Genomic DNA, 56356 nt, shown 5'->3' with positions numbered 1-56356 from the left:
TGCACGGCGTTCGCGCCTATTTTAGCGGCAAATTTTACGTCGTCGTTTACGATAAATCTCGCTCCGTAGCGCTCGCAAAGCTCTTTTAGAGCGGTCGCTACGCGCTCGTTTTTGGGCTCAATCTTGGTGCGGTACTGTAAAAATTTCACTCCGCACTCTAGTAGCTCGCGAGCTTGCTCTAGCACGCTATTTTCGGGCGTTAGGACGTCGTCCGTGATAGCGTAAATTTCAGACATTTTCGCCCGCGGCTTTGTGATCTAGCAGCCGCACGCCGAAATTTGAACCGTGAGCGTTTTTGATCGCGTTTGCGACGAAGGCTTTGGCGCGTCTGATCGCCGTTATCTCGTCTGCCCCGCACGCTAGGGCGCAGGCGATAGCCGCGGAGAAGCTACAGCCCGCACCATGCATGATCGTAGGCTGCTCTAGCGGCTCGCCGAATTTAACTATCTCGCCGCTTTTTTTATAAAGCGTGTCCTCGCAAATCGCGCTCGTTTGCGTGCGTTTTAGCACCACGTCGCAGGGTAGATCCGCGCCTAAATTTAACCTCTTGCCGTCAAAATTTAACCCCAAAATGCGCGCTTCGTCTAAATTGGGCGTCGCGATGCGGGCGAGGCTTAAAAGCTCTTTTAGCGCGTTTATAGCGCCCTCTTGCAGTAGTTTGGCGCCGGATTTCGCCACGCAGACGGGGTCTATCACGGTAGCCACGCCGCGGTTTTGCTCTAGCCAGGCTTTGACGCAGGCTATGAGCTGTTCGTTAAAGAGCATGCCGATCTTTACGGCGTCAAATTTTAGCTCGGCGCAAACTGCTTCTAGCTGCGCGTTTAAAAACTCGGACGTTACGGGCATTACCGCGCTTACGCCGCTCGTGTTTTGCGCGGTTAGAGCCGTGATCGCAGTCGCGCTGTAGCAGCCGTAGGCCTCGCAGGTTTTTATGTCGGCTTGTATGCCTGCGCCCCCGACGCTGTCGCTGCCTGCGATGATTAGGATATTTTTTTTAGGATTTTTCATTGTTTTGCCTTGAGCGGTTTTGTTAAATTTATCTTTGGGCGAATTTATTTGTCGCCAAAATCCTTGCCGAACTCGACTCCTAGCTCCTTTAAATTGACGGGGCCGTTTCCTTGCGACTCCATCGGCGTCGGCCGAGTTTGCGGCTGCGTTTGAGTAGGTTGCGAGCCTAAAGAGTTTTGCTTGGTTTGATTGTTTTTAGTGGCGTTATTTTCGGCTTTTTTAGGTTTTTTCTTCGGTTCTTCTAGCTTTTTGCCGGTTAGACACTCGTAAATTTCAGCGTGATTTTTCTTGGCCCAGTCCTCTTTGACCTCGATTTTTTGGTACTCTTTGCTAGTAGGCGAGGCGAGGCCGTTTTTGACCAGGGTTTTGTTTAGGATTCTGCTTTCGTCGCTTACTTCGCACAGCCATCTATCGCCTAGATTTTTTAGCGTGAGCACGTAGTAGTTGCGCTCAGGACGAAATATCTTTTTGATCTCTTTGTCGTAGGATTTGCTGAAAATTTCTAACTCTTTTTTATCTTTTATGCATTTTGAACCGTCGTAAAATTTAACGTTTGCGAGCTTGCAAGGGGCAATCACGGCAGCGTTTAGTCTAAAGACGAAGGTATTGTAGTCTAAAATTTTTTCTAGAAAAAGGACCTCTTTGACGACTTTTTCGCGTTTGGATTTGGTCGTTTGGGTTATTTGCATGTCGGTAAACTGAGCGACCGAATTTACCGACAGCAAGGCTAAAGCGCAAAATTTAATCAGAGTAAAAAATGCGCTTTTTTTCATTATTTCAGATCGTATTTTTCTAGCAGTTTGTCGTAGCTACCGTCTTTTTTCATCTCGTCGAGCGCGGCGTTTATTTTAGCGATTAGATCTGCTTGCTTGCCTTTGTCAAACGCCATAGAAAAGCCCTCGCTACCGTCGTTTTCTTTGTAAAATTCTTCAAGCTCGGGATTTTTCTTTAAAAAGCCGTAACCGATCGAGCTATCAAGCACGACCGCGTCTATCTTACCTTTTTTTAGTCCCATGATTAGCGGAACGGGATCCTCGGCAGGCACGACTTTAGCGCCTGCGATAGCGTTAGCGGCGATCTCCTGGACGGTGCCTTGCTGCACGCCCACTCTTTTGCCGTTTAGGGCGTCTTTGCTAGCGATAGCGTCGCTGCCTTTAGCGCGCAAGTAGATGTTTTCCGTCGCATAGTAAGCCTGCGTGAAATCAACCGACTTTCGTCTATCGTCGGTTGCGCTCATCGCGCTTGCTACGGCGTCGATCTTGCCCGTTTTTAGAGCTGGGATTAGGCCGTCAAAGCTCATATTTACGATCTTATACTCAAAACCCGCGCGTTTGGCTAGTTCTGCCACTAGATCCATATCAAAGCCCGTGATCTTGTTTTGCTCGTCTACGTACTCAAACGGCGGATAGTTAGCAGCGGTACCGATCTTTAGCTCGGCGGCGCCAAGCGTAGCTAGAGCCGCTAAAAGCAGCGCAAAAATCTTTTTCATTTTCTCTCCTTTAAATTTGGTTTTAAATTTAATCCCGCGACACGGCGCGGGCTCGCAAATTTACTTTAGGCCGTATTTTTCCATCATCTTGTCAAATTCGCCGCTCTTTTTGAGCTCCTCTATCGCGGCGTCTATCTTGCCGATTAGCTCTAGGTGCTTGCCTTTATCAAACGCGACGGCAAAGCCCTTGGTGCCGTCGGGAAGCTTTAAAAACTCCTCCAAATCAGAGTTTTGCTTTAGATACTCGTAACCGATCGGGCTATCTGTTAGCACGACGTCTATTTTGCCCGCTTTTAGCGATAAAATCGCAGCCGCTACGGTTTCTGCAGGCACGGCTAGGTCGCCGCAGATAGATTTAGCCGCGGTCTCTTGCAATGTGCCTATTTGCGCGCTTATTTTTTTGAGATGCATATTGGTCGCATTTACGTCGGTGCCTTTTTTGCGGATGAAAAGATTATCCGAAAAATAATAAGGCTTCGTAAAATCGACCGATTTTCTTCTCTCCTCGGTCGCGCTCATACCGCTTAGCGCGGCGTCTATCTTGCCCGTTTTTAGAGCCGGTATGAGCCCGTCAAAGCTCATGTTTTGTATGTCGAATTTGACGCCGATTTTCTTGCCGACGGCCTCTATCATGTCGATTTCAAAGCCTACGATCTTGTTGTGCTCGTCGATATACTCAAACGGCGGATAGTCCGCGCTCGAACCCACTCTTATCGTTTGTTGTACCGCTACGGGGGCTGCCTCGTTTTTTACTGCGGCGTCTTTACTCGCTTTTTCATTCGAGCTTTGACCGCAGCCTGAAAGCATCAAAGCGGCGGCTACGAAAACTAAAAGTTTTTTAAATTTGCCGGCAGACAAAGCCGCAACGATGTTTTGTGACATTTTGACCTCCTTTTAGTGGTTTAAAATTTTACCTAGAAAATCCTGCAAACGCTGATTACTAGGGTTTTCAAATACGTTTTTAGGCGTGTCGTCCACGGCTATTTTACCGCCGTGCATGAAAAATATCCTATTTGCCACGTTTTTAGCAAAGCCCATCTCGTGGGTGACTACTAGCATCGTGATGCCCTTTGCCGCGACGTCCTTCATGATGTCTAGTACCTCGCCGATCATCTCGGGATCTAGCGCGCTGGTAGGCTCGTCAAAGAGTATGACCTCTGGGTTCATAGCAAGGCTTCTAGCTATTGCGATACGCTGTTTTTGACCGCCTGAGAGCTTGTGCGGGAAGGCATATTTTTTATCGCTTAGACCCACGCTTTTTAGTAGCTCGTCGGCTCTTTTTTCCGCGCTTTCTTTATCCAAAATTCCCGCTTTTATCGGAGCTAGGGTTAAATTTTGCAAGACGTTTTTATTTGCAAAAAGGTTAAAGTGTTGAAAAACCATGCTCACTTTTTGACGGATTTTGTTTATATCCGTTTTTTTGTTCGTTATATCCTCGCCGTTTATCTTTATGTGCCCGCCGCTTGGCTCTTCTAGGCGGTTTATGCAGCGCAAAAACGTGCTCTTGCCGCCGCCGCTTGGGCCTATGATAGCGATGATTTCGCCTTGTTTGATATCTACGCTGATGTCGTCTAGGACGCGCAAATCGCCGTAATTTTTACTCAAATTTCTAATCTCAATCATGGCGATTTAGCCTCCTCTCTAAAATTTTAACCAAAAACGTAAAGAACTTCACGCTGACGTAGTAAACTATGCCCGTGAAAATGACGGGCTCCGGGCTATAAAACACCGCTTGCAAGCTCTTGCTTTGCATTGTGATATCGATAACGCTGATGTAGCCAACGACCGAGGTCTCTTTAAACAGCGAGATAAATTCGTTCGCAAGCGCAGGCAGGATGTTTTTAGTCGCCTGCGGGAACACCACTTCGCGCATCGAGACGTAGTAGTTTAAGCCCATCGCCCTTGCGGCTTCCATTTGCCCTTTATCGACGCTATTTATGCCGCTACGTACGATCTCTGCGACGTAGGCGGAGCTGTTTAGCCCAAGCGCGATCAAAGCAACGTAAAAGTTATCGCTCCAAGTCGCGAAAATCACGACCGAAAATATAAGAAGCTGCAAAATAATCGGCGTTCCGCGCAGGATATCCACGTATTCGTCGATGAGAAAGCTTAAAATTTTGATATTTAAAAACTTTAAAAACGCCAAAATAAAGCCCAAAGTCACGCCGATAGCCGTGCCGCCTATGGTGAGTCCCAGCGTCACGCCGTAGCTTTTAAGGTAGGCTAGACGTTGCGCCTCGTTTAACTCCGTCGGGTAAAAATAGTAAACGCCCGCGGAGACGATGAGGACGAAAAAAAGCGCCCTGAAAAATTTTTCGTTTAGCATTTCTTAAACCTTAAAAGCGTAATGAGATTTAATAATACGAAAAAAAATATAAATTTAACCTTTTTTACGCGAAAAAATTATCTTTTAAACAAATTTATCATATTATCGTAACTCAAATTTAAAACCCGAGGGAAATTTATGGATTATGCACGCTATATCGCCATCGCGCTGTATTTTGGATTTTTGCTTTTCGTGGGGCGATACTCGTATAACAAAAACGCTAATATGGGCGAATACCTGCTCGATAATCGGCGCCTAGGGCCGGTCGTAACCGCGCTAAGCGCGGGAGCCAGCGATATGAGCGGCTGGATGCTGCTTGGCGTGCCGGGCGCGCTATATGCCACGGGGCTTGCTACGATTTGGATGGTTTTGGGGCTCGTTATAGGCGCGTATTGCAACTACTTGTTTTTAGCAAAGCGCCTGCGCGTTTATACCGAGGTTGCCAGCGACAGCATCACGATCCCCGATTTTTTACAAAATCGCTTCAAGGACGAGACTAAAATTTTACGCATAGTCTCAGGGCTTTTGATTTTGATATTTTTCACGCTATACGTGAGTAGCGGCATAATCGCGGGCGGCAAGAGTTTTGAGAGCTTTTTTGGATTAGATTTTAAATTCGGCGCGATTTTTACGCTGGCTATCGTCGTTTTTTACACGTTTTTTGGCGGTTTTCGCGCGGTTTGTATCACGGACGCGTTTCAGGGCGCGCTGATGTTTTTGGTGCTCGTCGCCGTGCCGGTAGTAGCGTTTTGTAATCTAAATTTGCCAGACGGAGCTACTTTTTGGAACGAGGTGTCAAAATACGGCAAAAACCACCTAAACGTCTTTTATGGCCAGACTTTTTTAAGCATCCTAGGACTCATGGCGTGGGGGCTTGGCTACTTCGGGCAACCGCACATCATAGTTAGATTTATGGCGATACGAAGCTCAAAAGAGCTAGCCCAAGCGCGCCGCATCGGAATCGGCTGGATGGCGATAGGGCTTGTAGGAGCGATGATGAGCGGACTTATCGGTTTTGTGTATTACAGCGAGTTAAATTTACCTCTAGCAGACCCCGAGAAGGTCTTTTTGCAGCTTGGCGAGACGCTGTTTCATCCGTTTTTCGTGGGTATCATCATCTCAGCCGTACTTTCAGCTATCATGAGCACGATCTCTAGCCAGCTTTTGGTTAGCGCAAGCTCGGTGACGCAGGATTTCGTGTTTGCCTTTTATAAAAAAGAAATCTCGCAAAAAGCTCAGGTCGCCGCGGGCAGATACGCCGTCGTGGCCGTCGCGCTAGTTGCTACCGCGCTTGCTTTTAGCTTTAACGAAAGCGTGTTAAACGTAGTTGGATACGCGTGGGCGGGCTTTGGCGCGAGCTTTGGGCCGGTGCTGCTTTTTAGCCTTTATTGGCGCAGGATGAGCGCGCTAGCTGCTTTGCTGGGTATGATAACGGGCGGAGCGACGGTGATTGCTTGGATAGCGCTTGGGCTAAATTCTTACGTTTACGAGATATTGCCGGGCTTTGCGGTTTCTTGCGTCGTGATTTATCTAACCAGCCTTTACGGCGACGCGATAGACAAGATGAGCAACGAGCCAAACTCGGCCACCGTGCAGGACGAATTTGAAAAAATGAAAACGAGGCTGTAAATGCAAAGTAGCGTAAAATGCGGTAACTGCGGCGCTGAAGTCGATGTAAATTTGGCTCTAAAAACCGAGCTTGAGCTTGAAATGAAGCAAAAAATGGCGGCGGCTAGGCGAGATTTTGACAAAGAGATCGAGATTAAGAGGGCCGAATACAAGGCGCATCTAGACGCTTTAAACGCGAAGGAAAAAGAATTCGACGCCAAATTTGCCGCAGCCTTAAACGCTAAAAAAACCGAGCTTGAAAATGAAATAAAAGCAAAACTCGAGGGCGAAAATTTAAACATAGTAAACGCCCTAAAAACCGAGCTTGAAGCTAAGTCAAAGCAGATAAACGAGCTAAATTTAAAGACGCTTGAGATAGAAAAGCTAAAACGCGAAAAGAGCGAGTTTGAAAGCGTGCTGATGGCTAAAACCGAGGCCGAGCTAAGCAGGCGCCTAAACGAGGAAAAAGAGCGGCTAGGCAAGGCTTTGGCCGAGCAAAACGAGCTAAAATTTAAGCAAAAAGACGAGCAGCTAGAAGCGCTAAAAAAGCAGCTAAACGAGGCGCAAAGGCGCATAGAGCAGGGCAGCGAGCAACTGCAAGGAGAGACGCAAGAGCTAGCTATCGAGGCGTGGTTGCGGGAGAAGTTTGTATTTGACACCATAGACGAGGTCAAAAAGGGGGCAAACGGCGCGGACGTGATGCAGATCGTAAATACCCGCGAGGTGCAAAACTGCGGTAAAATTTACTACGAGAGCAAACGCACGAAAAATTTCTCAAACGAATGGATAGAGAAATTTAAGGCCGATATGCGTGCATCGGGCTCAGATGTCGGAGTGCTCGTTAGCGAGGCGCGCCCGCGGGAACTAGAGCGTATGGGGCTGGTTGACGGCGTATGGGTGTGCAACTACGAGGAGTTTAAGGCGCTTTGTTTTGTGCTAAGACAGGGCGTCGTGGAGCTAAATTTTGCTAGGAACTCCGCGCAAAACCGCTCAAACAAGATGGAGATGCTCTACTCGTATCTGGTTAGCAACGAGTTTAAGATGCGTATCGAGGCTATCGTGGAGGGCTTTTCTGCGATGAGCGAGGAGCTGGAGCGCGAGAAAAACGCGATGAAACGCATCTGGAAGAGCCGCGAAAAACAGATCGAAAAGGTGCGCGACAACGCGATCGAGATGTTTGGCTCGATAAAGGGGATCGCGGGAAATGCGATAGGGGAGATAAGGACGCTGGAGCTGGGGTTTGATGCGGGCGAGGAGTAATTTTTTTATAAATGATGGATTTTGGGCTTTAAAATTTGAAATCCGCTTCGGTTACGTATTTCATAAATTTACGTAATACCTATAAATAATGAGGCACAGTATTTATACCTAAAGATGTTCCTAGTGGAGCGGTCTTAATTGTTAGTTTCATTTTTTATCCTTTTAAAGTTAATTTTTTTATTTGTTTTGTCGTATAGAAATACCATTAAAATAAATAAAAATGGATATATAAAAACATCAAATTTAAAGCAGTCATAAACAAACATATCAATGAAATCAGAGAAGAATTTGGCGCAAGTTGGCATATAAAATAAAACAAAACTTATACTTCTAATTGCAAAAACAAAAAATAATATTGTTGTTATAAATAAAAAATATAAAAAATACTCTTTTGCATATATGTATATAAACATCAGAAAACAGCCTGAAAGAATTATCATAAGATGTGGCGTTAAGTCTATTTTTGAGATATTAATATGTTTTATAATGCTGTTTTTATCTATGAAAGTATAAAGAATAAACAATGGCAATGATATTTTAATAATCAAATAAGCCAAGTTATACACAAAAAAATCAAATCTGTTTGTGATATTAATATTGAGACAATAAGACAAACAAAGTAAAATGATAAGAATTTTATACTTACTAAAATTTATTAAGTTTTTTAAAACTACGCCACGTCTAATAGCAATAAATCCAAGTTCTTTGCTTTGGATCTCTGTAAATAACCAAAATAAAATAGTTTTCATAATTACATAACCCCCTGTCTTTTAGTCACTGTTTGTATTTGGGTCACCACCTGATTTAGATGTCTTAAATTTCCGCTGCTTTGCGAATTTGTCTGACTGGTTTGCTCTCAATTCAGATTATATCATTTTTATATTTTTGAAGAGATGGTGTCTGCATTAAAATATATATCTGCCACCTTTTGTTCTTTATCTTTGCTTCCAGTGTAATTCCCTTCAAACATTACGTTATTGCTGTTGTCTGAGTCGTTATTTATTGTTTAAAGTTTTTTGTATCTGCAGGCTTTAAACTTTTTAGCTCATTTTCTTGGGGTATGCCGCCGCCTTCACAGCGCTCGAAAATCGCGCTCACATCATCCCCGAAACACGTTCGTTTTAAATAGACCCGAGTGATGGCAAAAATGAGGCAACGCCTTTAGCTTTTTACTTTGGTGCGCCGCCTTGCTGGCTGTTTTAGGGTGCTTGCCGCGCCACGTCGTCGATTTTTAAAATTTAACTCGCATCGACATAAATTTTATATTTTCCGCAATGCAGGCATCTGAACAGATAGCCTGCCATATCGCCGCCCGCGACGAGGTAATCACGCACGTCCTCTACCGCAAATTCTCTGCGCAGAGCGTATTCCTCAAAAACTTCTTTTGCGATGCCCATCTCCTCTAATTCCTTCGTGCCTACGTCGCCCAAAAACTCGCAGTAATCGTCACAGCATGTAAGCCAGTGCTCCCCCTGCCAGCTAAAATACCCCGGCGTCCTTTTAAATAGCTCCTCGGTTTTAGCCTGCGCGTCCGAAGTGCTAGGTGGCAGAGGGTCGGCATCCTGGATGAAGCTGGCGTCAAATTTAGCCGCAGCCGCGCCGCTAGCGATGCAGTGTGGACAGAGGTAGTTCACGTCCTCCGCGCTGTAAACGTTACCGCAATAATACACGTCGGTTGCTTGCTCGCAGCACTCGCAAACCACGCTCGCGTCGTCCTTAAACATGCCTGTTTTAAAGGGATCCGGATGGTAGCGAAAATGAGGCAGGCTTTTTAGCTTTTTGCTTTGGCGTGCTGCTTCGCTCGCGGTTTTGGGACGCTTTATCGCTCCCGCGTCGCCGTTTTGCGCATACTGCTTTAGATAGCCGAGCTTTTTAAGCTGCTTTTTGTCCTTCGGATCGCAAATTTTAGCTAACAGCTCGCAGGCGCTCTTTTTTAGCCCCAGCAACTCATAAACGTCAACTAGCACGAGCTTTGCTTCTTTTTCATCGCATTTTTCGAGCTCGTCTTTGAACTCAAATAGCGCCAAAATGCTTGCCGCGCCGCCGACTGAGTCCCAAAACGCCTTTTGAAGCGCGATATATTTTTCTCTAAATTTATCCATTTTCTCCCCTCAAATTTTCGGTTGCGGGCGGTACCGTCCTTAAAATTTACCGAGCGGACCCACTGTCTCATCGGACGCCGAATTTGGGCCAAATTTTACTCCGCGCAGATCGCTTTGAGCTTTGCTAAATCCAAAATCAAACTATGCGAAAACGCGTCTATCACGACACCTGCATATTTGCCTTCGGCGCTTTCTAGTATCGCGGCGTAGTCTTTTAGGCGCAGGTTTATCGCCTCCTGTTCGGCGTCGTTTCGCCATCTCATCATCTCGCCTCTACTAGAAAACGCCGGGAAATAGCTAAGTCCGCTCTCCTCGTCTTCTAGTAGGACAAATTTAATATTTGAGCCCTCTTCTTCGTAAACTGCGCTACCGCCCGGTTTTGCTAAGGCTTGGTTTATGAGTACGGGCGCCAAAAATTCGGCCTTTTTTAGAGCCGAGATTAGCGCCTTTTCGCTCTGCTCGCCGCCGTCTAGTAAAAATGCGTCTATGAAATCGTTTAAATTTTCGTTCATCTCTCGCCTTGGATTAAATTTGGCGTATTATACATTTTTGCGTTTTAAATCAAAATTTAGCAGTAAATAAGCTTTGCGTTGCTATAATCACAACCTCACTTCAGCTGGCGGGTTCATAGCTCAGTTGGTTAGAGCATCCGGCTCATAACCGGATGGTCCCAGGTTCGAGTCCTGGTGAACCCACCACCCATTCACATTAATTATCTCAAATTTTAAAAGCTATTTTGTCGTTGGATTTACTCTAAAACAGTTATCGTAAGTTAAATTTAAGCCGTCAAATTTGAGCCGATTTTTAAAATCCAGCGGTCAAATTTGACGTTAAAATCAAGCAAAGGCGAAATCTGATTCGCCTATTTTTTGGTTTGTTTTAGTAGGTTCATCTTCATCTCGTAGTAGCCTACGCTCATATCGACGTAGTGTTTGTGCGGGTTTTCAAAGCGCTGTTCTTCTTGCCAAATTTCATTTTCGAGCTGCTCTTTTACGTACTCTCTGGTTTTTGCTAAATTTGCCTTTTCGCCCACGCGTTTGCCGTCTTTTACGACTAGATTTTGTAGCTGTTTTGCCTTGCAGCCCTCAAAATACAGCTCCTTCCACGGCTTTTCGGGATCTATGTAGCGGTAGGGTTTGGAGAGATCGGGCGTTTCGTCCGCGTTTGCGATGAGGTCGGCTATGGCTTGACCGTCTTTATATATGCGCCAGACCTTTTTTAGACCCGGATTAGTCATCTTTTCTACGGCTTCCGAGACCTTTATACGCGGGCTAAAAATGCCTCCTTTTTCGACTGCGACTAGTTTATAGACTCCGCCGAAAACCGGATCGCTTTTTGACGTTATCAGGCGCTCGCCCACGCCAAAGCCGTCTATGCGTCCGCCTTGGGTTAAAATCGAGGCGATGGTGTATTCATCCAGACTGTTTGAGACGATGATTTTGCAGTCTTGTAGCCCCGCCGCATCTAGCATCGCGCGCGTTTTTTTAGATAGATACGCTAGGTCGCCCGAGTCTAGCCTAACGGCTTTTAGGCGCTTACCCATGGGTTCAAGTACTTCTTTTGCCGTTTTTATAGCATTTGGCACTCCGCTATGCAGCACGTCGTAGGTATCTACGAGCAGCGAAGCGGAATCTGGATAGAGCAGGGCGTAGTGCTTAAAGGCTTCAAACTCGTCGCCAAAATACATCACCCAGCTGTGCGCCATCGTGCCGGTAGTTGGTATTCCAAAAGCCTTAGCCGCCAGCACCGTCGCCGTGCCGTCCGCGCCGCCGATATAGGCCGCTCTGGCGCCGTATACGGCCGCATCGAAGTTATGCGCTCGTCTGGCGCCGAAGTCAAATACGCTCCTACCGTCCGCAGCTTTTACGATGCGCCTAGCCTTGGTCGCGACGAGGCTTTGGTGGTTTATCTGCGATAAAATCGCCGTCTCTATGAGCTGTGCGTCTATAGGCGAGGCTACTACGGTCATAAACGGCTCTTGCGGATAGATGATCGTCCCCTCAGCAAATGCATATATATCGCCTCTAAAGCGAAATTTACGCAGATAGTCCAAAAAATCCTCGCTAAATAAATTTAACGAGCGCAGATACGCCACGTCGCTATCGTCAAAGTGTAAATTCTCTACATATTCTATGATCTGCTCAAGTCCCGCAAATATCGCAAAACCGCCGCCGTCGGGCACCTTGCGGTAAAAAACATCGAACGCCACGCGCGGCTGATCTCCGCTTTTAAAATACCCCTCCGCCATCGTAAGCTCGTAAAGATCCATCACCATGCTGACATTTCTCGCGTCAAACTGCGTCATTTTTGCCCTTTCTCGTTAAAATTTGATAATGATATAACCCCGCGGCTTGCGAGACGCTGAAATTTGGCGGAATGATTTTAAACAAATATATTATTTAATCTCATAATATTATCACTTTTTATCGGTTTTTAAGCTCGTTTAGCATATAGTTTTAAATATTTTATTTAAAGAAAATTTTTTATATTATCTTTATATTTTAAATTACGTTTTTGAGTTTTTAGATGTTGAAATCTGTAAATTTAGGAGGATTTTATGAAGCAGGCTTTGCTTTTAAGCAGTTCGAGCTACAAAGATACGGGCTATCTTAAGCATTGTAAAAACTGGATATACGAGTTTTTGAAAGAGTGCGGAGTTTGGGACGAGCAGGTACTTTTCATCCCGTACGCCGGAGTTCGCCGCACGAACGACGAGTACGAGCAAAAGGTCATCGACTGCCTGGAGTACAAAAATATCGCGTCTATACATAAATTTAGCGATCCAAAGCGCGCCGTAGCCGAGGCTAAAGCTATCTGTATAGGCGGCGGAAATACCTTTGCGTTGCTTTACTATCTTTATAAATTTGATTTAGTGGATGCGATTAAGCAAAGAGTGGAGGCGGGAGTGCCGTATTTTGGCTGGAGCGCGGGCGCAAACGTCGCCGGAAGCACGATGATGACCACAAACGACATGCCTATCATCATGCCAAAAAGCTTTGACGCGTTAAATATCTTCCCGCATCAGATAAATCCGCATTTTATCAGCGGTAAGATCGCCGGACACAACGGCGAAAGCAGAGAGGAGAGGCTGGAGGAGTTTTTGATAGTAAATCAAAAAAGCCTGATCTACGCGCTGCCCGAAGGCACGGCTCTAAGGATAAAGGGCGAAAACGCAACCGTGATGGGCATGGAAAATAGTCCCGTCTTAAAAATGGCGTATCAAAAAGAAACCGAGCTCATAAAAGTCGGCGAGAGCTTTAAAATTTAGCCGTTTGGGCCCATGCTCAAATTTAACGAGCGGGCTAAAATCGGCAAAACGTTCTTTAAATATTCGTTACGGTTTGGCGAAATTGGACAAAAATCTCAAATTTGAGGCGCAATCTTTAGAGGGGCGCAAATTTTAGATAAACGCCCGTCGACGAATTTAAACGAAAAGATTAAATTTGACTCAAATTTAGCGTGCAAAACTTAGGCGGCGCAAATTTGATCTAAATTTGAAATAAGTATAAAAAACAAAACGAAAGGGGACAAAATGGCTACTGCTAAGCTAATCTGTGCGGTCATAGGCTTGATCGCCGTCGTGTTTTTATTGGTCAAAAAAAGAGAGACCAAAACCGTGCTCATCGGCGTGGGACTCGTACTCTGCGTCGTCTGTCTAAATCCGCTCGGAGCGCTTGAGAGCTTTACGAAGTCGATGACTTCGGCCGGCCTTATCAAGGCGATTTGCGCCAGCATGGGCTTTGCTTACGTTATGAAAGTGACTAAGTGCGACCAGCACCTGGTTTTGCTACTTACCAAACCGATGAAAAATATCGGATTTTTGCTGATTCCGGCTACTTTCGTACTAACTTATTTTATCAACATCGCGATACCGTCGGCTGCGGGCTGCTCGGCTGCGGTGGGAGCTACGATGATACCGCTTTTGATGGCATCTGGCGTACGTCCTGCGATGGCGGGAGCTGCGGTGTTTGCGGGTACGTTTGGCGGCGTGCTAAGCCCTGGTTCGGCGCACAATATCTTCGTAACCGACATGGTAAAAAAGACCAATGAAGCCTACACCGTCCAAGACGTCATCGGCGTACAGTTTCCAAACGCCGTCGCCGCAGGCATCGTCGTTTTGATCGTGATTAGCTTGACGGCTATTATCTTTAAAGATTATCAAAAAGGACAGGATTTCTCGACTAAATCTACAAGCAACGCCGGCGAAGCGACGCAGACGAAGGTAAATTTACTCTTTGCTCTAGCGCCTCTCATCCCGCTAGTTATCCTAGTCGTCGGCGGCACAAGCCTAAATAAAATTTCATGGCTAGCATGGACGAAGATGGGCGTGGCCGAGGCTATGATCCTCGGCGCTATCATCGCGGTTTTCATCACGTGGACTAGCCCTGAAAAGATTACCAAAGAGTTTTTTAACGGTATGGGCAGCGCATACGCCGAGGTCATGGGTATCATCATCGCTGCGGGCGTTTTTGTCGCGGGTCTGCAGGCGTGCGGCGCGATCGGCGCAGTCACCGAGTGGCTAAAACACTCTCAGGAGTTCGTACGCTACGGCGGTACTTTCGTGCCGTATCTCATGGGTACGGTTACGGGCTCTGGGGATGCGGCTACTATGGCGTTTAATCAAGCTATCACCGTTCACGCCGCAGATCTTGGCTTCGCGCAAGATAAACTAGGCATGGCCGCTGCTATCTCAGGCGCGCTAGGCCGCTCGTCGTCTCCTATCGCGGGTGCAGCGATCGTGTGCGCCGGTCTTGCGATGGTTAGCCCGGTCGAGATAGCTAAGCGAACGGCTCCTGCGATGGCGATAGCCGTGTGCGTTATAGCGTTTTTTATGCTCTAAATTTATGGAGCTAAATTTGATAAAGTCGGCGCTTTGCCGACTTTTTTACGCGGAGGGCGTTTGTCGCCCTTTTTTAAATCTCTAAATTTTAGAAAATTAGCTAAATTTAATCCTTGCACGCGTCGTTTCTCTTAGATATGCGCCTTTTTCTATCAAATTTACCGAGCCGAATTTGCCGCGCAAAGGCGGCTAGTGTTATTTTCGAGTAAAATCTTTATAGCGGTCGCAGGCTAGCTCGGGCTTAATTTCGCACGCTTTTTTGAGGTATTTTTCGGCTGCGTTTGCGTCCTCTTTGACGCCTCGCCCCTGCGCGTATAGGTTGCCTAGATTGTAGCATCCCCCGCCGTTGCTCATATCGCAGGCTTTGGCGTAGTCTTGCTTGGCGCCGCGTCCGTTTGCGTAGGCATAGCCCAAATTTGAGCAGCCCGCTTCGTCGCCCGTATTGCACGCTTTTGCGTAAAACTCGGCGGCTTTTTTCCCGTCTTGCGCCGCGCCGCTTCCGTTGTCGTATAAAAAGCCCAAATTTGAGCAGCCGGCGCCTTTACCTAGATTGCAAGCCTTTGAGTAGAGCTCGGCCGCTTTTTTATAGTCCTGCGCGGCTCCTTCCCTGGCATTATCGTACAAGACACCAAGCTCGTAGCAGCTTGCGCCGTTTCCGCCGTCGCACTCTTTTTGCAGTGCGTCTAAATCGGCACCTATCGCCAAAACCGCGCTTAGCGTCAGAAATGGCTTTTATTAAATTTTCTCACGTTTCACGTTTACGCAAAGCGAGCTTCAATTCGGGTGAGCGGGCTAAATTTGGCGTAAATTTGGGTTGGTGCCGTAAAGGGGCGGGTTTTGCGCGCAAGTAGACGCGAAGCGTCGCCAAAAGCTAAAGAAAGCCAAAATAAATTTAGTCTCGGCGACGGATCGCAAATTTAAAAAGCAGCCTAAAAATTTAAGCACGAAAATGCTTTTTAAAAATTTTTAAAACAAAACACGCTCCCTAAAAAAGCGTAAAATTAAAAGCGAGCCGTTCTCTAAAAGCACGCAAATTTGAGAGCGAATTCGCCCTCAAATTTGACTCGGTTTATTTCTCTGCTATGATTTTTACGATCTCGCAGACGACGTCGCTGGCCGCGCGTAGCGATTTTGCCGGCAGGTACTCGTAGATGGAGTGAAAGTTGTGCGCGCCGGTAAAGAGATTCGGGCACGGTATGCCCTTTTCCGAGATGACAGCGCCGTCGTAGCCGCCTCGCATCGGGATCACTTTTGGCTCGATATTTAGGCGTGCGTAGGCTTGCTTTGCTGCGACGACGGGTAGGCTGTTTTCGCCATCCGCTAGGTAGTTAAATACGTTTTTGTAGCGGTCTTTTAGGCTGATTTGCACTCTGTGCGCGCCGTAAATTTTAGCAAACGAGTCGGAAAGATCTTGCAAAAACGCCATGCGCTGCGCGTATTTTGCCTCGTTAAATTCGCGAACATCGAGCTTTAGTACGGTCTTTGCGCTGTTGCCCGATAGCTCCTTGACCCAGTAGTAGCCCTCGACGCCGTCCGTGTACTCGGGTGCTTCGCCTCCCGGTAGCATCGAGATAAATTTGTGCGCAAGCAGCAATGAATTTACGAGCTTGCCCTTGGCGTTCATCGGATGCGCGGATTGCCCGGTAAAGGTCACGACCGCGTCGCCTGCGTTCCAGTTTTGGTAAATCAGATCGCCTATGCCGCAACAATCTAAACAGTAGGCAAAGTCGGCCTTGATCTCCGAGATATCAAGCGCCTTGGCTCCGCGCAGGCCTTGCTCCTCGTCGGGTAAAAAGCCAAACGTCACGTCGCCGTGCTCGATCTGCGGGTTTTGTATGAAAAACTGCGCAGCGTTTACGATGGCGGCGATCGCGGCCTTGTCATCCGCACCTAGCAGGCTGGTGCCGTCAGTGACGATGAGGTCGTCTCCGACGTAATTAGCAAGCTCTGGGAATTCGCTAAGTTTTAGCGCTATGCCTAGCTCTTTATTTAGCGTGATGTCGCCGCCCTCGTAGCGCACGATTTGCGCTTTCGTGTCGTTTTTTTGCTCCGCGCTCGTGTCAAGGTGCGCGAAAAACGCCACGGACGGCAGCTTTTTAGATGAATTTGACGGCAAAACGGCCGTAGTTATGGCGTTTTCTCGTCTTTTTATATTTTGTAGGCCGAGCTGCTTTAGCTCGCTTTCTATCAGCTTTGCCAGATCGTGCTCGGTAGGGTTTGAAGGCATGATGCCCGCCGCGCCCGCTTCGCGGTTTGTCGTTGTGTTGATCTTCGTATAGCGTAAAAATCTCTCGACTATGTCCATGTTCGCTCCTAAATTTGAGATAAAATTTATGAAATTATACTATCTTTTATTTAAGCTTAAAATAAAATTTTAATATTTTTGGGCAAGTTTAAAATTTAATCGGTATAATTCGCAAACTAAATTTAAAGGAGCAAAAATGCGAAATTTACGCTACGTGAGCGACCCTTCAGACTTTCATCAGGTTTTTTCGGCGACGCTGGGTAAGATGGCTACGGTGCAAGGTAGATTTGCTGATATCGTCGGCAACCTCGACTGGAACGTTGATTTTGATCGTTGCGAGATAGCTTTCGGCGATCAAATTTACAAGATACAGTTTATCGGCAGCGAGTCAAACGTGAGCGACACGTGGCTGTGGGGACACGCGAACGTAAATAACTTCGGCGAGGAGGCGACGCGGTTTTCTGCAGAGGTGTTGCGCGCAGGGACGGAGTGGGGCTTGCAAGCTTTTAGCGAGCCTAGCTTTGAGCTGGATGAAACCTTTAACGGCCATACGCTTTGCATCGCCGCGTGCGGAGCGGTGGGCGAAAATTTATGCTACTACGGCTGCAGGCACGATAAGGGCTGCGCGTTTGTAGCGATCACCGATGCGCCGGCTTCGCTTTTTGAGCCTCTTAGCGCGCACGAGTTTGTCAAAATCGCAAGCAGTTGCATACAAAATCACGACGTAGATCATAAAATTTTCATCAAAAGCTTTTTGGAATTTAACGGAGTCAAATTTGATGAAAACGTCGAAAAGGGCGGATTTTTTAAAAAAGGCAAAGACGAAATCGTAGCTAAATTTGACAAAGAGCTTTTGATCAAATTTGACGATAAGGGTAGGATTTCTGGATTTAAATACGAATTTTAAATTTGAGTAGTTTGAGTGAGGCGATGAGCTAAAAGCCCACCGCCTTAAATTTACGAATGGAAGTGAAACTCGTCTGGGTGATCGAGCGCGTAGCGGAATTTCTCCATATCTACTTTTTTATCCCAGATCGAGATGATTAGGCAGCCTACGGCGTTACCGCAGAGGTTTCCGACTGCGCGCATCTCGGACATAAATTTATCCACGCCGAGCAGCACCGCAACCGTAACGACCGGGATACCTGCGCTAGGAAGCGCAGCAAGCGTACCGGCAAGTATGATAAATCCGGAACCCGTGACGCCGACCGCACCCTTGCTCGTTACCATCAAGATGACGAGAATTTGTATCAAATGCTCGACGGTTAGCGGGATGCCGAAAGCTTGAGCGAGGAAAATAACGCTAAGCGATAGGTAGATGTTCGTACAGTCGAGGTTAAACGAGTATCCAGTCGGTATGATGAGTCCGACTGCGCCCCTGTGGATGCCCGCGGCTTCTAGCTTTTGCATGAGCGGAGCTAGCGCTGTCTCCGAGGAGCTAGTCGCAAATACGATCAAAACTTCTTTTGCGATGAAGCGCATAAATTTAAAGATATTGACCTTCGCAAAATAGCAAATCACGCCCAAAACTACAAATATAAAAAACAAGCTCGCAAACGCCATAACGAAAAGTAGCTCAAGCATACCCAAAAGCGAGTTAATGCCGAATTTGCCGATCAAAAACGCCATCGCAGAAAATGCCGCAACCGGGCTAAATAGCATCAAAATCGTAAGCAGTTTTAGCACCCAGTGCTGAACGATTTCAAGCGGTTTTAGGATTTTCTTTTTATAGTCGTGCTTCAAAAACGAAATCGCGACGGCCGTCACGATCGCCAAAAATAGAACTTGAAGCGTGTTTGATTTGATAAACGGATCAAGTAAGTGCACGTAAGGAAAGATACCGTCAACCGGTACCGCGCCGCGCAAAATATGAAGCGTATGCGCTAAAACTCCGCTATTTGCGTCTATATTTGAGGCTTGGCTCGTAAATTTTTCTACGCTAGAGGCGTCAAGCTGCGTGTAGTCAAGGTGCATATCGTGACCAGGTTTTAGCGTCTCGCCGAAGATTATTCCCACGGCAAGGGCTAAGGTGCTCACGACCTCAAAGTAAATAAATCCTTTAAGTCCGATAGAGCCCAGTTCCTTCATGCTCTCAAGCCCGATGATGCCTGAGACTATCGTGAGGAAAATGATCGGTCCGATGAGGGCTTTTAAGGCTTTGATAAAGTAGTCGATGCCAGGCTTGCTCGCGATGCCTAGACCCGGGAAGATCATGCCGACCGCGATACCCGCGACGATGCCGAAAACCACCCAAAACGCTAGGTTGGTAAACATTCTAATAAGAAAAGGTTTTTGCGGTTTTGCCGCGTTTGAAACGCTTGGGTTCAAGAGGTGTCCTTTAAAAATTATTAAAAAGCTATTTTAACAAATAAATTTATATAAAAAGATAAAATCGCGGCGATTTTTGGTCAAATTTTACCCGCCGCCGCAAATTTCATCAAATTTTACAAACTCTCTAAAATTTCGACCGAGTTTATCTTATCGCCTTGTCTGATGCCATCTAGCGTCTTTAGGCTCGCTTCGTCTACGATCTGTCCAAACACCGTATGCACGCCGTCAAGGTGCGGCTGCGCGCTGTGGCAGACGAAAAACTGACTGCCGCCCGTATCGCGTCCGGCATGCGCCATAGATAGCGCTCCGCGTTTATGCTTGTGTTTTTGGCCTACGCACTCGCATTTTATGCGCCAGCCGGGCCCTCCGGTGCCCGTGCCGTGCGGACATCCGCCCTGGATCACGAAATTTGGGATCACGCGGTGGAAATTTAACCCGTCGTAAAAGCCGCTTTTGGCAAGAACGGCAAAATTCGTCACCGCCTGCGGCGCTTCGTCGCCGTAGAGCTCGAGCTTCATATCGCCTTTTTCCGTATGGATCACGGCAAATTTGAGCTTAGCAAGCTCGGCCGCGTCGATGTCGTAGATTTTTAGTTCGTCGTTTCTCATTTCGTTCCTTAAATTTATTCGATATTAGTATAAACCGCTTGCACGTCGTCGTCATCTTCGAGCTTATCAAGCAGTTTTTCTACCTCGCTCATTTGCTCTTCATTTAGACTTACGGGTGAATTTGCGATGTATTGCAGGCTTGCTTTTTTAGCCTCTAAGCCCAGCTTTTCGATACCTTCGCTAAGAGTGCCAAAGCTCGCGTAATCTCCGTAGATATAAAGCACGCCGTCTTCCTCCTCGATCTCGGTTAGACCGAAGTCGATGAGCTCTAGCTCGATCTCGTCAAGCTCTTTTGCGGGCATATCAAGCTCGAAAACGCTCTTTCTCGTAAACATGAAATTTAAGCTTCCGCTAGGCAAAATTTCGCCGCCGTTTTTGCTAAATATCGCCTTGACGTTTGCGACCGTTCGAGTCGGGTTATCGGTGGCGCACTCGACGATGATTTGCACGCCGTGAGCGCCTTTGCCGTCGTAAAAGATAGTCTTGATATCCGCGCTATCTTTGCCGCTGGCGCGTTTTATCGCCGCGTCGATGTTGTCTTTTGGCATATTTTGCGCTTTGGCCGCTGCTATCGCGGCGCGAAGTTTTGGGTTCATATCGGGCTCTGTGCCGCCCTCTTTAGCCGCTACGGTTATGGCTTTTGCGAGTTTTGGAAAAACCTTACTCATCTTGTCCCAGCGCGCTTCCTTTGCAGCGCGCCTATATTCAAACGCTCGTCCCATTTTGTTCCTTTAAAAATTTTTGCCCAATTATATCTAAAAAAATTTTGCATTTTTTTAAAAACGCGAGGTTTTGAGCGTATTAGCAAAAAATTTAGCTTTAAGTCCTATAATCCGCGTATGATTTTAAATGCCCGAAAAGACGACGCCGCGCGCTGCATAGAGCTGTTAAATTTAGCCATGGAGGACATCGCTTTTACGCTTAGCGGCGTGAGCGATCCCGTTAAGAGCGATGAAATTTTGCATAAATTTTTTAGAAGCGAGATAAACCGCCTAAGCTATAACAACGTTTTTGTTTTCAAATTTGACGGCGAGATCGTGGGGGCGATTTGCGCTTACGACGGAGGCGAGATTGAAACGCTAGATGAGCCCATCAGGACGCATTTGCAGACGCTCGGTTTAAGCGAATTTCCGCAGACTGAGTGCTTTGCGGACGAGCTATACATAGATAGCCTTGCCGTGGACGAGAGATTTCGCGGACGAGGCATCGCAAAAGAGCTGATCAAATTTATCTTTACCCTCGCGCCGAAACGAAATATCAAAAAAGTAGCTCTCATCGTCGATGAAAAAAAGCCTAAAACCATGGCTTTTTACCAGCGTTTGGGCTTTGAGACCGACTGCGAAATGATCATAAATTCTCACAAATACTACCATATGATAAAGGAGATAAAATGACTAAATTTAAGGTTGCCAATATCCACTGCGAAAACTGCGCAAACACCATAAAAAACGCTCTTGGCGATGAATACGGCGAGATAAAGGTCGATCTTGGCGTAGAGCCGAGGGTTGTGAGCGTAAATTTAGACGGCAAGGACGAGGCGAAATTTAAAGAGGAGCTGGATGATTTGGGATTTAGCGTCATAGAGAAAATTTGATGCAAAATATCAAACTAAACATCGCGGGCATGACCTGCGTAAACTGCTCAAACGCCATCGAGCGCGTAACTAAAAAGATCGCGGGCGTACTGGACGCGAAGGTCAGCTTCGCAAACGGCTCGGGCGAATTTATCATAGAAAACGCCGAAGTACAAGCCGCGATAGAGGAAAAAATAAAAAAACTAGGCTACGGCGTGGCAAAGGATTTGGCGGAATTTGAAGCTAAGCGCGAGAAACATATCTTAAATTTACGCCGAAATTTCCTAGCCGCCGCCGCTTTTAGCGCGGTGATCATGGCGCTTGAGATGAGCGAGCAGCCAAGCGCGGCAAAATCAGCCATCATGCTGGCGCTTGCCTTTATCACGATAGCTACGTGCGGGCGGGACTTTTTTATCCATGCTTACGGCGCGCTGAAAAATAAAAACTTCGACATGAACGTACTTGTCGCGCTGGGAACAAGTACGGCGTTTGCGTACTCGCTGGGAGTTTTTATCGCGGGCGAGCGCCTACCTGAGAACATGCGCCACCTCTACGTCTCGGGCGCAGCCATGATAACGGCTTTCGTGCTGCTGGGTAAGTTTTTAGAAGAGCGCTCAAAGGCTCGCGCAGGCGATTATATAAAATCGCTCATGGATATGTCGCCAAAGACCGCTCTCGTACTACAAAAAGACGGTAGCGCGCTGGAAGTTGATGTCGCAAGCCTAAAAATAGGCGACATCGCGGTCGTAAAGAGCGGCTACGCGGTGCCTTGCGACGGGGTCGTGATAAACGGCGGCGCAGAGATCGACGCCTCGATGCTAACGGGCGAGAGTCTGCCCGTCTATAAAAAACAAGGCGACGAAGTTAATGCCGGGACCATAAATTTAAACGGCTACATCAACGTAAAGGTTACTAAGCCCGCTAATCAAACGCTTTTGTCGCAAATTTTAGAGCTTTTAAGTGACGCGTCGAGCAAAAAGATGCCTATCAGCCGCTTTGCCGACCGCGTGGCAAATATCTTCGTGCCTAGCGTGATAGCTATCGCCGTCGTTACGTTTTGTGCGTGGTTTGTGGTTACGGGAAATGCGCTACAAGGCGTGCTAAGCGCGGTTTGCGTGCTCATTATCTCGTGTCCTTGCGCGCTGGGGCTAGCTACCCCGATAGCTATCGTCTCCTCGTTATCTCTGGGCGCTAAAAATGGAATCCTGATTAAAAATCCCGAGGTTTTAGAGGTTCTTGGCGGCGTGAGATACGCGGTATTTGATAAAACGGGCACGCTAACTAAGGGCGAAATTTCGGTAAATTTTACCGATATAAACGATGAAAATTTAGCCAAAATCGCCGCGCTAGAGGCTAAAAGTTCGCATCCGATATCAGCCGCTATCGTTAGATACGCAAACGAGCTGGGGCTTAAAATTTTAGGCGACGAAAAGGGCTTTGAAAATATCGCGGGACGCGGCGTAAAAAGCGACGATGAGAATGTGATAGCGGGCAACGAGGCATTTTTAAGCGAGCTTGGCGTAGAGATAAGCGTTCAGGCTAAAGAGCAAATCGCCAAAGCGCAAAACGAAGGAAACGGCGTAATACTCGCGGCCGTGGATAAAATTTACGTTGGATTTATAGCCCTTAGCGATACGGTAAAAGAAGACGCCGCACAGGCTATGCAAAGCCTAAAAAACGCCGGCGTAACGCCGGTAATGCTAACCGGAGATAACGCCTTTACCGCAAAAAACGTAGCGGGCAAGCTAGGCATAGAAAAGGTCTTTGCCGGCATGTTGCCTAATGAAAAATTTGAAACCATAAAATGCCTGCAAGAAGAGGGCGGAGTGCTGTTTGTCGGCGACGGTATCAACGACGCCGCACCGCTAAAGCAAGCAAATGCGGGCATCGCGATGAGTAGCGGCGCGGACATCGCAAAAGACGCCGGCGACGTAGTTTTGGTAAAAAACGATCTAAAAAGCGCGGTAGCTACGATAAATTTAGCCAACGAGACGATGAAAACGGTAAAGCAAAATTTATTTTGGGCGTTTGTTTATAACGCCGTTTGTATCCCCGTCGCGGCGGGAGTTTTTGCGCCGCTAGGATTTATGCTAACGCCTGTTTACGGGGCTGCGGCGATGTGCTTTAGCTCGGTTACTGTCGTGTTAAATTCGATCAGATTACGATTTAAGCAAATCTAAAATTTAGCCTAAATTTTGTAAAATCCCGCAAAAAACACAAAGGAAAACGATGAATTTAGGTAAATTTTATGCCGTGATCGCAAGGATATTTGCGTTAAATTTCGCTCTACCGCCGAGCGCGAAGCTTTTTAGCGAGTTAAATAAAAATCCAAAATGGATAATAACAAACGATAGCGAAGCAAACGCCAAAGGACGAGCGCTATACGAGGAGTCGATAAAAGGCGAAAACATCGAAGAGATCGCGAAAGACTTCGCAAATTTGAAAAAATATTTTAACGCGGAGTTCTTTTTCGAGGGCGATAAGGCGCGGCTTGATGGATTTTATAAAAAATGCAAATTTAGCCCGAATTTAAACGTCAGCGCGCTTGATAGCGTAACGAACGAGCTCTCGTTTTTCTCCTCCGTCGTCGAGCTAAAACAAGACGAGCAGACGAAGGAAATTTTGGGCGTTTTGCTAAGCTCGTATCTGCTACCGTACGCAAAAAAGCTAGCCCCGGTCCTGCAAAACGAAGCAAAAAGTAAATTTTACCGCGCGATGGGGTATCTTTTCGAGGATTTTGCGAGCAGCATCGAAAATACGCTAAAAGTCAAAGTCGTACCTAGATGAGTTGGTGGAACGACTTTTATATAAATTTTGATCCGGTCGCGTTTGAGCTGTTTGGCATCAAGGTGCATTGGTACGGGATAATGTACGTCCTAGCGCTGCTCGTGGCGCTCGGGGTGGCTAAATTTATCGTCAAGCGCGATAATATGCAAATTTCAAATTCGCTGCTTGATAACTATTTCTTTTGGGTGGAAATCGGCGTTATACTGGGCGCGAGGCTGGGCTACATCGTCATTTACGATCCAAATATCGCTTATTATCTCACTCATCCTTGGCAGATTTTTAACCCCTTTCACAACGGCGAATTCGTTGGTATCCGCGGTATGAGCTATCACGGCGCGGTGGTCGGATTTTTGATAGCGACGTGGGCTTTTTGTCGTAAATTTAAGCAAAATTTGTGGCAGCTTTTGGACCTCGTCGCGCTTAGCATTCCGCTTGGATATTTTTTCGGTCGTATCGGAAATTTTTTAAATCAAGAGCTGTTCGGTCGTATCACGGACGTCTCATGGGCGATCAACGTTGCGGGGCAGATGCGTCATCCGTCGCAAATTTACGAAGCTGTTTTAGAGGGGCTTGCTGTTTTTGCGATTCTTTTTATTTATAGAAAATTTAAAAAATTTGACGGCGAACTTATCGCTCTTTATGCCATACTTTATACATTTGCCAGATTTGTCTGCGAGTTCTTTAGAGAGCCTGATTTCGGTATCGGCTTTGTATTTTTAAATTTATCTATGGGGCAGATACTATCCTTTTTAATGTTTGCGTGCGGGATTTTCCTTTATATTATCTTAAATAAAAAATATACAAAATTTTAAAAGGTTTTTAAAGTAATTTGCGATACTATTACACCGTTTTTCTAGTATCATAATTTAATTTTCTCTTAAGTTATGATAATTTATTTCAATTTTATAGGAGGGCTCATGAGTGGGCTAATCGAGGGCTTCTTAGGTAGGCAAGCGGATACGAAAAAAAGTCGTACTCCTGCCGTTTGGGACAGATGGCAAAGTATAACGGGACTGATTTTGGCCTGTTTTATTTTGTGTCACATGGTATTTACCTCTACCATTTTATTCGGCAAGGGCGCATTTAACGCCGTTGTAGGTTTCGCGGAGGCTAAATTTTTATTCGGCGAGGCTACGTGGTGGATCACTAACGTTATCGCTGCGGTAATATTTGTCATTTTTATCGCTCACGCATTTTTAGCGGTGAGAAAATTCCCTGCAAACTACAGACAATATATCATGTTTAGAGGTCACAAAGACCGCATGAAACACCTTGATACTACGCTTTGGTGGTTTCAGTTTTTAACCGGTTTTGCTCTATTTTTCGCAGCCAGCGCGCACTTAGTCGATATAATCTTCGGCGGACACATCACTGCCGATAAATCAGCGGCCGCATTTCATCAACTAGAAATTTTCTACTTCGCTTTACTTGTATTTATGGTCGTTCACGCCGGCGTGGGAATGTACCGCCTATATGTAAAATGGATAAGTATCGACGGAGTAAACAAACAAGAGATGTTCGCAAAAAGAAATAAAGCCAAAACTGCGATATTTGCGGTTTTTGGAGTGCTCGCGGTCATCGCGCTGATCGCCGATTTCGTGTGGATCAGTCTTTAGGAAAAGGAGCTTTGAAAAATGAACGTAAAATATTATGATGCATTAGTTATCGGAGGCGGTCTAGCGGGGCTTCGAGCTGCCGTTGCCGCTGGAGAAAAAGGGCTAAGTACGGTAGTTTTAAGCCTAATTCCGGTTAAGCGCTCGCACTCTGCGGCTGCGCAAGGCGGTATGCAAGCCTCTTTGGGAAATTCAAAAATGAGCGAAGGCGACAACGAGGACGTACACTTTGCCGACACGGTAAAAGGTAGCGACTGGGGCTGCGATCAGCAAGTTGCACGTATGTTTTGTCAAACTGCGCCTAAGGCGATCCGCGAGTTAGCAGCTTGGGGCGTGCCTTGGACTCGTATAACAAAAGGCGAGAGAAGCGCTATCATCAACGCTCAAAAAACGACTATCGTAGAAAAAGAAGAGGTCCACGGACTCATCCACTCTCGCGACTTTGGCGGAACTAAAAAATGGAGAACATGCTTTACGGCAGACGCCACCGGACACACTATGCTTTTTGCCGTAGCAAATGAAGCTCTAAAGCACAACGTCGAAATCCACGACAGAAAAGAAGCTATCGCGCTAATCCACGCAAACAACCGCTGTTACGGCGCGATCGTTCGCGATCTAGTTAACGGCGAGATCACGGCATACGTCGCAAAAGGTACTCTAATCGCTACGGGCGGCTACGGTAGGGTTTATAAACACACTACAAACGCCGTAGTTTGCGAAGGTATCGGCGCGGCTATCGCACTTGAGACCGGCGTAGCTCAGCTAGGAAATATGGAAGCGGTGCAGTTTCACCCGACTCCGATCGTTCCAAGCGGCATCTTGCTAACGGAAGGCTGCCGCGGCGACGGCGGAATTTTACGCGACGTAGACGGATATCGCTTTATGCCCGACTACGAGCCTGAGAAGAAAGAGCTAGCTAGCCGCGACGTCGTAAGCCGCCGCATTATGGAGCATATCCGCGCAGGCAAGGGCGTACCTAGCCCATACGGATATCACGTTTGGCTAGATATCTCGATCCTAGGACGCGAGCATATTGAGAAAAACTTACGCGACGTTCAAGAAATTTGCGAAATCTTTAACGGCATCGATCCTGCCGATACCGAAGTATATACCGACGAAAACGGTCGCCAGCGCGGTAAAGGCTGGGCGCCGATCCTTCCTATGCAGCACTACTCTATGGGCGGCATAAAAACTAAGCCTACAGGCGAGAGTCCGACGCTAGCGGGTCTATTTAGCGCCGGCGAGGCTGCTTGCTGGGATATGCACGGATTTAACCGTCTAGGCGGTAACTCCGTTTCTGAAACGGTCGTAGCTGGTATGATAGTTGGTGATTATTTTGCCGACTACTGCGGTAGTCACGAGATCGAGATAAATACCAACGATATCGAAAAATTCGTTAAAAAAGAGGAAGACTATCTAAAGAGCCTAGTGGAAAAAGAAGGCAAATTTAACGTATTTGAGATCAAAAACAAGATGAAAGATATCATGTGGGAGCACGTGGCGATCTTTAGAACGGGCGAAGGTCTAGCCGTGGCGGTAAAAGAGCTTGAAGAGCTTTATAAACAATCTTTAGACGTTAAAGTCGCAAACAAGGCGCTTTTTGGCAACCCTGAGCTTGAGGAAGCCTACCGCGTACCGAAAATGCTAAAACTGGCACTTTGTATAGCAAAAGGCGCGCTTGATCGCACCGAGAGTCGCGGAGCGCACTGCCGCGAAGACTATCCGAAACGCGACGACCTAAACTGGCTAAACAGAACTCTAACTAGCTGGAAAGAGGGCGATACGCTACCGACTATCGTGTATGAGCCGCTTGATATTATGAAAATGGAAATTCCGCCGGCATTCCGCGGATATGGAGCTAAGGGTAACATCATCGAGCACCCGGACAGCGCCGTACGCCAAGCGCAGGTCGATGAGATCCGCGCCAAAATGGAAGCCGAAGGCAAAGGCAGATACGAGATCCAAGAAGCGCTAATGCACTATGATCTTCAGCCTAAATATAAAGCACCAAACGAAAGAGCAGGAATAGGATATGAGTAGAAAAATAACCATAAAAGCATTTAAATATAATCCGTTAAGCAAAATTTCAAAGCCGCATTTCGCGACCTACGAGCTAGAGGAAACCGACGGCATGACGCTTTTTATAGCGTTAAATCAAATTCGCGAGAAATTTGACCCGGATCTTAGCTTTGACTTCGTTTGTCGCGCCGGTATCTGCGGTAGCTGCGGTATGCTAGTTAACGGTACGCCAAAGCTTGCTTGCCGTACGCTAACCAAAGACTATCCAAGCGGCGTGATCGAGCTTATGCCTCTACCGGTATTTAAACTACTAAAAGACCTAAGCGTAGACACGGGCAACTGGATGAACGCGATGAGTAAGCGCGTGGAGAGCTGGATACACACCGACCACGAGACCGATATCTCTAAGCTTGAGGAAAAGGTTGAGCCCGAAGTGGCGCAGGAAGTATTTGAGCTTGACCGCTGCATCGAGTGCGGTATCTGCGTGGCTGCGTGCGGTACGGCTATCATGAGGCCTGATTTCATCGGTGCGGTCGGACTTAACCGCGTAGCTAGATTTAAAATCGACGCGCTTGATAAGCGAACCGACGAGGACTTTTACGAGCTTATCGGCGACGATGACGGCGTGTTTGGCTGTATGACTTTGCTAGGCTGCGAGGATAACTGCCCTAAACACCTCCCGCTACAAAGCAGGATCGCGTATATGCGCAGAAAGATGGCTGTAATAAAGTAGCCAAGGGGTCGTGAGACCCCTTTTAAAATTTAACTTCAAATTTTACTCTACTTTCTCTCAAATTTTATCGTCGAATTTACCTTTTTTAATTGGGTTAAATTTGTTCAAATTTGATGATACTTACTTTGTTAAATTTTCCAAAATATGTGGATAAACGAAAGTATAAAATTTTGCCTAAATCTAAATTTGATTACGGCGTCTTTGACTTCTTGTTTAAATTTAAAAGATGGGTTGCCTGCAGTAAATTTAGCAATAGCTTTGTTTTTATGTTATTTTGAGCTATTCATGCATGCTTAAAACACGCGTCAAATATTATAATAAAACAAGAGAGGGTTTAGGGCTCATATTTTTTTGGGATATTGTGACAGTAATTGATGGTGCATAAAAATGATAAATGGTGGAAGCGAGGGGGATCGAACCCCTGTCCAAAAACAAACCGATTACAGCCTCTACACGCTTAGCAAAAGTGAAATTTTCATCTAAAAGGGCTCACTTTCCAAAACCTTATTTTAGACTAAGACAAGATTTCGGCTAGCAGCTCGTCAGGCCGCCAACCTACGCTAGCTGGAGTTACTCGCCGTTATCTTAGCTAGTATCGGACTAGGCGAGGCTCAACTGAACTTACGCAGCTTTAGCGTAAGCAGGAGCGAAGTTAACGTTGTTTGCGTTTAAATTTATTTGAGCTTTTTACGCTTTGCTCAAAGCGACGTGCCACCGTGACCGCTCTGCTCCTGTCGAAGCCAAGTCGCTCCCGTAAGAATAGGCTAAATTTAGCCTCGTTTTAAAGGTTGTGGATTATATTATTTTTTGTATTTTTTGTCAAACGTCTAGTTTTTGGGGGATTTTTACGATGTTTGCATCTAAAACCCCGAAAAACTCCGCATCGGTTTCTATATCGTTTTTGTATTTTTCAAACTGATCGCTCACTAAAAGCAACCAGTCTACAAAGTCGTCGTTTGCGGGCCCTTGTAGCTCTCTAGCCTCGCCGCAAATTTCCTCCGCCAATGTCGTTAGTTTAAATATCGGATTAAGCTTCATAAAGCTCGAGGCGGACTTGATGTTATGAAAAATTCTAAAAAGCTCGTTGATATTGGCGTTATATCTATCGTTTCTAGCTAGCCCGATGATGAGAGGTTCCATCAGGTCGCACATTAAGGAGTAATGCGACAAAAACTCCTCCACAATATCGTAAGAGTAGTCTATCTCGAGGCTTTTTAGTATTCCCATTTATTTTCCTTAAAATTATTGTGCTGATTGTATCATTTTTTTGATAAAATTAAAAATAAAATACCGAATTTTAAGGAGGAAATTTATGTCAAAAAATGATAAAAAAGTTACAATTTATGATATAATTAACAAAAAGGGCACCCAGCCTATCGTTATGATCACGGCTTACGACGCTCTTTTTGCGCGGCTTTTTGATGATTACGTCGACATCATCTTAGTGGGCGACAGTCTAAATATGAGCTTTAACGGCAAAAAAGACACCCTTGGCCTAAAAATGAACGACGCGCTTTATCACGTTAAGGCCGTTTTGCAGGGGGCAAAGCGCGCTTTCGTCGTGGCCGATATGCCCTTTGGCAGCTATCAGGACGAAAAATCCGCGTTAAAAAACGCGACTAAATTTATCAAAGCCGGCGCGGACGCGGTCAAATTTGAAGGCGGTCTAAAAGCCGCTCCTATCGTAAAAAGGCTCGTAGGCGAGGGTATAAACGTGATGGCTCACATCGGGCTCATGCCTCAGTTTGTACGAAACGAGGGCGGCTACAAGATAAAAGGGCGCAGCGAGGCCGACGAAGCGCGCTTGATCGACGAGGCGAAGGCGCTTGAGCGCGCTGGAGCGTTTTCGGCCGTGGTCGAGGGCACGCTAAGCCCGGTTGCGGCAAAGATCGCAAAGAGCGTGCAAATGCCTATTATCGGTATCGGTGCGGGTGTCGACGTAGACGGACAGGTGCTCGTGTGGAGCGATATGCTCGGCTTTTTTGACGAGTTTAAGCCAAAATTCGTAAAACGATACCTTGACGGCGCAAATTTGGTGCGAACGGCGGTAGAAGCCTATGCTCGCGAAGTTAGAGAAAAGACCTTTCCGAGCGAGGAGTTCGAGTATAAAATTTAGCTTGTTTTGAGCAAATCTAGTCGGTGGGGCAAATTTGATCACCCGGCAAACGGCGGCAAATTTGGCTATCAAAACAAGACTAGTTAAAAACAAGGAGCGTGTTTTGAAAATTTTATTGATTTTAGCGGCGTTTCTTGGCTCGCTAATGGCCTCAAATCCGAATTTTGGGCTAGGTATCGATAGCCTGGGCGAGCAAACGCAGAATGAGAAGCGATTTTCTAAGCGCGAGGCGGCCGCGAGACGGGCTATCGAAAATGCCGATTATGACGCGGCTTTTAAGATTTTATCGCCGCTTTGCGAGGAGGGCGACGCGATGAGTTGTGCGGCACTGGGCAGTATGCATTTTAGCGGGCTAGGAGCCCAGAAAAGCAACGAAAAAGCTGAGCTTTTCTTTGAAAAATCATGCGAGCTGGGAAACGGCACGGGTTGCTTTGATCTTGCGCTTTTAAATGTCAAGGAAATTTTTGGCGCCAAGGATGAAAATAAAATATTTCGCCTCTACGAAAAAGGCTGCGAGCTGGGCTCTGAGGCGGCCTGCAACAACCTCGGCCTCATCTACGAATCGCGAAACGATCTCAAAAAATCCGTAAATTTATACGCCAAAGCGTGCAGGAAATTTGACGGTGCGGGCTGCTATAACTACGGCAGGATGATGCATGAGGGATTGGGTGCGGAGCGCGATCTAACAAGCGCGCACAAGGCTTTTGATACCTCGTGCTACATGAAAAACTCGCTTGGCTGCTATGCTCTTGGCTACGTTTACGAGCATGCGCAGGGCGTGGAGTTTGCTGTTTACGACGCGTACGATGGATATTCGCGCGCTTGCAAGCTCGGCAACGACGACGGCTGCAGGGCGCTCGGTTTTGAAAACTACGAAAAAAATATCGAAATTTACGAAAAATTCGAGTCCATCGCGGAGGGTTGTAAATTCGGCAACGATAGCGACTGCAAGCTTTTAAAAGCGAGGATAGCGGAGTTTTGATAAAATAGCGCATTTGTCATAAAAAGATAAAAGACGGTAGATGAAAAAGTCAAATAATGTCCTAAAGCCGATTTTAACGGTTGTTGTTTGTTTAATTGCGTTCACCGTTCTTTTTATAGCGGTTATTTGCGGCACTTTTGGCGGCTACCTCGACCAAAAGGAGATAGAAAAAATCCCTTTAGTGCAAAACTATGAGTTAAATCGTGAAAAAAATTTAGATTTACTAGAGTTTGCTCGCAGGAACATATCCGCAGATTTGCGCGTAAGTATCACCACGAACCATATTGAGATCGGCTCTAGCGATAACGGGATGAAAATAAGTAGCCGTAATATCAAAGATGCCCTAAAATTTATCGGCTGGGATACGGCTAAATTTAAAGAGTTGCAATCTAGACTCGAGTCCGTAAATTCCGTAAAGGTTACCGTAAATTCGGATAAAAATAGTAAAGCAGAACCCGTGGCCATCATAACTTACAGCTATGTAGAACACTACGAGAGGAGTTATGAATTCTACGCAAAGGATAGCCCGAGGCTGAAAGAGCTATATGATAAAGGTTGCGCCAAAAAGTACGAAGACGACGGCGCCGTATTTATAACATGGACGTCGCACGGCGATAAATATCAAACTTTTTGCGTTAAAGACGACGGCGAAGATGTTTTGGTGGATTGGCGCTGGCGTTAGATCGTTACTTTTTATGTGATTTTTGGCTTGGAGCCCCAAACGGAAGAGTAAATTTAGCGTCAAATTTAGCGCGTTTTGTCTTTGGGCGGCTTTGGTCTTTTCTTAAATTTGCATGCGTGCTTCCGTCAAAAATCGCGAAACACGGCATAAATTTATCAATGCGATTTAGTGCAAAACCAGCGCAGGCACGGACGCAAGCTGTAAGAAAAACGCCAAACCAAAGCAAGAAGCGAGACATGAATTTGGCCTGCTAAAATTTCGTCGGCCCACTCCTGCGACCCAAATTTGCCCTAAATCGCCGCGTCCATTTTAAACCGAGTCCAAAGCCAAAACTTACCCAAATTTTTGTAAAATGCGGCAAATTTACGGAAAACAGAGCCGAAAAAATGGATAGAATAGTCGAAATAGAAAAAATAAGCTTTGAAAACGATTTTGAGGTGTCGCTGCGCCCAACGCGCTTTGAGGACTACATCGGGCAGGAAAAAATCAAGCAAAATTTAGGCGTCTTTATAAAGGCCGCCAAAAAGCGCGGCGAGTGCCTAGATCACGTACTTTTCTACGGGCCGCCGGGCCTTGGCAAGACGACGCTGGCGCACATCATCGCGAACGAAATGGGCGTGAGCATCAAGATGACGGCCGCGCCCATGATAGAAAAAAGCGGCGATCTAGCTGCAGTGCTGACGAATTTGCAGGAGGGCGACGTGCTGTTTATCGATGAGATACACCGCCTAAGCCCCGCGATCGAGGAGGTGCTGTATCCGGCGATGGAGGACTTTCGCCTAGACATCATCATCGGCTCGGGACCTGCGGCGCAGACTATCAAGATCGACCTGCCTAAATTTACGCTCATCGGCGCTACGACGCGCGCGGGCATGATTTCAGCACCCCTGCGGGATCGCTTCGGGATGGATTTTAGGCTGCAGTTTTACACCAGAGAGGAGCTGGCTCGTATCGTGCAGATCGCCTCTGTAAAGCTTGGCAAAGAGTGCGAAAAAGACGCCGCTCTCGAGGTCGCCGCCCGCTCGCGCGCTACGCCCAGGATCGCGCTGCGACTGCTAAAGCGCATACGAGACTTCGCCGAGGTAAACGACGAAGCGATCATCTCTCAGCCTCGCGCCAAAGAGGCTCTGGACGCGCTTGGCGTAAACGATATCGGCTTTGACGAGATGGATATCAAGTACCTAGAAATCCTGCTCGCCGCTAAACGCCGCCCGATGGGGCTAAGCACGATCGCGGCGGCTCTAAGCGAAGACGAGGGCACGGTCGAGGACGTGATCGAGCCCTATCTGCTCGCTAACGGCTACATCGAGCGCACCGCCAAAGGCAGGCTAGCTAGCGCCAAAGCCTACGAGGTGTTTAAGCTTAAATTTGACGCAGATACGCAAAAGGGACTGTTTGAGGAGTAAGGCGAATTCGGCTCTTTTGAGTCGATCGCCTTTTGCTAAATTTTATCCAAGCAAATTTGAGTTTTCAAATTTGCCGCCGTTTGTATACTTGGTCGTCAAATTTGACCGTATTTTTGCTATGCGTTCGGATTAAAGGCGCTTGCGAAATTTAACCCGCTCAAATTTCGCCTCAAATTTATCAGCCGTCATAAGACCACCGTGCCCAAGCGTCGCCCGTCCGCAAAACCCCGCAAAATCTGATATAATAAGCCCCTCAAAAGGAAAAAAATGAATAATCGAGTGTTTTTCGGTATCTTCGCTCTTTGTGCGTTGGCGCTAGTGGTGTATCTTTTTAAGCCGTTTTTGCTAAACATCTTTATCGCCGCCTTGCTCGCGGTCGCCACCTCAAACGTCAACGTCAAATTTTTGCAGCTAACGAAAGGCAAAAGAACGCTTTCGGCGGCTCTTACGACGCTAGCGCTGTTTTCGCTATTTATCGCGCCGCTTTTATACGCCGTGATCGAGATCGCAAAACACGCCGCGAACTTTAACACCGGTTACATAACAAACACGCTAAATTATTTTCAAAGCGGGAATTTTCAGCTACCCGAACCGATCAAATTTCTAGAGCCTAAAATCAAAGAGATGATCGCCGACATCGACGTCGGAGCGATATCGAGCAACGTGCTTTCTAGCCTTGGCGGCATCGGCAAATCAAGCGTAAAATTTCTCATCGACATGATTTTTATCCTCGTGTTTTTCTTTTTTGCGGTGCTTTACGGTAGCGAGCTCGTGGGCTACCTAAAAAGCGCGCTTCCGATGAAGGAGAGCGAGAGCGAATTTATCCTCAGCGAAGTGGCTAACGTCATGAGCGTCGTGCTTTACTCTATCGTTTTAAACGCGATTTTGCAGGGTTGCCTCTTTGCTATCATTACGATTTCATACGGCTACAACGGCTTTTTGATGGGCATACTCTTTGCCTTTACCTCGCTTGTGCCGGTCGTGGGCGGCTTGCTCGCGTGGGGACCGATCAGCCTTTACGAGTTTGCGAACGGCAACACCGCGGCCGCGATCGTCATCGCCGTCTATACCATCGTCGTGATCTCTATCGTCGCAGATACGTTTTTAAAGCCGATCGTGATTAAATTTATCAACGATAAGCTCGTAAAAATCCCTACTAAAATAAATGAACTGTTGCTATTTTTCTCGATGATAGCAGGCATCTCAACATTTGGCTTTTGGGGGCTTATCTTGGGACCTGCGATCGTGACGTTTTTTATCTCGACGATCAAGCTTTATACATTGCTTAAAGAGCACTCGGTCGTGTAAATTTGCCTAAAATCGGCGATATTTTTAGCAAATATCACAAATCTAACACGAATTTTATTATTTTCTGTGCTATAATCCTTAAATAAAAAAATTAGTGTTCTGCATTCAATTTGCGGAACGTAAATTTGCTAAATTTAACCAAGGAGTTTTTATGAAACTAGCAAAACTAAGTTTAGCCGCCGTTTTGGCGCTTGGCTTTTTGGGCGCCGCAAACGCAGCCGATACGTTTGGGGAGGCGTTTACCAAAGGAAAACTAGCAGGCAAGATCCAAGCTACCTATGTGGATCAAAAAGACGAGCGCGCGCCGATACACGACGAGCAGATGACGTCTATACAGCTTGAGCTTGGCTACGTGACCGATCCGTTTTACGGCTTTAGGCTCGGCGTTACGGGGCAGGGCAACTTCCTGCCGTTTAACAGTATGAGAAAAAGCGGCACTCTATACGACAAAGAGTGGAGAACGCAAGGCGCGGTAATGTCCGAAGCGTATCTAGGCTACGCCGTAGGGCAGACCGATATAAAATTCGGCCGTCAGTACGTAAATACTCCGCTAGTAGCGGGCAATCCGACGCGCGCGTTTAAAGAGGCGTTTGAGGGTCTAACGATCGTAAATAAAGACATACCAAACACCGCATTGATCGGCGGCTGGTATTATAAATTTCAAGGCAGAAGCGCCGTCGTAACGGGCGGCAAAGAGGGGCGCGCTCCGCACTTTAAAGATAGAGTCATCGTCGGCGGCATGGGACCCGTGGCGTATGAGTTTGACAATATCTTTACCGGCGCAGTCATAAATCAAAGCATCCCGAATCTAAAACTAACCGGTGCATACGCTAGAGTGACCGATCTTAGGCGCGGCGCGCTGCAAGGCGACATCAACTTCTACCTAGCCGAGGCTAACTATAAAGTACCCGTCGGCGACTTTAAGCTCGGTTTTGACGCGATGTACAAGGGCTCTCGCACTACAAGAGGCCTAGAGGATCTAAACTACGACGGAAATATGATCGGCCTAAGGGCGGGGATTTATGATTTCGTGGGCTTTAGCGCCTCTTACGCCTATACGACCGTCGGCGACAACGACGCTTTGGCGTTTGGTCTAGGTAATGGCCCTGGCTCATACACGCTGCTTCCTATCCGCGGGCCTTTCGTGTTTACAGGATATGCGGGTATGAATACGCATAAGCTTTTGTTTGAGTACGACTTTAAAGAAGTCGGCGCCGAGGGCTTAAAAGCAAAACTACATCTAGTAAAAGGCAAGCAAGACGCCCCTCACCGCAACGCCGGTCCGACAGCGGCTAACACGCACATGAACGTCAAAGGCTGGGCGGCGCAGGCTAGCTACGATATACCGTGGGTCAAAGGGCTAAGCGCAAGCGTCACCTACACGGCTCTTGAGAGAAAGAACTTTGACGCTATGGGCGCGGTTAAAAAGACCGACAACAACGAGCTTTGGCTGCAACTCGGATATAAATTTAGCCTTCTAAACTAGCTACTTTAATGCGGACGCAAATTTTACGCGTCCGCTTGCTTATTTTTATTTTGTATTATCGTCGCAAATTTAGCTTCGTAAAACCTGCATAAATTTGATCTTTTTGGGTAAATTTGCACCTAAATTTAAAAGATAAAAATCAAAAGCCGTTAAATTTGATAAAGTGGGATTTGAAAAAATAGCGTGGATTTAAAGGCTGAAATTTGTCCGTAGCGGTTTAAATTCGTCTTTGTGCTTGCGCGGTCCGCTAAAAACAAATACAAATTTAAGCTTGCAAGAGCAAATTATTTGCCCGAGCAAGCTATAAATAAAGCCCTATCTATCGTAAAATTTGCCGAGTATGCCGCTGCCGATCTCTTTGCGTTCGCCGTTTTCTATCATCACGGCCTTACGGTCGATATCGACGGTTTTGTCGGTGTTGATGATAAATTTGAGCTCATACGAGCGCGAGTTTATCTGCTTTGGCATATCTCCGAAAAATATCGGCTTTGGCGGGCGTTGCGAATCAAGCGCGGCCCATTGAAATTGACTTACGAAAGTGCTAAATAAAAAACCCTTACCGTTTAGCTTGTATTTGTTTATGAGCTCGTCGGCTATCGCGTCGTTATCGCAGTTTACGGGCGCGCTAAAGGTATTTTTCTTTGCTTTTTCTTCGTCGTATTTGCAAAATTTATTCGCTAACGCCAACATCTCTTCTTTATTTGCGTCGCTGCTACCCTCGGTTTTTAGTTCGTTGTAGTTATTTAGTATCCGCTCTAGCGTCTTTTCTAGGCTTTTTTGCGCGTCGTCTTTGGCCTTTTGCACGGCTTCTTCGTAGCGAGCGTTTTGTCTGTCGTATTCCGCCTTGAGCACGTCGTTGCTAACCTCGCAAGTTAACTTTACTAGCTTTAAATCATTTCCGCTGACGTCTTCCCATTTTACGTTTTGGCAGCCCTTGTAGCCGTCAACGGCAGCGCCTATGGTCATTGACTTTTTAAACGGCAGCGTGTAGTTTTTGACGATGTCGATGTTGTTATCTCCGCATCCGGTTAGCGCGAAAACGGCGACTATGAGAGAAAATTTTACTTTCATTCGTTCTCCTAAAAATTTAAAAGCATAAATCTAGCTAAATTTAGCTTAATGTTAAGACGCATTTAAGGCGATGAGCGACCGAATTTGCCTGCCTAAATTTGACTAGTAAAGCGGCAGATCACAAGCTAGTTTTTAGACTTCTTTTGTGCTTTCTTATCTTTTTTATCGCCCAGTCGTAGTGTGATGAGGTGCTGCCGGTGACGTAGGCGGCGAGATTTAGATTGCCCGTGAAGTTAAAATATCCGCGCGCAAAAAGCTCCTCGTCGCTAAAATTTGCCGTAAGCTGCATTGCTTTTTCGTGAGTTTGCGCTAGTAGAGCTTTAGCCTCGCAAAGCGGAGTATCTTGGTGCTTGCGCCAAATTTGCACGTTCATCTGCGGGTAGGTTTTCCAGTTGTACGGATGAGGCAAAAACGAAGCCCGCTCGCCGCTTAGATTCTTTTGGATAAAATTTATCAAAAGCAAATGCCACTCGTAAAGGTGCGCGAGCACGTCGCGGACGCATTTATCTCTATCCTCGAAGTCAAATTTAGCCTCTTGCTGCGCCTCGCTCAAGCCCTCAACTAGCGACAAAAGTTTTTTAAAATTTGCCTCCGAAGCGTTTAGCAGGTCTATTTTATTCGTCGGTCGCGGCATGTTTTTCCTTGGCTAAATTTGACCGAATTTTACACTGCGTTATTAAATTTACGCTTTAAAGGTGCGGGCATCGCCAAGAACAAAAGGTAAAATTTAATTTATATTTATATTTTAAAAATTAAAAATAAAACTTAAACATATAGCTCAAATTTGATCAAATTTCAAATTTATGGGTTTTACGGTCTTGAATTTTAATAAATTTTATACCTTTGATAATTTAGCCTAAAATTAGCGCTTTTAAAAGCTTAAATTTAAAAATAGACAGTTGTTTTTCGGCTTGATATAAAGCTTTATATTTACAATGCAAAAATGTTACGATTTTACACGTTAAATTTATATTTTAAAAATAGTTTCTAAAATATTATGGATTTTGTTATCAAAAAGCGTATCAAATTCAGTAAGTATAAAATTTTATATTTATTCGTAGTTTTAAGCATTAGCCCTAAAATAGGCGAAATAAAGATAATTTTGGTCTTAATTTGAATTCCAAATATTGCCAAAGAATTAGTTATTTTTAATCAACTTAAATTTAGGTTGTAACAGTTAATATCCGCCTGATTTTTAAGAACTATCTTAAAAAATAAACGAGGAGAGAAAATGGATCGACGAGATTTTATAAAAAGCGCCGCCGCTTCGGCTGCTTGCGCGAGTGCCGGTATAGCGCTGCCTAGCTCTATGGCAGCTGCGCAAAACGCAGCTGAAAAGGGCTGGCGCTGGGATAAGGCTGCATGTAGGTTCTGTGGAACTGGCTGCGGCGTAATGATCGCAACCAAAGAGGGCAAAATCGTAGCAGTCAAGGGTGACCCTGAAGCACCAGTAAACCGCGGCCTAAACTGCATCAAAGGCTACTTTAACGCCAAGATCATGTACGGCGCAGACCGCATCACTCAGCCGCTTTTGCGCGTGAACGAAAAGGGCGAATTTGATAAAAAAGGCAAATTTAAGCCTATTAGCTGGGAAAAAGCCTTTGACATCATGGCTGAAAAATATAAAGAGACCATGAAGAAAAACGGCGTGCATTCAGCCTGCGTTTTCGGCTCGGGTCAATACACTATTTTAGAGGGTTATGCAGCCGTCAAACTATGGAAAGCGGGTATTAGAAGCAACTCTATTGACCCGAATGCTCGCCACTGTATGGCGTCTGCGGTCGTCGGATTTATGCAGACTTTCGGTATCGACGAGCCTGCGGGCTGCTACGACGACATAGAGCTAACCGATACTATCGTGGCTTGGGGCGCTAATATGGCCGAGATGCACCCGATACTTTGGGCGCGCGTAAGCGATAAAAAGCTAAGCAATCCCGAGCGCGTAAAGGTCGTAAATTTAAGTACGTATTCGACTAGAACGTCAAATATCGCCGATTCCGAGATTATTTTCGCTCCTTCAAGCGACGTTGCTATCTGGAACTACATCGCTCACGAGATCGTTTATAATCATCCTGAAGCCATTGATTGGGACTACGTAAATAGCCACTGCGTATTTGCGACGGGACCTGCCGATATCGGCTATGGGCTTAGAAATAATCCAAATCATCCTAACTACAATACCGAAAAAGACGTCATCGAGACCGAACTTAAAAAGACTTTAAGCAAAAACGAAGGCGTGACTCTGGGCTATCTAGGCTATAAAGAGGGCGACGTGATGGAAAATAAAAATACGGCTACCGCGGGCAAACACTGGCAAATCACGTTTGAGGAATTTAAAGAAGCTCTTAAACCTTATACGCTTGACTTCTCCGCTCCGCTAATAAAAGGCGATCCTAACGAGGATTTGGAAGAATTTAAGAAAAAACTAAAGCAACTAGCCGACTGGTACATCGAAAAAGGTAGAAAAGTAGTTAGCTTTTGGACGATGGGCTTTAACCAGCACCAACGCGGCACTTGGGTAAACGAGCAAGCCTATATGGTGCATATGCTACTTGGTAAACAAGCAAAACCGGGCGAGGGTGCTTTCTCTCTAACTGGACAACCAAGCGCATGCGGAACGGCACGCGAGGTCGGTACTTTCGTCCACCGCTTGCCTGCGGATATGGTCGTAGATAACGCCGAACACCGCGAAATAAGCGAGAAAATTTGGAAACTTCCTAAAAACACGCTAAATCCGAAAGTCGCCTCTCACTACGTAAAAATGATGCGCGACATGGAAGATGGAAAGATGAAATGGGCGTGGGTGCAGGTAAATAACCCGTGGCAAAATACCGCAAACGCAAACCACTGGATCAAAGCCGCTCGCGAGATGGATAACTTTATCATCGTCTCAGACCCGTATCCGGGCATCTCGGCTAAGGTTGCCGATCTAATCTTGCCTACTGCGATGATTTACGAAAAATGGGGCGCGTACGGTAATGCCGAGCGCCGAACGCAGCACTGGCGTCAGCAAGTCCTTCCGGTAGGCGAAGCGATGAGCGACACGTGGCAAATGCTGGAATTTGCTAAGCGCTTTAAGCTAAAAGAGGTCTGGGGCGAACAAAAAGTGGACGATAAGCTAACGCTCCCAAGCGTGCTAGACGAGGCAAAAGCCATGGGTTATAGCGAAGAAGATACGCTATTTGACGTGCTTTTTGCAAACGAAGAGGCTAAGAGTTATCCTGCAAAAGACGCGATAATGGAAGATTTTGATAACTCTGAAGTTTTTGGCGACAGCAGAAAAGTAGTCGGCTCAGACGGCAAAGTGTTTGAGGGCTATGGATTTTTCGTTCAAAAATATCTTTGGGAAGACTACCGCAAATTTGGCTCGGGTCACGGACACGATCTAGCCGACTTTGATACATATCACAAAGTGCGCGGCCTAAGATGGCCTGTCGTAGACGGTAAAGAAACTCAGTGGAGATTTAACGCCAAATACGATCCGTACGCAAAGAAATTTGCCGAGGATGGCAAGCAGTTTGCATTCTACGGCAATAAAAAAGCCAAGTTGCAAAAAGGCGATTTGACCAAAGTAACTAGCGGAGACGAGAAATTTTCTATCGCTAATAAAGCCAAAATTTTCTTCCGTCCTTATATGGATCCTTGCGAGATGCCTGATACTACGTATCCTTACTGGCTATGCACGGGCCGCGTTTTGGAGCACTGGCACTCAGGAACGATGACTATGCGCGTTCCGGAGCTTTACCGCGCCGTTCCGGAAGCTCTTTGCTATATGCACGAGGGTGACGCGCAGAAGCTAAATTTACAGCATAACGACGTAGTTTGGGTCGAGTCTCGCCGCGGCAAGGTAAAAGCAAGACTAGATCTACGCGGACGAAACAAACCGCCTATGGGTCTTATTTATGTACCGTGGTTTGATGAAAACGTATTTATTAACAAAGTTACTCTTGACGCGACTTGTCCGCTATCAAAAGAGACCGACTATAAAAAATGCGCGGTTAAAATTTACAAGGCTTAATAATGCAAAATAGAAGAGAGGCTTTAAAATTTGGGTTAAAAGCGATTAGTTTGGTTCTCGCGGGTGGCTTTATCTGGAGTACGCAAACGACGGCTAAAGCCCAAACTCTACTCATCAGGCCGCCGGGTGCTTTAAAGGAGAAAAATTTCCTTAGCGAGTGCATACGCTGCGGGCTTTGCGTAGAAGCCTGTCCTTGGGATACGCTTAAGCTTGCGGATTTAGACGACGGATTGCCTTACGGCACTCCGTTTTATACTCCGCGAAATATCCCTTGCTATATGTGTCCGGACATCCCGTGCACAGTCGCTTGTCCGACCGGCGCGCTAGATACGAAGCTAGTGAGCGAGGATAACGGCAAGCTAAATATAAACAAAGCGCAAATGGGTATCGCGGTGCTAGATCCAAATTTCTGCATCGCTTACGAAGGACTTCGCTGCGACGCTTGCTACCGCGCCTGTCCTTTGATAGATAAAGCGCTAAGGCTTGAGTACGTCCGTAACGAACGCACGCAAAAGCACGCGTTTTTTAAACCGGTCGTGGATGCCGACTACTGCACTGGCTGCGGCATGTGCGAACAAGTTTGCGTGACGCCGAAAGCATCCATCTTCGTGCTTCCGCGCGAGATCGGGCTGGGCTCTAGTAATGAACAGTACGTAAAAGGCTGGGTCGAGGGCGCGGATAAAAAGCTAAAAGACGCCGAACCTAAAGAGTTTAAAACCGACGAGAAAAAGCTAAACGACTATCTAAATAGCGGAGATTTGCTATGAAATATTTGATTTTAAGAAGGATAAGTCAAATTTTGATCCTAGGGCTGTTTTTTGCGAGCAACTACTACGGAATTAAAATTTTACAAGGCAATCTCAGCTCGTCTTTGCTTTTCGGAGTCGTTCCTCTTAGCGATCCGTTTGCCGTTTTGCAGCTATATTTAGCTAGTTTTAGTATCGCTTCGGGCGCGCTTGTCGGGGCCGCTATCGTATTTGCTTTTTACGCGATTGTCGCTCCGCGCGCCTTTTGCAGCTGGGTTTGCCCGGTAAATATCATCACCGAAGGCGCTCGCTGGGTCAGAGTAAAGCTTGGCTACGACAAAGATAAAAAATTCGTAAATTTCACGCGAAGCGCGAGATACTACGTTTTGGGATTTACTCTTTTTATCTCGTTGGTCACTTCGGCCCCGGCGTTTGAGGGTATTAGCTTTATCGGCATTATTCAGCGCGGCGTCATCTACGGCGGCACGCTGTGGCTATTCGTGGCGTTTGGAGTGTTTGCGATAGACGCGTTTATCAGCGATAGACTAGTCTGCTCAAAGCTTTGTCCACTGGGCGCTTTTTACGCGATAGCCGGCAAATTTGCCCTTATTAGAGTAAAGCACGATGCGGCTAGCTGTACTAACTGCATGAAATGTAAGCTAATCTGCCCGGAAAATCAAGTGCTTGGCATCATCGGCAAGCAAAGCGGGTTTATAACCTCGAGCGAGTGCATCAGCTGCGGACGCTGTATCGACGTCTGCGACGACGACGCGCTCAAATTTAATATAAGAAATTTAAGGAGAAATTAATGAAAGCTAATAAGCTTATTTTTGGAGTCGTTTGCGCCGCTGCACTACTCATCGGCTGCAATAACCCTAGCGTCGGCGACGTGTCAGGCTTAAGAACCGCCGAAGTTACTGACGAGAACGTGACTTTAGCGGATATTAACTGGACTAGCCCGATGCCGGGCGAAGCGCAAAAATACGAGCGCTCTTTCGAGAACGCGCCTCCGCTAATCCCGCACGATATCGCGGATCTGCTTCCTATCACGAAAGACAACAATATGTGCGTTACGTGCCATATGCCTGAAGTCGCGAAAGACGTAGGCGCTACGCCGATCCCTAAATCTCACCTTTACAGCATGAGGTTTAACAAAGACAAAGGCGGCGAGCTAAGCCAAGACCGCTACGACTGCACGACTTGCCACGTTCCGCAAGCCAAAGTAAAACCGCGCGTGAAAAACAACTTTAAGCCTGACTTTAGCCGTCAGCAAGACGCGCAACACCGATCAAACCTTCTAGATATACTAAACGAAGGCGTTAGGTGAGCGTATCCAGACGCGAGCTATTTACTAAATTTTTGGGCGGCAAAACCGCTCAAAAATTTATCGCGCCGCCTTATTTTTGCGGCGAATTTAACTGCGCTGATTGCGAAGCGCCTTGCGTTAGCGCTTGTCATAGAGAGCTTTTGAGTTTTGAAAACGAGAGAGTAAATTTTAAATTTAAGTCCTTGGGTTGCAACTTTTGTAAAGAGTGCGCGATTGCTTGCGAGGAGGCGGGACGAGAGGTTTTAAATTTAAAATTCGCGGCTATTATAGAAGCTAAAATTTTTATCGACGTGCATAGCTGTCTTGCGTGGAACGGCACGATTTGCTGTAGTTGCCAGGACGTTTGCAAATTTAGAGCGATCGATTTTTTAGGCGTTTTTCGCCCGAGCGTAAATCAAAAGTGCACGGGCTGCGCGCAATGTATGGAAGTTTGCTTCGCGAATAGTATCAAAATGGAGGCGTTATGAGAAAATTTATTTTATTTTTTACGGCGGTTTTTTGCTTAAATTTGACCGCAAATTTAGCGGCGGCACCGCTTGAGATCTCGCAACCGGACAAGATCATAAAAGCGGGCGCAAACGTGATAAGCTCAAATTTGATAGATGAAATTTTATATCTAGGCACGGACGGTAGCGAGCTTGATATCTATGACATAAAGGCGGATAAATTTTTAGAACCGATCAAATTTCGCACGGTCAAAACGCACTTTAGCGACGAAGAGCCCGCAAAAATTTTTAGCATCGACCGCCTGGGCGATATGCTTTTGGTTTTAACCGAGATGGATTACAACGAGCGATATTTGTATGTTTTCAAAAAAGAAAATGATAGCTGGAGCGAGGTTAGCAATATGCACCTAGCCAATAAATCCGCCAAAAAGGCCTTTTTCATAGATGAAAAAACAGCGGTAGTATCGGACTTTGGCAATGAAATTTACTATATCGACCTAGAGAGTAAAAAAGCAGTCTTTAAACATAAATTTTCTATCGCGCTTTACGTGGATTTTGAAATCAACAAAACCCGCGACAAAATCGCTATCGGAGCCGAAAGCGGCGTGATTTATATCTATAATCTAAAAACTCGCCAAACCGAACAAACGCTAAATTTCTTTAAAGACAATATGTACGACATCGACTACAAAAATGACGTCGTAGCCGTGGGTTGCATCGACAAGCAAGCGGGCGTTTTTAACGGCTCGATGAGCTATTTTAAGTCCGATTTTATCGTTTACGCGACGGGACTTAGCGACGACGCCAAAACTCTAGCGTATATGAACGGCGAAGAGAGCGATATCCTGGTCTACGACATCGCAAGCAAAACAAAACTCGCGACCGTAAAAACCGGACAGCAAATTTTAAATGAAATTTACCTCTCCGATAGCGGCAGGCTAATCAGCGTCGCGTACGAAAAAGAGGTTAAATTTTGGAGCATAAAATGAACATATCAAGTGCGATAGTATATACCAAAGACGGAAACGAAGCCGCCGAGGTAGCTAAAAGAATCGAACAAGTAAAAGGTTGCGAGGTTATCGCCGCGCAAGACGGCAAGATCGTAGTCGTGATGAGCGCGGAAAATTTAGACGGCGAGATAGAGCTCTTTAAGGCGCTAGAGGGCGTAGAGGGCGTCTCAGGAGCTGCGATGATATACAGCTATCAAGAGGATTTGCAACAAGATATCGAAAGCATTAAAAAAAGCGGCAAGATAAGCGAAATTTTACTCGACGAAAGCGTCGACGCTAAGGATATCGTATATAACGGCCACGTTGGCGATAGGGTAAAATAAATTTTTACCCGTTAACTTTATCCTAAATTTGACGATATATAATATGGATAAAAATTTAAAGGATAAAACATGCAAAGCATCAACGGTTTAAGCCAAAATCCCTACATCCCACAACCTCGCTATGACGTGCAAAACGTCCAAAACACGGCAAGTGTAGATCAAAACGAAAACATAAAAAGGATGCAAGAAGCCTACGCAAATATCGACGTAAAACAGCTAACAAATAGCTATTTGTCGCATTTTCAGGCTAGAGCGGACTCAAATTCGAGTTCAAATTTCCTATCTCAAGTTTCGACCTTTAACGGCTCTGCAAAATTTAGCGACATTTTCGGCGCTCAAAACAAAAGCATAAATTCTCTAAACGATATCTTGTCCGGCGTCGATTTTAAATCTATCGGCTACGAGGGTAAGCCTATAACGCAACTAAGCCAAAGCGAAGCCAGCGATTTAGTGAGCGAGAATGGATTTTTCGGTATCGCAAACACCGCGGATAGGATTTCAAATTTTATTATTAGCGCCGCAGGAGACGACCTGCAAAAGCTTGAAGCCGGAAAAGAAGGCATGCTAAGGGGCTTTAAAGAGGCTGAGAAAATTTGGGGCGGTAAACTGCCTGAAATTTCGCAAAAAACGATAGAAAAAGCGACGCAAGCCGTAGATAAAAGAATAGCCGAACTTGGCGGGAACGCCCTTAGTGTTCAGGCTTAAGTTTTTAAATTTAGCCGCCGTTTTGCTGGTTTTTAGCGGCTGCGCATTTTTTGAGAAAAAACCAGCGCCAAAAATCGTTCAAAAACCAGTCGTACAAAAACCTGCACCAGTTAAGGGCTCTTTACGCGGCGTGATATCAAGTGTGACCTATGACGGTGGCAGATACTGCTACGATATAAAATCAATCGACGTATCAAATGGCAAACTGCCTAGCGGCAAGTACTGTGCGGATAAATTTTACTTTTCTAGCGGAGATACCGTCTATGCAAGAGTTTCGGGCGGATTCGTTACCGAGATGCTACTCATAAAAAGCGGAACGCATCACGTTACGCATAAAGTAAAGAAAACATCGAAATTTAAAAGTACAAGTTTTGCAAAAAGCCCGCAACAGCAAGAAAGCAATAAAAAAATCCTAATTGAAGTTCCAAAAAGTGAAAATATCAGCTTTGATTAGCCGTTGATTTACCGAAAAGTTTTATAATTCTCACAAGCAATCAAAGTTAGAACTCCTTTTAAGAAGGGGATGTGCGTCCCCTTTTTTATCTTTTTTCTCACAAAAATCATTAAAATTTAGTTTTTCTTTTTAAGCTTTGTTGATAGTATTTGCATTTTGGTAATATTAAGTATCAAAAAAATAGCTTTAAAATATCGTAATGTCCGTAATTTATATATCAAGTGCTTTAAAATTTAGGGTTAAGCTTCTTGTGCTGGGTTTTGTGCTAGAATTGTGCCTATAAACTTTTATAAAGGAGAACTTATGAAACTTGCTAAAATTTCTTTAGCTGCTTTGGTTGCGCTCGGCGCTTTTTCTACTCTAAATGCTACTCCGCTTGAAGAAGCTATTAAAGACGTAGATTTTTCAGGATTTGCTAGATATCGATATACGGGCAATAAGTTAAAAGTTAATGATGCAAAAGAGACAAAAGCAGCTCACAACTTTAGATTTGTGGGTACTTTTAAGGCCGCTCTTGACGACAACTTCTTCGGCGTTTTGGGATTACGATACGCTGCAAACGATGGTTCGGGATATAACCTTGTTGGTAACAATATTGATACTACTGACACTACGAGCTCATTCGGCGTAAGAGAATTTTACCTTGGTTATAATGTGGGTAATACTACAATAACTGCAGGTAAGCAGTTTGCTAAAACATACTTTGACGACGACTTGGTTGGAACTGGTCTAAGAGTGCAAAATACCGATATCTCAGGCCTTACTTTGGTTGGTGTTGCATTCGACGCTCTTGAAACCGACAGTATTGATTACGACGGTAAACTACTATCAGGATTAGCTGGCTCAAAAACCCTTAACTACTACGGCGTAGGTGCAATGGGAAGCTACGATCCACTAAATTTCAAAGCATGGTGGGCATATCTTGAAGATACTGCAAATTTATTTGCATTAGACGCTGCTTTAAAATTCGATCTTGATGCCGTAAAACTAGGCTTGCAAGGTCAATATGTCCATAACGAATCAGACGACGACGATAACTTCGGCGATGCAAATTTCTTTGCGGCTAAAGGCGACGTAGGATTTGCTGGAGTAGGTTTAAATGCCGGTTACATCTACTACAAAGCTAAAGACGACAAAAAATCTTTCGTAACTGTTGAGGATAATGCTAAACTAATCAATCCGGGCAAACTTCTTAACTCCGTAATGAACGGCGGCAGACAATACTACAACAATATTCAAGACAAAAATGACTATTGGTTTGTTGGTGCATCATATAAATTTAACGAATTTGGTCTGTATGCCAACTATATCGACGGCAAAGGTTATAGCTATGAGTACGCTAAAAGAGTTGATAGAAATGAGTGGAATGTTGGTGGCAGCTATGCTTACAGCAAAAAACTTAACTTCTCTACATTTTATGCAGCAGCTAAAGAAAAAGATGGAGATAACAAAAATAAACACGATCGTATAAGATTTGAGGCTAAATACAGCTTCTAATCAAAAAAGCTCGTTTTATGCTATAATCCCAAGCAAATTTCCATTTGCTTGGGATTTTTAAATTTATCAAAAAGGTTTTTTATGAAATTTGTGCGTTTTTCGCTTTTAGCGTGTCTTTTTGCTTTTTCTTTAAATGCTGCTGATGAGCCGAGCTACATATTTGAGGCAAAAGGCGAATTTGCAAAAGAGCTAAAAAGCTTGGTAGAAAAATATTCTAAAGACGAAAATATAAGTATAAATGTTTATGAAAAAGCTCCTGAGGCTGATAGCGGCGGTAAGTTTTTAAATATTGGCGTAGATGGTAAAAGGAAATATAGTGTAGAAAGGGGTCGAGAGCTATATGCTAAAAATTGCGCCTCTTGTCATGGCGAAGATGGAAATAAAAGGGCCTATGGTGCATCTGAGAAGTTAACCAAGATAAGCGCAGAGAATATAGAGGCCGCCTTTTCTGGCTATTTAAACGATCCTGAATACGGCGGGAATATGAGAAATCTAATGAAAACCGTTGCAGCAAAAACTACATATAAAGACCTGGGAGCTATCATTGCCTTCCTAAAAGGTAAAGATGCTTTATTATACAAAGATGGCGTCCAGGAAAATACTGACGTTTCTACTACGCCCGCACAAGGAAGCTACCTAAAGTAATCAAATTTGCCGAGTTAAATTTAACTCGGTATCCCCAAATTGCACTGCAAATTTAATTCATATAGTATATTTTAGTAAACACTCGGTAATAATTCATCCGAAATTATATATTTTTAAGCTTACCAAAGGTTATATTATGCTACTATTCTCACATATTTAATCTTTCTTAAGGAGAAAATAATGAAAATTGCTAAAATTTCATTAGCAGCTTTGGTTGCACTAGGTGCTTTCTCAACTGTAGCGAGCGCTACACCGCTTGAAGAAGCTATTAAAAATGTAGATCTATCAGGATATGCTAGATATAGATATAATAATATTGCTGTCAAAGATAGTGCTGGGCAAAAAGACAATACTGTTGCACATCATCAATTTAAATCAGAATTTTCTTTTAAAGCTGCTCTTGATGACAATTTCTTTGGCGTTTTGACTCTTAGGTATAATTCTAAAGATAGTTCGGCTTTTAACGCTGATAACGCTGTAGATAATACAAACACAACAGATCCATTTAATGTAAAAGAATTTTACCTAGGATATAAAGTAGGTAATACTACTGTAACTGCCGGTAAACAAACTATAGGTTCATTCTTTACTGATGATGCTGTTGGTACAGGTCTTAGGGTTGAAAACCAAGATATTACTGGTTTAACACTAACAGCACTTGCATTTGATGCGCTAGAAAACAATAGCGAAAGTGATGGTAATATATATGGCTTCCTTCCTAGAATTTTCAATAATAACCTTTACGCAGCAGCTGCTATCGGTTCTTATGATCCGGTAAGCTTTCAATTATGGTATGCATCTTTAGTTGATTCTGTTAACCTCATGATAGGTGACGTAAACTTTAGTCTTAATGTTACTGATGATGTAAATATCGGTGCTCAAGTTCAATATGCACATGCTGATATAGATAGTAATGTTGGTACAGACTACAAAGACACAGACTTTTATGCAACAGAGCTGGGTACGAAAGTATTTGGTGCTGATGTAGCTGCAGGTTATATAGGCTACAAGGTTCACGACAAAGCTAAAGGTTTTGTAAGCCTGGAGGATCAAGGTTCATTTATAGATGTAGGCGAGATAAAATCTGCTCTTGACTATACTGCTCTTGAGGGTAAAGCAAATTTCTGGTTCTTAAAAGCAGGATACACTTTTGCTGAGAAATTTAGAGTGGGCGGCGATTACTCTAACGGTAAAGTTAAGCTTGCTTCGGGTGATAAAGAGAAATATCAAGAGTATGTAGCCAGACTAACTTATGATTACAGTGCTAAGCTTCAGTTCTCAAGCTTCTATGCGTATGAGATCAATAAACACCAAGACGATTCAAAAGACAAGACTAAACAGCTAAGATTCCAAGCTAAATACACATTCTAATTTTAAATATCTCGGGGTTATCCCGAGATATTCTTCTTTTTCCCTATTTCTTGTATAGTTAATGTTTATTTTTTGAGTATGCTCTTTAATTACAGTTTGCAGGCAAAGATACCTTGATAAAACAGCCAAATCACCACTTTAATATCTAAATTTGATTTATTTTTTGAATATTGATAACTTGCTAATTTTTTAAAAATGCTAAATAGCTAAGCTGATATTTTATAGAGATAAAAATTTTAAAGAAAAGAATAAAAAAGAGGAGAGGGAGGGGCTTGCGCCCCAAAAATTAAGCTAAAGTAGCTTTAAGCATCCAGATGGCTTTTTCATATTTTGCGATTTTATCTTGTGCCATAGCTACGGTTGTGCTATCTTTGGCTTCGTCAGCTACCTCCTCAAGCTTTTTAAACTCGCCTAAAAGGTGCTCGTACTCAGCTAAAACGCCTTTTAAAACCTCTGTTGGAGTGTAGCTATCTTTATTATCGGTTTTTGGATGCGCTAGTTTGTTTAGCTCTTCCATCTTTGTGATGGCTCTACCGCCTAGCTGTATAGCGCGCTCAGCGACGTCATCAAATATCTCTGCCATATCTTCGTACGCTTTTTCGGTGTATTCGTGTACGCTAAAGAACTGAATACCTTTTACATACCAGTGGTAGTCGTGAAATTTAACGAATAACGCATGGGCGTCAGCTTGGATTTGATTTAACTGGGTAACAACTTTTGACATTTTGTCTCCTTTGATTTGATTTATGGTGAAATTATAGCATATGAAACTTAAAGAAAAATAATTTGCAAATAATAAAAATTATTGTTTGTGAAAAGTTTTTGATAATTTAGAATACATTACTTTATTAAGTGTTGATAAAGGTTGCTACGAGGTGTAAAAATCTTTCTGGATCGAATAGGTCTACGTTCTTTGGTGGGCCTTTAAATTTCACTAAATATGCCAAAAATACCCAAAAAGAAAGTTTTGGCAATGAGAGGAAAAAGTTTAGAAATTTATATTGCAAATTATAGGATGATATATGGTAGAAGCTGTTAAATTCGTCTATAAACGCGTTTGCCAAATAATATTTATGATCAAGCCAGTGGTATCAAAAAAGTAAAATCTAGCAAATTTACTGATAAATTTTATTCGCACGACTTTGGCTAAGGCTAAAGATCGCGCGATACCGCCCCAAATTTACGCCTCGAGTTATCAACGCTACAAAAATGAATAAAAAAGTCGCGCCACAAAGAAGTAGCTTGTTGTTTATTCGCCGACATTTGACGAATGCGCATTAAATTTCCGCCCAAAATTTGCCAAAACAAAGCTACGACCAATTTGACTCAAATTTGCCGACGATACCGTAAATTTGAGCCGTCAGCTCAAAAAATACTAGACTAACGGGGCTTTGTTTGTACACAGCTTCGCAAATAAAAACACGCGTTAAATTTACGCCGCAGCCTTTATTTTCCCGCCGTCAGCATCGTTTTTAGTATGCGTTTGCCGACCTCGACGCCTGGCTGATCGTAGGTATTTATGCCTAGCATTATGCCCGTAGCCGACGTGAGAAGCTCGAAATAATAAATCAAAAATCCCGCGCTTGCCTCGTCTAGCCGCTCAAGCTCGATGACGTCCACGCTGATGCCTTCTTGCACGAGCGCATGCATGGTGGCGCTGCACTGGGCGTTGATTAGCTCGCCCAAATTTAGCCCGTTTACGAAGTCGCAGCCCTCAAGACCGTTTAGGGTAATGTTCGGTATCGCCGTGTTTGCGTCCGCGGCGGCTACCTTGATGAAACTTACCGTTTTGTCCTTAACGCCGTCCATGATGAGCTGCAAAAAGCTGTGCTGGTCGCGCGAGCCGATGAGTCCGACGGGCGTGAGTCCGTAGCGCTTGTAGCCCTTTTTCTTGCCCAGGCTCTCCGCCCACAGCTGCACGTACCAGTCGTTAAATTCCAAAAACCTATCGCCGTAGCTAAATATCACGTTGATCTTGGCGTTTTTATGCGTCGCATAGTGGTAAGCTTTTTGTAGCAGCGTATCGTCGCCGTCCTCCAAAAAGCGCTTTTTACACGCCCGTGCTCCCTCTAGTAGCGCCGCCGCATCGTATCCGCATAGCATTAGCGGCACGAGCCCGATCGCGCTAAGCACGCTAAATCTACCGCCGACGTTTTTGGGGATATTAAAAAATTTGATGCCGTTTTGCTTAGCGTAGGCTTCTAGCGGCGAGGCTGGATCAGTGATGACGATGAAATTTGCGCTCAAATTTGAGGGCTTAAAGCGCTCCAAAATGCACTTAAACAGAGTGATCGTCTCGATCGTAGTGCCCGATTTTGACGAGATGATAAAAAGCGTCTCGTTAAATTTGATGCTTTCGCAAACGCTCTCAAAGCTAAATGCGTCTACGTTATCAAGAAAATAAAGCTCACGCTCGCGGCTCCTTTTTGCGCTTGATAGCATCGTTTTTAGCGCCTTGACGCCCAGGCTACTGCCGCCGATGCCTACTAGCACGACGCTTTTTACGTGCGTGAGCGTCGTTTCAAATTCGGCGATTTGGCTTAGTAAATTTGCGCCGATTTCGGGCAGGTGATAGTAGCCGATCTCGCCACCTTTTAGCTCGTCGTTCATGCGTTTTGCGTAGGAGCCGATCGCACTTAGCGGCGTACGCTCGAAAAATAACTCATTTTTTAGCATTTTTGCCTAGCTCGTAGAAGAAATTTGTCGCCTGCACGAAGCCCTCGACGCTACCGCAGTCAAAGCGCTTGCCTTTAAATTTATATGCTAACACCATGCCGTCTTTGGCTTGCTCTTTTAGCGCGTCGGTGATCTGCACTTCGCCGTTCTTGCCTGGCTTGGTGCGCTCTAGGATCGTGAAAATATCAGGCGTCAGGATGTAGCGGCCGATGACGGCTAGGTTGCTCGGAGCTTCCTCGGGATCTGGTTTTTCGACCATATCGCTAATCATGAGCAAATCGTCCTCGATCGCGCGACCCGTGACGATGCCGTAGTTTTTGCTCTGTTCGATCGGCACTTCCATCACCGCGACGACGCTGCAGCGGTATTTCTCGTAGATTTTTACCATTTGAGATAGCACGCCTTCGCCCTCTTCGTTGATGCACAGGTCATCGGCCAGCACTACGCCAAACGGCTCGTCTCGCACGAGGACTTTACCCGTGTGGATGGCGTTTCCTAGGCCTCTCATGCTCTCTTGACGCGTGAATGAAAACGTGCAGCGCGCCATTAGCTCTCTGATTTCGGTTAGCAGGTGTTCTTTGTTCGTGCCAGAGATTTGATGCTCTAGCTCGTAGCTGATATCAAAATAGTCCTCCAGCGCGCGTTTGCCGCGGCCAGTTATAAACGCCATGTTTTTCATGCCGGCCTCCAGCGCCTCGTCCACGCCGTAGTGGATCAGCGGTTTTGTGAGGATCGGCAGCATCTCTTTTGGTAGCGATTTGGTCGCAGGCAAAAATCTCGTGCCGTAGCCCGCAGCCGGAAATAAACAAGTTTGTATCATAATTTTCCTTTTGATTTTTTAGGAGATTATAGCGAGTTTTGGCTTATTTAGAGTATCAAGGGCGGTTTTGAGCGGTCAAATTTTACTAAATTTAATTTTGCCGGCCGAGACCCTAGTCTTGAAAACGTAAAATTTAACTCTATCAAATTTAAAAACCAAATTTAGCGACTTAAAATTGCGGGTCTGGGCGAGTAAAATTTAAAGTAAATCCAAAAATAGGGCGCAAATTTACAAATTTAAAATGCGCCGAATTTATAAAGCAAATTTGACCGCCGGAGGGCGGCAAATTTATATCCCTCTAAACGCCGCTTTCGCGTTTTCTAGATCGTTTGCGTCAGGGTGAGTTGCGGCTCTAGCCCATCTGGCTTCGCGCTCTGGAGTCACGGCGTAGCGCGGGTCGTTTGGTGCTGCTTCGCCCATTTTGCGTAGTTGCTCGATGACCTTTGGATCGATCGCGCCTTGACAGTAAAACTCGCGTAAAATTTCATTCTCGCCCTCGCGTAGCACGACTTTTGCCTTTTCTAGGCAGTTCATCGCGTGCTCGTGCTCGGGATCCATGCCAAGCGTCATAAATACGCCCGTTTTTTTGCCCTTTATCTCGCGTAAAAAGCGTTTAAATTTAGGCTCCGCGTCGCCCTTATCGACGTAAAATCCAAGCGCGATAAAGTCGTAACCGTCCAAATTTATGTGCAGATCCTCGGTAAATTTGACCGCCTCGCAGCCAAGCTCGTTTGCGATGGCAAGACCGACTTTTTCGGTATTTCCGGTCGCGCTCGTGTAGATAACTATTTTTTTCATTCAAAGTCCTTTTGTGAGATATTTGCTACTTCGGTGCCGATCGACATACCCCAAAATATGCCGTCCGTCGTGTAGTTTAAAAAGCCGTTTTCTATGCGCATATAGCCTTTGCTTTCGCATTTTTTGAAAAACTCCATTAGCGCGTCAAATGTCTCATCGCTAACTAGGCTTTTTATCTGCGCGAGGTCGATTTTGGGGTACATAAAGAGGCTTTTTAGCCGTCCCTCGGCACGCTGTTTGTCGTCTACTTTGTTTATCATACGCATTTTTTCTTTAGCGTTGTAGATGTCGTAGTAGCCTAGCCTTCCGCCCGAGCCTCTTCCCAGCGGCAGGATATCGGCGCCTTGGTGGCTTAGGCGGATATACTGATAGCGGTCGCGGCCGATGCGGTTAAATTTAGTATGCTCTAGTACCTCGTAGTTGCCCGTGCCCAGCAGCTTTTCAAAGAAAGCGTTGTGTAGCTTATGCTCGTAATTTACGTCGTAGTAGTCCTGCGAGACCGTCTTTGCGAGCTCTGATTTTTCAAAAAGCTGAAGCGAATAAAAGCTCGTGCTGTCGATCTCTAGCTCATCGACTAGGCGCGCGTCTTCTAGCACCTCGTCTATAGTTTGATCCGGGTAGTTAAAGATAACGTCCGTGCAAACCATGCCGCTAAAATTTTGCCTGATCATTTTTAGGTGCTCTATCGCGCCTTTTTTGTCGTGGACGCGGTTTAGCAGTTTGCGACCTTTGTCCGAAAACGTCTGCACGCCGATACTAAAGCGGTTTACGCCTAGGCTTTTTAGCAGGCGCACTTTGCTCAAATTTAGATTATGCAGCGTGGTTTCTAGGCTAAATTCGCAGTCGTCCGAGATATTAAAATTCGAGCGCAGAGCCGCGATAATGGGCTCTAGGTGCTTTTCTTTTAGTATCGTAGGAGTTCCGCCGCCAAAATAGACGCTGCGGATATTTTTAGCTTGTAGATACGGGAATTTACCGTATTTTTCGATCTCGCCAAGTAGATACTGCGTGTAGCTATCTAGCTCGTCCTCTAGCTTCGTGCGGTTCATCGAGCAAAACGAGCAGATATTATCGCAAAATGGCACGTGGATGTATATCACGCCGTCCTTTTGCGTCGGTAGCTCCTCGGTTAAAAATTTCTCGACCTCGGCGTTAGTCGCCATTTTTATTTTTTTGGGACGCGTCGGCCCTGCGTGCCCCTTTTGTCTGGTTTCAAACATCTATTCCTCCGTTTTGAACTCGTAAGGTTTGGTAATTATACAATGCGAAATATTTTTTAACGCTTTAATTTCTAACTCCTTTGTTATTTTCACCGCTTCGTCGTTAAAGATTTTATTTTTCCCGCGAACGGCTATTATCTTTATCTCTCCGTCAAATTTAAAATCAACCTCGACCTTAAACGTCCCGCTTAGCCGCAGCATGATCGCTTTTTTGGGATATTTGGCCTCCGGCTCGCGCGCCACGGTAAAGCCTACACCCTCTTTGCACGCGTTTTGCTCTTTTGCTTCGCCGCTATTTTGCGCGGCGGGCTGCTTTGCGGGAGTTAAATTTGAGCTAGGCTGCGCGCTTTGCTCGGCGGGTAAAATTTGACTCGGTGCTGGTACTGGTTCAAATTTAGGCTCCTCTTTTACAGCTTGCGCCTGCTTTGGCGAGATTTGCTTTTTTATTTTGGGCTTTGGCGGTTGCTTTTTCTCCTCCTTTGGCTTTTTGAGTTCGGTCTCTACCGGCTTTGGCTCGGGCTGTAAAATTTCGGGCTCGGACTCAAATTTGACCGGTTGGGACTGCGTTTCTTGCAGCCATTCCATAGGTTTTTCTAGCGGCTCCGCGCTTTGAGGCGGTATATACTCTCTAGTCTCTTTACCAGGCTCTTCTTGCGTCAAATTTAGCTTGATCTTTATCGTTTCTTGCGGTTTTGCGCTCTCTATCT

56 protein-coding genes, 1 tRNA gene and 1 other RNA gene (2 of these 58 only partly in view) are annotated in these 56356 nt (G+C 45.5%); 32 read left to right on the top strand and 26 right to left on the bottom strand.

The window, feature by feature from the left end:
- The 7 genes in view from thiE to RWM02_RS01935 are tightly spaced (at most 60 nt apart) and all read right to left on the bottom strand, a layout consistent with a single transcriptional unit that may run on beyond the window.
- A protein-coding gene (gene thiE, locus RWM02_RS01965; RefSeq protein ID WP_314068766.1) for a thiamine phosphate synthase crosses the window boundary here: on the bottom strand, positions 1 to 236 show its 5' end (the start). The gene continues 367 nt to the left of window position 1, outside the view; only the first 236 of its 603 coding nucleotides appear in the window; it begins with the start codon at positions 234 to 236; its stop codon lies beyond the left edge, outside the window.
- Entirely contained in the window at positions 229 to 1008 is a 780-nt protein-coding gene (thiD, locus tag RWM02_RS01960) for a bifunctional hydroxymethylpyrimidine kinase/phosphomethylpyrimidine kinase (RefSeq protein WP_314068765.1), read from the bottom strand. The genes thiE and thiD overlap by 8 nt, the downstream gene beginning before the upstream one ends.
- 44 nt (positions 1009 to 1052) lie before the next feature.
- Complete coding sequence (locus RWM02_RS01955) at positions 1053 to 1781, bottom strand: hypothetical protein (RefSeq protein ID WP_314068764.1); 729 nt, start codon at positions 1779 to 1781, stop codon at positions 1053 to 1055.
- Entirely contained in the window at positions 1781 to 2497 is a 717-nt protein-coding gene (locus tag RWM02_RS01950; RefSeq protein ID WP_314068763.1) for a basic amino acid ABC transporter substrate-binding protein, read from the bottom strand. Before RWM02_RS01950 ends, RWM02_RS01955 begins: the two co-directional genes overlap by 1 nt.
- Before the next feature lie 60 nt (positions 2498 to 2557).
- Positions 2558 to 3379: a transporter substrate-binding domain-containing protein gene (locus RWM02_RS01945; RefSeq protein WP_314068762.1), complete on the bottom strand. Its 822-nt coding sequence runs from the start codon at positions 3377 to 3379 to the stop codon at positions 2558 to 2560.
- 12 nt (positions 3380 to 3391) lie between these two features.
- Complete coding sequence (locus tag RWM02_RS01940; protein WP_314068761.1) at positions 3392 to 4120, bottom strand: amino acid ABC transporter ATP-binding protein; 729 nt, start codon at positions 4118 to 4120, stop codon at positions 3392 to 3394.
- A complete protein-coding gene (locus tag RWM02_RS01935) occupies positions 4113 to 4823 on the bottom strand; it encodes an amino acid ABC transporter permease (RefSeq protein ID WP_122862687.1) in 711 nt (236 codons plus the stop codon). The genes RWM02_RS01940 and RWM02_RS01935 overlap by 8 nt, the downstream gene beginning before the upstream one ends.
- Before the next feature lie 138 nt (positions 4824 to 4961).
- Here RWM02_RS01935 and putP point away from each other — a divergent pair, with 138 nt between their 5' ends.
- Complete coding sequence (gene putP / locus RWM02_RS01930; RefSeq protein ID WP_314068760.1) at positions 4962 to 6452, top strand: sodium/proline symporter PutP; 1491 nt, start codon at positions 4962 to 4964, stop codon at positions 6450 to 6452.
- Positions 6453 to 7691, top strand: a complete 1239-nt coding sequence (locus RWM02_RS01925) for a DUF2130 domain-containing protein (protein ID WP_314068759.1) — start codon at positions 6453 to 6455, stop codon at positions 7689 to 7691.
- 134 nt (positions 7692 to 7825) lie between these two features.
- Here RWM02_RS01925 and RWM02_RS01920 read toward each other — a convergent pair whose 3' ends face one another.
- The 3 genes from RWM02_RS01920 to RWM02_RS01910 form a co-directional block, all read right to left on the bottom strand.
- Positions 7826 to 8440 carry a hypothetical protein gene (locus tag RWM02_RS01920; protein WP_314068758.1) on the bottom strand — a complete coding sequence of 205 codons (615 nt, stop codon included), beginning with the start codon at positions 8438 to 8440 and terminating at the stop codon, positions 7826 to 7828.
- Between the two features lie 489 nt (positions 8441 to 8929).
- On the bottom strand, positions 8930 to 9793 hold the full coding sequence (locus RWM02_RS01915) for a CbrC family protein (protein ID WP_314068757.1): 864 nt from the start codon (positions 9791 to 9793) through the stop codon (positions 8930 to 8932).
- 95 nt (positions 9794 to 9888) lie between these two features.
- The gene (locus RWM02_RS01910; protein ID WP_314068756.1) at positions 9889 to 10305 is read right to left on the bottom strand and encodes an SseB family protein; all 417 of its coding nucleotides are present in this window, start codon (positions 10303 to 10305) and stop codon (positions 9889 to 9891) included.
- Positions 10306 to 10414: 109 nt separating this feature from the next.
- On the opposite strand from RWM02_RS01910, the gene RWM02_RS01905 reads away from it, so the two are divergent.
- Positions 10415 to 10491, top strand: a tRNA-Ile gene (locus RWM02_RS01905).
- Between the two features lie 164 nt (positions 10492 to 10655).
- Here the strand turns inward: RWM02_RS01905 and RWM02_RS01900 are convergent.
- Entirely contained in the window at positions 10656 to 12098 is a 1443-nt protein-coding gene (locus RWM02_RS01900) for a nicotinate phosphoribosyltransferase (protein WP_314068755.1), read from the bottom strand.
- A 252-nt stretch (positions 12099 to 12350) separates the two neighbouring features.
- Here RWM02_RS01900 and pepE point away from each other — a divergent pair, with 252 nt between their 5' ends.
- On the top strand, positions 12351 to 13061 hold the full coding sequence (pepE, locus tag RWM02_RS01895; protein WP_314068754.1) for a dipeptidase PepE: 711 nt from the start codon (positions 12351 to 12353) through the stop codon (positions 13059 to 13061).
- Positions 13062 to 13325: 264 nt separating this feature from the next.
- Entirely contained in the window at positions 13326 to 14633 is a 1308-nt protein-coding gene (gene dcuC, locus RWM02_RS01890) for a C4-dicarboxylate transporter DcuC (RefSeq protein ID WP_314068753.1), read from the top strand.
- A 195-nt stretch (positions 14634 to 14828) separates the two neighbouring features.
- Here dcuC and RWM02_RS01885 read toward each other — a convergent pair whose 3' ends face one another.
- Both RWM02_RS01885 and pepT read right to left on the bottom strand, forming a co-directional pair.
- On the bottom strand, positions 14829 to 15338 hold the full coding sequence (locus RWM02_RS01885) for a tetratricopeptide repeat protein (RefSeq protein WP_314068752.1): 510 nt from the start codon (positions 15336 to 15338) through the stop codon (positions 14829 to 14831).
- Between the two features lie 364 nt (positions 15339 to 15702).
- A complete protein-coding gene (gene pepT / locus RWM02_RS01880; protein ID WP_314068751.1) occupies positions 15703 to 16938 on the bottom strand; it encodes a peptidase T in 1236 nt (411 codons plus the stop codon).
- Positions 16939 to 17074: 136 nt separating this feature from the next.
- On the opposite strand from pepT, the gene RWM02_RS01875 reads away from it, so the two are divergent.
- The gene (locus tag RWM02_RS01875) at positions 17075 to 17785 is read left to right on the top strand and encodes a DUF6882 domain-containing protein (protein WP_314068750.1); all 711 of its coding nucleotides are present in this window, start codon (positions 17075 to 17077) and stop codon (positions 17783 to 17785) included.
- Between the two features lie 50 nt (positions 17786 to 17835).
- On the opposite strand, the gene RWM02_RS01870 is transcribed toward RWM02_RS01875, so the two are convergent.
- The 3 genes from RWM02_RS01870 to RWM02_RS01860 form a co-directional block, all read right to left on the bottom strand.
- Positions 17836 to 19206, bottom strand: a complete 1371-nt coding sequence (locus RWM02_RS01870) for a cation:dicarboxylate symporter family transporter (RefSeq protein ID WP_314068749.1) — start codon at positions 19204 to 19206, stop codon at positions 17836 to 17838.
- A 116-nt stretch (positions 19207 to 19322) separates the two neighbouring features.
- Positions 19323 to 19817, bottom strand: coding sequence for a peptidylprolyl isomerase (locus RWM02_RS01865; protein WP_314068748.1), 495 nt, complete (start codon positions 19815 to 19817; stop codon positions 19323 to 19325).
- Between the two features lie 14 nt (positions 19818 to 19831).
- The gene (locus RWM02_RS01860; protein ID WP_298790466.1) at positions 19832 to 20539 is read right to left on the bottom strand and encodes a YebC/PmpR family DNA-binding transcriptional regulator; all 708 of its coding nucleotides are present in this window, start codon (positions 20537 to 20539) and stop codon (positions 19832 to 19834) included.
- Between the two features lie 117 nt (positions 20540 to 20656).
- Here RWM02_RS01860 and RWM02_RS01855 point away from each other — a divergent pair, with 117 nt between their 5' ends.
- The 8 genes from RWM02_RS01855 (at position 20657) to RWM02_RS01820 (ending at position 28542) form a co-directional block, all read left to right on the top strand.
- The gene (locus tag RWM02_RS01855; RefSeq protein WP_314068747.1) at positions 20657 to 21211 is read left to right on the top strand and encodes a GNAT family N-acetyltransferase; all 555 of its coding nucleotides are present in this window, start codon (positions 20657 to 20659) and stop codon (positions 21209 to 21211) included.
- Positions 21208 to 21411, top strand: a complete 204-nt coding sequence (locus tag RWM02_RS01850; protein ID WP_298058420.1) for a heavy-metal-associated domain-containing protein — start codon at positions 21208 to 21210, stop codon at positions 21409 to 21411. Before RWM02_RS01855 ends, RWM02_RS01850 begins: the two co-directional genes overlap by 4 nt.
- Positions 21411 to 23570, top strand: a complete 2160-nt coding sequence (locus RWM02_RS01845) for a heavy metal translocating P-type ATPase (RefSeq protein WP_314068746.1) — start codon at positions 21411 to 21413, stop codon at positions 23568 to 23570. Before RWM02_RS01850 ends, RWM02_RS01845 begins: the two co-directional genes overlap by 1 nt.
- A 49-nt stretch (positions 23571 to 23619) precedes the next feature.
- A complete protein-coding gene (locus tag RWM02_RS01840) occupies positions 23620 to 24177 on the top strand; it encodes a hypothetical protein (RefSeq protein WP_314068745.1) in 558 nt (185 codons plus the stop codon).
- Positions 24174 to 24989 carry a prolipoprotein diacylglyceryl transferase gene (lgt, locus tag RWM02_RS01835; protein WP_314068744.1) on the top strand — a complete coding sequence of 272 codons (816 nt, stop codon included), beginning with the start codon at positions 24174 to 24176 and terminating at the stop codon, positions 24987 to 24989. Before RWM02_RS01840 ends, lgt begins: the two co-directional genes overlap by 4 nt.
- A gap of 105 nt (positions 24990 to 25094) precedes the next feature.
- Positions 25095 to 25793 carry a fumarate reductase cytochrome b subunit gene (locus RWM02_RS01830; protein WP_314068743.1) on the top strand — a complete coding sequence of 233 codons (699 nt, stop codon included), beginning with the start codon at positions 25095 to 25097 and terminating at the stop codon, positions 25791 to 25793.
- An 18-nt stretch (positions 25794 to 25811) separates the two neighbouring features.
- On the top strand, positions 25812 to 27830 hold the full coding sequence (locus tag RWM02_RS01825; protein ID WP_314068742.1) for a fumarate reductase flavoprotein subunit: 2019 nt from the start codon (positions 25812 to 25814) through the stop codon (positions 27828 to 27830).
- On the top strand, positions 27823 to 28542 hold the full coding sequence (locus RWM02_RS01820) for a fumarate reductase iron-sulfur subunit (RefSeq protein WP_314068741.1): 720 nt from the start codon (positions 27823 to 27825) through the stop codon (positions 28540 to 28542). The genes RWM02_RS01825 and RWM02_RS01820 overlap by 8 nt, the downstream gene beginning before the upstream one ends.
- A 395-nt stretch (positions 28543 to 28937) precedes the next feature.
- On the opposite strand, the gene ssrA is transcribed toward RWM02_RS01820, so the two are convergent.
- Positions 28938 to 29295: a transfer-messenger RNA gene (gene ssrA, locus RWM02_RS01815) on the bottom strand.
- A gap of 66 nt (positions 29296 to 29361) precedes the next feature.
- The gene (locus RWM02_RS01810; protein WP_002953104.1) at positions 29362 to 29769 is read right to left on the bottom strand and encodes an Hpt domain-containing protein; all 408 of its coding nucleotides are present in this window, start codon (positions 29767 to 29769) and stop codon (positions 29362 to 29364) included.
- Positions 29770 to 29854: 85 nt separating this feature from the next.
- Here RWM02_RS01810 and panB point away from each other — a divergent pair, with 85 nt between their 5' ends.
- The 6 genes from panB to RWM02_RS01780 all read left to right on the top strand — a co-directional run bounded on the left by panB (position 29855) and on the right by RWM02_RS01780 (position 36522).
- Positions 29855 to 30658: a 3-methyl-2-oxobutanoate hydroxymethyltransferase gene (gene panB / locus RWM02_RS01805; protein WP_314068740.1), complete on the top strand. Its 804-nt coding sequence runs from the start codon at positions 29855 to 29857 to the stop codon at positions 30656 to 30658.
- Positions 30659 to 30761: 103 nt separating this feature from the next.
- Complete coding sequence (locus tag RWM02_RS01800; protein ID WP_314068739.1) at positions 30762 to 31640, top strand: tetratricopeptide repeat protein; 879 nt, start codon at positions 30762 to 30764, stop codon at positions 31638 to 31640.
- A 40-nt stretch (positions 31641 to 31680) separates the two neighbouring features.
- Positions 31681 to 32322, top strand: coding sequence for a hypothetical protein (locus RWM02_RS01795; protein ID WP_314068738.1), 642 nt, complete (start codon positions 31681 to 31683; stop codon positions 32320 to 32322).
- Positions 32323 to 32708: 386 nt separating this feature from the next.
- Positions 32709 to 33728, top strand: a complete 1020-nt coding sequence (ruvB, locus tag RWM02_RS01790) for a Holliday junction branch migration DNA helicase RuvB (RefSeq protein WP_314068737.1) — start codon at positions 32709 to 32711, stop codon at positions 33726 to 33728.
- 267 nt (positions 33729 to 33995) lie between these two features.
- Positions 33996 to 35036: an AI-2E family transporter gene (locus RWM02_RS01785; protein ID WP_122862712.1), complete on the top strand. Its 1041-nt coding sequence runs from the start codon at positions 33996 to 33998 to the stop codon at positions 35034 to 35036.
- A 151-nt stretch (positions 35037 to 35187) separates the two neighbouring features.
- On the top strand, positions 35188 to 36522 hold the full coding sequence (locus tag RWM02_RS01780) for an OprD family outer membrane porin (RefSeq protein ID WP_314068736.1): 1335 nt from the start codon (positions 35188 to 35190) through the stop codon (positions 36520 to 36522).
- 315 nt (positions 36523 to 36837) lie between these two features.
- Here RWM02_RS01780 and RWM02_RS01775 read toward each other — a convergent pair whose 3' ends face one another.
- Complete coding sequence (locus tag RWM02_RS01775) at positions 36838 to 37593, bottom strand: hypothetical protein (protein WP_314068735.1); 756 nt, start codon at positions 37591 to 37593, stop codon at positions 36838 to 36840.
- Positions 37594 to 37711: 118 nt separating this feature from the next.
- On the bottom strand, positions 37712 to 38227 hold the full coding sequence (locus RWM02_RS01770) for a ClbS/DfsB family four-helix bundle protein (protein ID WP_314068734.1): 516 nt from the start codon (positions 38225 to 38227) through the stop codon (positions 37712 to 37714).
- 597 nt (positions 38228 to 38824) lie between these two features.
- Between RWM02_RS01770 and napA the strand changes: the two genes are divergently transcribed.
- From napA to RWM02_RS01710, 12 genes are all read left to right on the top strand, one after another.
- Complete coding sequence (napA, locus tag RWM02_RS01765) at positions 38825 to 41611, top strand: nitrate reductase catalytic subunit NapA (RefSeq protein ID WP_314068733.1); 2787 nt, start codon at positions 38825 to 38827, stop codon at positions 41609 to 41611.
- Positions 41612 to 41613: 2 nt separating this feature from the next.
- Positions 41614 to 42378, top strand: a complete 765-nt coding sequence (napG, locus tag RWM02_RS01760) for a ferredoxin-type protein NapG (protein ID WP_002953129.1) — start codon at positions 41614 to 41616, stop codon at positions 42376 to 42378.
- Entirely contained in the window at positions 42375 to 43166 is a 792-nt protein-coding gene (gene napH, locus RWM02_RS01755) for a quinol dehydrogenase ferredoxin subunit NapH (protein ID WP_314068732.1), read from the top strand. Before napG ends, napH begins: the two co-directional genes overlap by 4 nt.
- Positions 43166 to 43684 carry a nitrate reductase cytochrome c-type subunit gene (locus tag RWM02_RS01750; protein ID WP_314068731.1) on the top strand — a complete coding sequence of 173 codons (519 nt, stop codon included), beginning with the start codon at positions 43166 to 43168 and terminating at the stop codon, positions 43682 to 43684. Before napH ends, RWM02_RS01750 begins: the two co-directional genes overlap by 1 nt.
- A complete protein-coding gene (locus tag RWM02_RS01745; protein WP_314068730.1) occupies positions 43681 to 44151 on the top strand; it encodes a 4Fe-4S dicluster domain-containing protein in 471 nt (156 codons plus the stop codon). Before RWM02_RS01750 ends, RWM02_RS01745 begins: the two co-directional genes overlap by 4 nt.
- Positions 44148 to 45119: a WD40 repeat domain-containing protein gene (locus tag RWM02_RS01740; RefSeq protein ID WP_314068729.1), complete on the top strand. Its 972-nt coding sequence runs from the start codon at positions 44148 to 44150 to the stop codon at positions 45117 to 45119. The genes RWM02_RS01745 and RWM02_RS01740 overlap by 4 nt, the downstream gene beginning before the upstream one ends.
- Positions 45116 to 45463, top strand: coding sequence for a chaperone NapD (locus RWM02_RS01735; protein ID WP_314068728.1), 348 nt, complete (start codon positions 45116 to 45118; stop codon positions 45461 to 45463). The genes RWM02_RS01740 and RWM02_RS01735 overlap by 4 nt, the downstream gene beginning before the upstream one ends.
- A gap of 69 nt (positions 45464 to 45532) precedes the next feature.
- Complete coding sequence (locus RWM02_RS01730) at positions 45533 to 46168, top strand: hydrogenase-4 component G (RefSeq protein ID WP_314068727.1); 636 nt, start codon at positions 45533 to 45535, stop codon at positions 46166 to 46168.
- On the top strand, positions 46155 to 46622 hold the full coding sequence (locus RWM02_RS01725; RefSeq protein WP_314068726.1) for a hypothetical protein: 468 nt from the start codon (positions 46155 to 46157) through the stop codon (positions 46620 to 46622). Before RWM02_RS01730 ends, RWM02_RS01725 begins: the two co-directional genes overlap by 14 nt.
- A gap of 303 nt (positions 46623 to 46925) precedes the next feature.
- Positions 46926 to 48119: a porin gene (locus RWM02_RS01720; protein ID WP_314068725.1), complete on the top strand. Its 1194-nt coding sequence runs from the start codon at positions 46926 to 46928 to the stop codon at positions 48117 to 48119.
- Between the two features lie 81 nt (positions 48120 to 48200).
- Positions 48201 to 48764 (top strand): cytochrome c4, encoded by a 564-nt coding sequence (locus RWM02_RS01715; RefSeq protein WP_314068724.1) that lies wholly within the window; start codon positions 48201 to 48203, stop codon positions 48762 to 48764.
- A gap of 180 nt (positions 48765 to 48944) precedes the next feature.
- Entirely contained in the window at positions 48945 to 50135 is a 1191-nt protein-coding gene (locus RWM02_RS01710; RefSeq protein ID WP_314068723.1) for an OprD family outer membrane porin, read from the top strand.
- Between the two features lie 286 nt (positions 50136 to 50421).
- Here RWM02_RS01710 and RWM02_RS01705 read toward each other — a convergent pair whose 3' ends face one another.
- The 6 genes from RWM02_RS01705 to RWM02_RS01680 form a co-directional block, all read right to left on the bottom strand.
- On the bottom strand, positions 50422 to 50859 hold the full coding sequence (locus RWM02_RS01705) for a Dps family protein (protein WP_314068722.1): 438 nt from the start codon (positions 50857 to 50859) through the stop codon (positions 50422 to 50424).
- A gap of 722 nt (positions 50860 to 51581) precedes the next feature.
- Positions 51582 to 52811 (bottom strand): glucose-6-phosphate isomerase, encoded by a 1230-nt coding sequence (locus RWM02_RS01700; protein ID WP_314068721.1) that lies wholly within the window; start codon positions 52809 to 52811, stop codon positions 51582 to 51584.
- On the bottom strand, positions 52798 to 53631 hold the full coding sequence (gene galU, locus RWM02_RS01695) for a UTP--glucose-1-phosphate uridylyltransferase GalU (RefSeq protein ID WP_314068720.1): 834 nt from the start codon (positions 53629 to 53631) through the stop codon (positions 52798 to 52800). Before galU ends, RWM02_RS01700 begins: the two co-directional genes overlap by 14 nt.
- A gap of 288 nt (positions 53632 to 53919) precedes the next feature.
- Positions 53920 to 54429 carry a flavodoxin family protein gene (locus tag RWM02_RS01690; protein ID WP_314068719.1) on the bottom strand — a complete coding sequence of 170 codons (510 nt, stop codon included), beginning with the start codon at positions 54427 to 54429 and terminating at the stop codon, positions 53920 to 53922.
- Positions 54426 to 55649, bottom strand: a complete 1224-nt coding sequence (locus RWM02_RS01685; RefSeq protein ID WP_314068718.1) for a radical SAM protein — start codon at positions 55647 to 55649, stop codon at positions 54426 to 54428. Before RWM02_RS01685 ends, RWM02_RS01690 begins: the two co-directional genes overlap by 4 nt.
- A protein-coding gene (locus tag RWM02_RS01680) for an energy transducer TonB (protein ID WP_314068717.1) crosses the window boundary here: on the bottom strand, positions 55650 to 56356 show its 3' portion. Its footprint extends 67 nt past the window's final position; 707 of the gene's 774 nt are visible here — the last part of the coding sequence; the start codon falls outside the window, past its right edge; its stop codon occupies positions 55650 to 55652.

This window comes from Campylobacter showae, from assembly GCF_963515975.1.
GTDB classification, from domain to species: domain Bacteria; phylum Campylobacterota; class Campylobacteria; order Campylobacterales; family Campylobacteraceae; genus Campylobacter_A; species Campylobacter_A showae_F.
Note: the sequence above shows the minus strand (reverse complement) of the source record. Positions and strands in the feature narration are given on the sequence as shown.

What these genes read in the sequence shown, in the direction of transcription:
- thiD (WP_314068765.1), bottom strand. Translation starts at nt 1,008, where the DNA reads ATGAAAAATCCTAAAAAAAATATCCTAATCATCGCAGGCAGCGACAGC.
- RWM02_RS01955 (WP_314068764.1), bottom strand. Translation starts at nt 1,781, where the DNA reads ATGAAAAAAAGCGCATTTTTTACTCTGATTAAATTTTGCGCTTTAGCC.
- RWM02_RS01950 (WP_314068763.1), bottom strand. Translation starts at nt 2,497, where the DNA reads ATGAAAAAGATTTTTGCGCTGCTTTTAGCGGCTCTAGCTACGCTTGGC.
- RWM02_RS01945 (WP_314068762.1), bottom strand. Translation starts at nt 3,379, where the DNA reads ATGTCACAAAACATCGTTGCGGCTTTGTCTGCCGGCAAATTTAAAAAA.
- RWM02_RS01940 (WP_314068761.1), bottom strand. Translation starts at nt 4,120, where the DNA reads ATGATTGAGATTAGAAATTTGAGTAAAAATTACGGCGATTTGCGCGTC.
- RWM02_RS01935 (WP_122862687.1), bottom strand. Translation starts at nt 4,823, where the DNA reads ATGCTAAACGAAAAATTTTTCAGGGCGCTTTTTTTCGTCCTCATCGTC.
- putP (WP_314068760.1), top strand. Translation starts at nt 4,962, where the DNA reads ATGGATTATGCACGCTATATCGCCATCGCGCTGTATTTTGGATTTTTG.
- RWM02_RS01925 (WP_314068759.1), top strand. Translation starts at nt 6,453, where the DNA reads ATGCAAAGTAGCGTAAAATGCGGTAACTGCGGCGCTGAAGTCGATGTA.
- RWM02_RS01920 (WP_314068758.1), bottom strand. Translation starts at nt 8,440, where the DNA reads ATGAAAACTATTTTATTTTGGTTATTTACAGAGATCCAAAGCAAAGAA.
- RWM02_RS01915 (WP_314068757.1), bottom strand. Translation starts at nt 9,793, where the DNA reads ATGGATAAATTTAGAGAAAAATATATCGCGCTTCAAAAGGCGTTTTGG.
- RWM02_RS01910 (WP_314068756.1), bottom strand. Translation starts at nt 10,305, where the DNA reads ATGAACGAAAATTTAAACGATTTCATAGACGCATTTTTACTAGACGGC.
- RWM02_RS01900 (WP_314068755.1), bottom strand. Translation starts at nt 12,098, where the DNA reads ATGACGCAGTTTGACGCGAGAAATGTCAGCATGGTGATGGATCTTTAC.
- pepE (WP_314068754.1), top strand. Translation starts at nt 12,351, where the DNA reads ATGAAGCAGGCTTTGCTTTTAAGCAGTTCGAGCTACAAAGATACGGGC.
- dcuC (WP_314068753.1), top strand. Translation starts at nt 13,326, where the DNA reads ATGGCTACTGCTAAGCTAATCTGTGCGGTCATAGGCTTGATCGCCGTC.
- pepT (WP_314068751.1), bottom strand. Translation starts at nt 16,938, where the DNA reads ATGGACATAGTCGAGAGATTTTTACGCTATACGAAGATCAACACAACG.
- RWM02_RS01875 (WP_314068750.1), top strand. Translation starts at nt 17,075, where the DNA reads ATGCGAAATTTACGCTACGTGAGCGACCCTTCAGACTTTCATCAGGTT.
- RWM02_RS01865 (WP_314068748.1), bottom strand. Translation starts at nt 19,817, where the DNA reads ATGAGAAACGACGAACTAAAAATCTACGACATCGACGCGGCCGAGCTT.
- RWM02_RS01860 (WP_298790466.1), bottom strand. Translation starts at nt 20,539, where the DNA reads ATGGGACGAGCGTTTGAATATAGGCGCGCTGCAAAGGAAGCGCGCTGG.
- RWM02_RS01855 (WP_314068747.1), top strand. Translation starts at nt 20,657, where the DNA reads ATGATTTTAAATGCCCGAAAAGACGACGCCGCGCGCTGCATAGAGCTG.
- RWM02_RS01850 (WP_298058420.1), top strand. Translation starts at nt 21,208, where the DNA reads ATGACTAAATTTAAGGTTGCCAATATCCACTGCGAAAACTGCGCAAAC.
- RWM02_RS01845 (WP_314068746.1), top strand. Translation starts at nt 21,411, where the DNA reads ATGCAAAATATCAAACTAAACATCGCGGGCATGACCTGCGTAAACTGC.
- RWM02_RS01840 (WP_314068745.1), top strand. Translation starts at nt 23,620, where the DNA reads ATGAATTTAGGTAAATTTTATGCCGTGATCGCAAGGATATTTGCGTTA.
- lgt (WP_314068744.1), top strand. Translation starts at nt 24,174, where the DNA reads ATGAGTTGGTGGAACGACTTTTATATAAATTTTGATCCGGTCGCGTTT.
- RWM02_RS01830 (WP_314068743.1), top strand. Translation starts at nt 25,095, where the DNA reads ATGAGTGGGCTAATCGAGGGCTTCTTAGGTAGGCAAGCGGATACGAAA.
- RWM02_RS01825 (WP_314068742.1), top strand. Translation starts at nt 25,812, where the DNA reads ATGAACGTAAAATATTATGATGCATTAGTTATCGGAGGCGGTCTAGCG.
- RWM02_RS01820 (WP_314068741.1), top strand. Translation starts at nt 27,823, where the DNA reads ATGAGTAGAAAAATAACCATAAAAGCATTTAAATATAATCCGTTAAGC.
- RWM02_RS01810 (WP_002953104.1), bottom strand. Translation starts at nt 29,769, where the DNA reads ATGGGAATACTAAAAAGCCTCGAGATAGACTACTCTTACGATATTGTG.
- panB (WP_314068740.1), top strand. Translation starts at nt 29,855, where the DNA reads ATGTCAAAAAATGATAAAAAAGTTACAATTTATGATATAATTAACAAA.
- RWM02_RS01795 (WP_314068738.1), top strand. Translation starts at nt 31,681, where the DNA reads ATGAAAAAGTCAAATAATGTCCTAAAGCCGATTTTAACGGTTGTTGTT.
- ruvB (WP_314068737.1), top strand. Translation starts at nt 32,709, where the DNA reads ATGGATAGAATAGTCGAAATAGAAAAAATAAGCTTTGAAAACGATTTT.
- RWM02_RS01785 (WP_122862712.1), top strand. Translation starts at nt 33,996, where the DNA reads ATGAATAATCGAGTGTTTTTCGGTATCTTCGCTCTTTGTGCGTTGGCG.
- RWM02_RS01780 (WP_314068736.1), top strand. Translation starts at nt 35,188, where the DNA reads ATGAAACTAGCAAAACTAAGTTTAGCCGCCGTTTTGGCGCTTGGCTTT.
- RWM02_RS01775 (WP_314068735.1), bottom strand. Translation starts at nt 37,593, where the DNA reads ATGAAAGTAAAATTTTCTCTCATAGTCGCCGTTTTCGCGCTAACCGGA.
- RWM02_RS01770 (WP_314068734.1), bottom strand. Translation starts at nt 38,227, where the DNA reads ATGCCGCGACCGACGAATAAAATAGACCTGCTAAACGCTTCGGAGGCA.
- napA (WP_314068733.1), top strand. Translation starts at nt 38,825, where the DNA reads ATGGATCGACGAGATTTTATAAAAAGCGCCGCCGCTTCGGCTGCTTGC.
- napG (WP_002953129.1), top strand. Translation starts at nt 41,614, where the DNA reads ATGCAAAATAGAAGAGAGGCTTTAAAATTTGGGTTAAAAGCGATTAGT.
- napH (WP_314068732.1), top strand. Translation starts at nt 42,375, where the DNA reads ATGAAATATTTGATTTTAAGAAGGATAAGTCAAATTTTGATCCTAGGG.
- RWM02_RS01750 (WP_314068731.1), top strand. Translation starts at nt 43,166, where the DNA reads ATGAAAGCTAATAAGCTTATTTTTGGAGTCGTTTGCGCCGCTGCACTA.
- RWM02_RS01740 (WP_314068729.1), top strand. Translation starts at nt 44,148, where the DNA reads ATGAGAAAATTTATTTTATTTTTTACGGCGGTTTTTTGCTTAAATTTG.
- RWM02_RS01735 (WP_314068728.1), top strand. Translation starts at nt 45,116, where the DNA reads ATGAACATATCAAGTGCGATAGTATATACCAAAGACGGAAACGAAGCC.
- RWM02_RS01730 (WP_314068727.1), top strand. Translation starts at nt 45,533, where the DNA reads ATGCAAAGCATCAACGGTTTAAGCCAAAATCCCTACATCCCACAACCT.
- RWM02_RS01720 (WP_314068725.1), top strand. Translation starts at nt 46,926, where the DNA reads ATGAAACTTGCTAAAATTTCTTTAGCTGCTTTGGTTGCGCTCGGCGCT.
- RWM02_RS01715 (WP_314068724.1), top strand. Translation starts at nt 48,201, where the DNA reads ATGAAATTTGTGCGTTTTTCGCTTTTAGCGTGTCTTTTTGCTTTTTCT.
- RWM02_RS01710 (WP_314068723.1), top strand. Translation starts at nt 48,945, where the DNA reads ATGAAAATTGCTAAAATTTCATTAGCAGCTTTGGTTGCACTAGGTGCT.
- RWM02_RS01705 (WP_314068722.1), bottom strand. Translation starts at nt 50,859, where the DNA reads ATGTCAAAAGTTGTTACCCAGTTAAATCAAATCCAAGCTGACGCCCAT.
- RWM02_RS01700 (WP_314068721.1), bottom strand. Translation starts at nt 52,811, where the DNA reads ATGCTAAAAAATGAGTTATTTTTCGAGCGTACGCCGCTAAGTGCGATC.
- galU (WP_314068720.1), bottom strand. Translation starts at nt 53,631, where the DNA reads ATGATACAAACTTGTTTATTTCCGGCTGCGGGCTACGGCACGAGATTT.
- RWM02_RS01690 (WP_314068719.1), bottom strand. Translation starts at nt 54,429, where the DNA reads ATGAAAAAAATAGTTATCTACACGAGCGCGACCGGAAATACCGAAAAA.
- RWM02_RS01685 (WP_314068718.1), bottom strand. Translation starts at nt 55,649, where the DNA reads ATGTTTGAAACCAGACAAAAGGGGCACGCAGGGCCGACGCGTCCCAAA.